38 protein-coding genes, 1 tRNA gene and 1 pseudogene are annotated in these 46,272 nt (G+C 66.1%); 16 read left to right on the forward strand and 24 right to left on the reverse strand.

All coding sequences use genetic code 11. The features are described 5' to 3' along the window. Positions 1-7: 7 nt before the first annotated feature. From panB to B7R93_RS14920, 7 genes are all read right to left on the reverse strand, one after another. Positions 8-832: a 3-methyl-2-oxobutanoate hydroxymethyltransferase gene (gene panB / locus B7R93_RS14890; protein WP_103021507.1), complete on the reverse strand. Its 825-nt coding sequence runs from the start codon at positions 830-832 to the stop codon at positions 8-10. Between the two features lie 145 nt (positions 833-977). Continuing rightward, positions 978-1,577 carry an OmpH family outer membrane protein gene (locus B7R93_RS14895; RefSeq protein WP_157942329.1) on the reverse strand — a complete coding sequence of 200 codons (600 nt, stop codon included), beginning with the start codon at positions 1,575-1,577 and terminating at the stop codon, positions 978-980. Positions 1,578-1,649: 72 nt separating this feature from the next. Beyond that, the gene (locus B7R93_RS14900; RefSeq protein WP_232798485.1) at positions 1,650-2,201 is read right to left on the reverse strand and encodes an OmpH/Skp family outer membrane protein; all 552 of its coding nucleotides are present in this window, start codon (positions 2,199-2,201) and stop codon (positions 1,650-1,652) included. Between the two features lie 99 nt (positions 2,202-2,300). Further along, positions 2,301-4,844, reverse strand: a complete 2,544-nt coding sequence (bamA, locus tag B7R93_RS14905) for an outer membrane protein assembly factor BamA (RefSeq protein ID WP_103021510.1) — start codon at positions 4,842-4,844, stop codon at positions 2,301-2,303. Positions 4,845-5,013: 169 nt separating this feature from the next. Continuing rightward, the gene (locus B7R93_RS14910) at positions 5,014-5,844 is read right to left on the reverse strand and encodes an isoprenyl transferase (RefSeq protein WP_103021511.1); all 831 of its coding nucleotides are present in this window, start codon (positions 5,842-5,844) and stop codon (positions 5,014-5,016) included. A 178-nt stretch (positions 5,845-6,022) separates the two neighbouring features. Continuing rightward, a complete protein-coding gene (locus B7R93_RS14915) occupies positions 6,023-7,465 on the reverse strand; it encodes a site-2 protease family protein (RefSeq protein WP_103021512.1) in 1,443 nt (480 codons plus the stop codon). Between the two features lie 71 nt (positions 7,466-7,536). After that, positions 7,537-8,742 (reverse strand): 1-deoxy-D-xylulose-5-phosphate reductoisomerase, encoded by a 1,206-nt coding sequence (locus tag B7R93_RS14920; protein WP_103021513.1) that lies wholly within the window; start codon positions 8,740-8,742, stop codon positions 7,537-7,539. A 236-nt stretch (positions 8,743-8,978) separates the two neighbouring features. Here B7R93_RS14920 and B7R93_RS14925 point away from each other — a divergent pair, with 236 nt between their 5' ends. The 6 genes from B7R93_RS14925 to serS are packed head-to-tail and all read left to right on the forward strand — an operon-like array spanning position 8,979 to position 15,560. Next, positions 8,979-10,841, forward strand: a complete 1,863-nt coding sequence (locus B7R93_RS14925) for a tetratricopeptide repeat protein (RefSeq protein ID WP_232798487.1) — start codon at positions 8,979-8,981, stop codon at positions 10,839-10,841. A 38-nt stretch (positions 10,842-10,879) separates the two neighbouring features. Further along, positions 10,880-12,175 (forward strand): asparagine synthetase B, encoded by a 1,296-nt coding sequence (locus B7R93_RS14930; protein WP_232798489.1) that lies wholly within the window; start codon positions 10,880-10,882, stop codon positions 12,173-12,175. 50 nt (positions 12,176-12,225) lie between these two features. After that, positions 12,226-12,774: an acyl-CoA thioesterase gene (locus tag B7R93_RS14935; protein WP_103021515.1), complete on the forward strand. Its 549-nt coding sequence runs from the start codon at positions 12,226-12,228 to the stop codon at positions 12,772-12,774. Then, positions 12,761-13,276, forward strand: coding sequence for an RNA polymerase subunit sigma-54 (locus tag B7R93_RS14940; RefSeq protein WP_232798493.1), 516 nt, complete (start codon positions 12,761-12,763; stop codon positions 13,274-13,276). The genes B7R93_RS14935 and B7R93_RS14940 overlap by 14 nt, the downstream gene beginning before the upstream one ends. Before the next feature lie 29 nt (positions 13,277-13,305). Next, the gene (gene rfbD, locus B7R93_RS14945; RefSeq protein ID WP_103021517.1) at positions 13,306-14,229 is read left to right on the forward strand and encodes a dTDP-4-dehydrorhamnose reductase; all 924 of its coding nucleotides are present in this window, start codon (positions 13,306-13,308) and stop codon (positions 14,227-14,229) included. 44 nt (positions 14,230-14,273) lie between these two features. After that, positions 14,274-15,560 (forward strand): serine--tRNA ligase, encoded by a 1,287-nt coding sequence (gene serS, locus B7R93_RS14950; RefSeq protein ID WP_103021518.1) that lies wholly within the window; start codon positions 14,274-14,276, stop codon positions 15,558-15,560. A 51-nt stretch (positions 15,561-15,611) separates the two neighbouring features. Here the strand turns inward: serS and fbp are convergent, their stop codons facing one another. From fbp to B7R93_RS14965, 3 genes are all read right to left on the reverse strand, one after another. Beyond that, positions 15,612-16,718 (reverse strand): class 1 fructose-bisphosphatase, encoded by a 1,107-nt coding sequence (fbp, locus tag B7R93_RS14955; RefSeq protein ID WP_232798495.1) that lies wholly within the window; start codon positions 16,716-16,718, stop codon positions 15,612-15,614. A gap of 110 nt (positions 16,719-16,828) precedes the next feature. After that, the gene (locus B7R93_RS14960; protein WP_103021519.1) at positions 16,829-17,497 is read right to left on the reverse strand and encodes a TIGR04282 family arsenosugar biosynthesis glycosyltransferase; all 669 of its coding nucleotides are present in this window, start codon (positions 17,495-17,497) and stop codon (positions 16,829-16,831) included. A gap of 53 nt (positions 17,498-17,550) precedes the next feature. Further along, a complete protein-coding gene (locus B7R93_RS14965) occupies positions 17,551-18,720 on the reverse strand; it encodes a cysteine desulfurase family protein (protein WP_103021520.1) in 1,170 nt (389 codons plus the stop codon). 229 nt (positions 18,721-18,949) lie between these two features. Between B7R93_RS14965 and murA the strand changes: the two genes are divergently transcribed. Next, positions 18,950-20,266, forward strand: coding sequence for a UDP-N-acetylglucosamine 1-carboxyvinyltransferase (murA, locus tag B7R93_RS14970; RefSeq protein ID WP_103021586.1), 1,317 nt, complete (start codon positions 18,950-18,952; stop codon positions 20,264-20,266). Between the two features lie 17 nt (positions 20,267-20,283). On the opposite strand, the gene B7R93_RS14975 is transcribed toward murA, so the two are convergent. The 3 genes from B7R93_RS14975 to purD form a co-directional block, all read right to left on the reverse strand. After that, the gene (locus B7R93_RS14975) at positions 20,284-23,865 is read right to left on the reverse strand and encodes a hypothetical protein (protein ID WP_232798496.1); all 3,582 of its coding nucleotides are present in this window, start codon (positions 23,863-23,865) and stop codon (positions 20,284-20,286) included. Between the two features lie 81 nt (positions 23,866-23,946). Beyond that, positions 23,947-24,873: an NHL repeat-containing protein gene (locus B7R93_RS14980; RefSeq protein WP_103021521.1), complete on the reverse strand. Its 927-nt coding sequence runs from the start codon at positions 24,871-24,873 to the stop codon at positions 23,947-23,949. A 15-nt stretch (positions 24,874-24,888) separates the two neighbouring features. Next, a complete protein-coding gene (gene purD / locus B7R93_RS14985) occupies positions 24,889-26,181 on the reverse strand; it encodes a phosphoribosylamine--glycine ligase (protein ID WP_103021522.1) in 1,293 nt (430 codons plus the stop codon). 103 nt (positions 26,182-26,284) lie between these two features. Here purD and B7R93_RS14990 point away from each other — a divergent pair, with 103 nt between their 5' ends. Genes B7R93_RS14990 through B7R93_RS15000 form a run of 3 tightly spaced genes read left to right on the forward strand, consistent with a single transcriptional unit; the run spans position 26,285 to position 29,329 of the window. Then, the gene (locus B7R93_RS14990) at positions 26,285-27,577 is read left to right on the forward strand and encodes a BamA/TamA family outer membrane protein (protein WP_103021523.1); all 1,293 of its coding nucleotides are present in this window, start codon (positions 26,285-26,287) and stop codon (positions 27,575-27,577) included. Positions 27,578-27,626: 49 nt separating this feature from the next. After that, a complete protein-coding gene (locus B7R93_RS14995) occupies positions 27,627-28,628 on the forward strand; it encodes a hypothetical protein (protein WP_103021524.1) in 1,002 nt (333 codons plus the stop codon). Between the two features lie 53 nt (positions 28,629-28,681). Then, positions 28,682-29,329, forward strand: a complete 648-nt coding sequence (locus B7R93_RS15000) for a polysaccharide deacetylase family protein (protein WP_103021525.1) — start codon at positions 28,682-28,684, stop codon at positions 29,327-29,329. A 179-nt stretch (positions 29,330-29,508) separates the two neighbouring features. Here B7R93_RS15000 and B7R93_RS15005 read toward each other — a convergent pair whose 3' ends face one another. The 10 genes and pseudogenes from B7R93_RS15005 to B7R93_RS15050 all read right to left on the reverse strand — a co-directional run bounded on the left by B7R93_RS15005 (position 29,509) and on the right by B7R93_RS15050 (position 39,710). After that, positions 29,509-29,844, reverse strand: coding sequence for a MerR family transcriptional regulator (locus B7R93_RS15005; protein ID WP_103021526.1), 336 nt, complete (start codon positions 29,842-29,844; stop codon positions 29,509-29,511). A gap of 255 nt (positions 29,845-30,099) precedes the next feature. Beyond that, positions 30,100-33,015 (reverse strand): annotated as a pseudogene (locus B7R93_RS15010) (SbcC/MukB-like Walker B domain-containing protein); the annotation flags it as partial. A gap of 376 nt (positions 33,016-33,391) precedes the next feature. Beyond that, positions 33,392-33,985 carry a CvpA family protein gene (locus tag B7R93_RS15015; protein ID WP_103021528.1) on the reverse strand — a complete coding sequence of 198 codons (594 nt, stop codon included), beginning with the start codon at positions 33,983-33,985 and terminating at the stop codon, positions 33,392-33,394. 134 nt (positions 33,986-34,119) lie between these two features. Beyond that, positions 34,120-34,587, reverse strand: coding sequence for a GatB/YqeY domain-containing protein (locus tag B7R93_RS15020; RefSeq protein ID WP_103021529.1), 468 nt, complete (start codon positions 34,585-34,587; stop codon positions 34,120-34,122). Positions 34,588-34,672: 85 nt separating this feature from the next. Next, complete coding sequence (gene ptsP / locus B7R93_RS15025; RefSeq protein WP_103021530.1) at positions 34,673-36,505, reverse strand: phosphoenolpyruvate--protein phosphotransferase; 1,833 nt, start codon at positions 36,503-36,505, stop codon at positions 34,673-34,675. A gap of 44 nt (positions 36,506-36,549) precedes the next feature. After that, on the reverse strand, positions 36,550-36,819 hold the full coding sequence (locus B7R93_RS15030) for an HPr family phosphocarrier protein (protein WP_103021531.1): 270 nt from the start codon (positions 36,817-36,819) through the stop codon (positions 36,550-36,552). Between the two features lie 39 nt (positions 36,820-36,858). Continuing rightward, a complete protein-coding gene (locus B7R93_RS15035; protein ID WP_103021532.1) occupies positions 36,859-37,857 on the reverse strand; it encodes a polyprenyl synthetase family protein in 999 nt (332 codons plus the stop codon). Between the two features lie 68 nt (positions 37,858-37,925). After that, the gene (locus tag B7R93_RS15040; RefSeq protein WP_103021533.1) at positions 37,926-38,564 is read right to left on the reverse strand and encodes an adenylate kinase; all 639 of its coding nucleotides are present in this window, start codon (positions 38,562-38,564) and stop codon (positions 37,926-37,928) included. A 52-nt stretch (positions 38,565-38,616) separates the two neighbouring features. Next, entirely contained in the window at positions 38,617-39,138 is a 522-nt protein-coding gene (locus B7R93_RS15045; RefSeq protein ID WP_103021588.1) for a hypothetical protein, read from the reverse strand. A 95-nt stretch (positions 39,139-39,233) separates the two neighbouring features. Further along, a complete protein-coding gene (locus B7R93_RS15050) occupies positions 39,234-39,710 on the reverse strand; it encodes a phage holin family protein (protein WP_103021534.1) in 477 nt (158 codons plus the stop codon). 188 nt (positions 39,711-39,898) lie between these two features. Between B7R93_RS15050 and B7R93_RS15975 the strand changes: the two genes are divergently transcribed. Further along, positions 39,899-40,174 carry a NifU N-terminal domain-containing protein gene (locus B7R93_RS15975; RefSeq protein WP_232798497.1) on the forward strand — a complete coding sequence of 92 codons (276 nt, stop codon included), beginning with the start codon at positions 39,899-39,901 and terminating at the stop codon, positions 40,172-40,174. Positions 40,175-40,176: 2 nt separating this feature from the next. Here the strand turns inward: B7R93_RS15975 and B7R93_RS15060 are convergent, their stop codons facing one another. Beyond that, positions 40,177-41,268: a hypothetical protein gene (locus B7R93_RS15060; protein WP_232798498.1), complete on the reverse strand. Its 1,092-nt coding sequence runs from the start codon at positions 41,266-41,268 to the stop codon at positions 40,177-40,179. 155 nt (positions 41,269-41,423) lie between these two features. On the opposite strand from B7R93_RS15060, the gene B7R93_RS15065 reads away from it, so the two are divergent. From B7R93_RS15065 to B7R93_RS15085, 5 genes are all read left to right on the forward strand, one after another. Then, positions 41,424-42,665: a 4-hydroxy-3-methylbut-2-enyl diphosphate reductase gene (locus B7R93_RS15065; protein WP_103021535.1), complete on the forward strand. Its 1,242-nt coding sequence runs from the start codon at positions 41,424-41,426 to the stop codon at positions 42,663-42,665. A gap of 71 nt (positions 42,666-42,736) precedes the next feature. Further along, the gene (locus B7R93_RS15070) at positions 42,737-43,480 is read left to right on the forward strand and encodes an SAM-dependent methyltransferase (RefSeq protein ID WP_103021536.1); all 744 of its coding nucleotides are present in this window, start codon (positions 42,737-42,739) and stop codon (positions 43,478-43,480) included. Positions 43,481-43,652: 172 nt separating this feature from the next. Next, positions 43,653-45,023: a dipeptidase gene (locus B7R93_RS15075; protein ID WP_103021537.1), complete on the forward strand. Its 1,371-nt coding sequence runs from the start codon at positions 43,653-43,655 to the stop codon at positions 45,021-45,023. Positions 45,024-45,265: 242 nt separating this feature from the next. Beyond that, positions 45,266-45,349: transfer RNA gene (locus tag B7R93_RS15080), tRNA-Leu, on the forward strand. A gap of 172 nt (positions 45,350-45,521) precedes the next feature. Then, a complete protein-coding gene (locus B7R93_RS15085) occupies positions 45,522-46,232 on the forward strand; it encodes a tyrosine-type recombinase/integrase (RefSeq protein ID WP_103021538.1) in 711 nt (236 codons plus the stop codon). The last annotated feature ends 40 nt before the right edge of the window (positions 46,233-46,272 follow it).

A 46,272-nucleotide genomic window follows, 5' to 3' on the forward strand; every position in this document is an offset into this window, starting at 1 on the left:
GGGATCATCAGTAACTCTCCTCGTCGTCGGGAAACGACCGGTCCCGGACGTCCGACACGTATTCCCCAATCGCGTCGACGATGGCCTCGTCGAGGCGGGCATAGCGACGCACAAATCGGGGCTCGAAGTCGGTTGACAGTCCGAGAGCGTCGTGGGACACGAGAACCTGCCCGTCCGTTTGGTCCCCTGCCCCAATCCCAATCGTCGGGATGGAGAGAGACGCCGTAACCTCCGCCGCCAGGTCGGCGGGAATCTTTTCCAGTACGAGGGCAAAGCACCCAGCCTCCTCAAGCCGCTTCGCGTCGGCGCGAAGCTCATCGGCCTCGCCTTCGTCGCGGGCCCGCACCTGGTAGGTGCCGTAGTCGTAGATGCTCTGCGGCGTGAGGCCCAGGTGTCCCATCACCGGGATGCCAGCCGTCACCATTTGTTCCACGGCCTCAGTCACCGGCGCGCCCCCCTCCAACTTCACCGCGTGGGCCCCGGCCTCTTTCATCACCCGGATGGCCGCGTCGAGTGCCTCCGTCGGCTTGCCCTGGTAGGCCCCAAACGGAAGATCGACGACGACGAGCGATCGGTCAATGCCCCGCACCACGCATTGTGCGTGGTAGATCATCTGGTCGAGGGTCATCGGGAGGGTGGTCTCATGCCCTGCCATCACGTTGGCGGCGGAGTCGCCGACGAGCAGCACGTCAACGCCCGCCCGATCCAGGAGTCGGGCCGAGGTGTAGTCGTAGGCCGTTAGCACGGCAATCGGCACCCCGGCGTCCTTCATCTCCTGAACGGTCTTGGTCGTCACGCGCGGCACGTTCGCAGGAAAAGCTTCGGCACCCATGAGGTCGCAGGATCAAGTGGACGAGACGGTCCGCCCCGACGGCACAATGCGTCGGCGGCCTCCTCCCGGGGCCAAACCGGTTGCACTTCACCGATCCGGCCCGTTCGCAGAGAGGGACGTTCCTTTGGAAACCCGGGCTCCGAGGCTACTGCCCGCCCCCGCCCCCTCCAGCCGGCGGCGCGTTCTGATCCAGGGTCGGAGACGGCTCGCCGGGCGACTGCGTGAGCGAAATGCCAAGCTCTCCCGCAACGTCACGTGTGATGTCGGCCACCCGCTCGCTGGTCTCGTCCTCGTAGAGAAGAATTTCGCGGCGCAGTACCATGTCGAGCTCCTGCTGGGCCGCCACCTTGTCGATCGCCCCCTGGAGCTTCTCCAGGAGCGGCTGCATCATCTCACGGCGCTGTTTCCGCATCTGCTGCTGGCGCTGCTGGGCGGATCGTTGAAGCTCCTGCTGGCGCTGTTGCAGCTCGCGTTCCCGCTCGGCCCGCGCGGAGTCGTCGAGCAGCGACTGCTGCTGCTGGAACTGCTTGACTTGCTTCTGAAACTGCTGGCGCTGCTGCTGCAGCTCACGCTGCTGTTGCTTCATTTTCTGCTGCACCTTCTGCTGCACCTTCTGCATCTCCGGCATGCTCGTTAGGACGGCCTGCTGGTCGACGTACCCAATTTCTTGGGCCTGTGCCGGCATCGCGACCATCGCCGCGAGGAGGAAAAGAAGGGAAAGGGACCGGGTAACTCGATTTGACATGGCCATAGGACCTGTTCCGAAAGCTAATTTCCTGATGAGTACAGTGTGTTGGTGCGGACGAGCAACGTTTTGTTATTGCCCGTCCGCCCGTTGCCCGGGATTGATCCCAAGTGCCCGAAGCACTCGACTGTTGAGGTTGTGCTCCTCCCGGGCGTACATGAAAAGCACCTTCTCACTCTTGTCGAAGACGTAGTCGTACCCCTCCTCCGTGGCGATCTCCTCTGTGGCGTCAAGAATACGCTTCTGAATGGGGCGCATAAGCTCTTGCTGACGGGCGTAGAGCTGCCCGTCCGGCCCGAAATATCTCTGCCGCAGTTGGTCTACTTTCTCCTGGGCCTTCTGGATCTCTGCGCGCTTTTTTCGGCGTTCTTGGTCGGTATACAAAAGCTCCCTCGCCCGGTACTCGTCCCGCAGGGCCTGCACCGTCTCCTCCTGGTTTTGAATCTCCGTGCGCCACTCCTGCTCCAACTGGTCGAGCTTTTGCTGGACGGTGGCGTACTCCGGCAGCTCCTCTAGAATGATCTGCGAGTCAATGTAGCCAATTTTTTGCTGTGCATGGGCCTTCTCTCCCCAAATCCCACACAGCACAATGGCCACCAGAGCCCCCCGAACCAAACGTTGCACGAAACCGGTCGCCGCCCGGATGTGCCCTCTTCGGCCGGGGTGCTGATTCTTCATGACAGCGGGGTCGATGACTCGGTGCGCCAACACGTACCTTCATTTTTATCGGCCGCCTCCACCGCCCCCACCAAAGCCCTGTCCCAGCGAGAACTGGAAGGACCAGCCCGGCTCCTCCACCCCGCCCGTGTCAAGCGAACGATGCGAGTCGAAATTGTACCCGTAGTTAAACTCAATCATGCCGACGATGGGAAGAAACAGTTTCACCCCAACTCCGCCCGACCGAAACAGGTCGTCGGGGGTGTACGCGTTCAGACTGCTCCACGCGTTGGCCGCGTCGAGAAACACATACGGACGGGCCTGCAGCTGCTGCGACTCGACCGCCTTCCACCGAAACTCGGAGGTGTACTTGTTCATCACCTGTCCCCCTTGTGGCTGCAGGTTCCCCCCCCGAACACGGTTGAGCGGGCCGATCACCCCACGGGGATACCCACGCATGAAGACCGGGTCCGTCCCGAACGTCCCCCCCTGGTAGTCAAACGGCGTTCCTCCGACCTCAAACGTCTCGAACCGAACCGGATCGCCGGTGATGGAGCCGATGTACCCGAAGTTGGTTCCCACCCCGAACGAAAAGTTGTCCCCAACTGGAACATTCCAACTGGTGTCAAGACGCCACTTGTGATACTGCACCAGGTCGCCGACCGGTGGGGCCACCTCTACCGAGAGCGAGACCTCCGATCCCGTGCGGGGGAAGGTGGGATTGTCAACCGAGTTGCGGCTCAGCGACTGCCGAAACGTGATGGACTGGTTGGTCCCGAAGGGCACACTGCCGAAGAGCGGGCGCCGCGCCCCTGTGCTCGCATCACGCCCCCGGTTGTCATAGAGCTGAAAGCCCACGCGGGACCCCACCATGAATTTGTCGTCGGGCCAGTTCAGGCGCTGCCGGACAAAGAGATTGGCCGAGATGTTCTGGAACCGCCCATCGCGAATGCCACGGGACGTACTGCGGCCCCCAAAGACCGAGCGGGTGTATTTCGAGTACGACACCGATCCCCCAACGGGCGTCGGGCTTCCCCCGAACCAGGGCTCCGTAAAGGAGAGCGAGTAGTTCTGGAAGAAGGTGCCGTTGGTCCGAACGTTCACGCTCAGTTTCTGTCCATCGCCGGACGGGAGTGGGCGCCAAGCATCTCCCTTGAACAGGTTCTGGGCCGAGAAATTATTGAACTGGAACCCGAGCTGGAGAACAAGCCCAAACTGTCCAAACGTCCCGGAAAGCTGTAGCTGGTCGCTCCCCACCTCCTCGACGCTGTAGCTCACATCCGCCTCCTTGTCCTGCTGGTCAACACTGATGTCGGGCCCCCCGGACAGGGATTCTTGGCTAAAGTAGTCCAACTGGTTGAGCCGACGAATCGACTCTTGGATCGCACTCCGACTGAAGCGGTCGCCGGGCACTGTGTACAGCTCCCGACGAATGACGTAGTCTTTGGTCTTCGTGTTGCCGGCGATGTTGATATCGCCAAAGTTGTAGACCTCCCCTTCCCGCACGTCCATCGTGATGTCGAGCGAGTCTTCCCCCACGACCCGCACTGTCGGCTGCACGTCCGCTCGCATGTAGCCGCGGTCCATGTAGAGGCCCAGCACACCGCTCTCCCGCCCGCTGCCGTACAGGTTCTCGTCGAGGGCCTTGCCGTTGTACACCTGCCCCTCCGCAAGCCCCAGCTGCTCGGACAAGACGCGGTCCGGGTAGACGCTGTTGCCCTCCCACGAGACATCGCTGACGTAATACTGGTCGCCCTCCCGCACCTCAACGTCAATTCCGAGCCCCCCATCCCCCATGTAGTATACCGAGTCCCGAACGATCTGGGCGTCGTAGTAGCCGTGCTCGCGGTAGAGGTCGATGACAAGATCAAGATCATCCTCGTAGGCGTCCCGCTTAAACTGCTCTCCCGTCCAGATGCGCCACCAGCGGTTCTCCCGGGTCTCTTCCATCACTCCCCGCAGATCCCCGTCGTCAAACCGCTCATTGCCGCGGAACCGGATGCGGTCAACCTCAATCTCGTCCTTCCGGTCGACGTTGAAGGCAAGCCGGACACGATTGTCCCGGGGGCTCGTCCGCTGCACGTCTACCTCCGTTCGGAGGTGGCCTTCGTCCTGGTAAAAGTTTTTGATGATCTGCTTGGTTCGCTCCACGTCGGAGGGGCGAACGGGACCTCCTCTTAAGAGGGGAATTTTCTTTTTTAGGTCTTCGCGATCCCCCCCGTCGATGCCCTGCAGTTCGTAGGCCGTAAGGGTGGGCTCGGGGGTCACGTCGATGACGAGCGTCACGTTGCCGCCGGACCGGTCGGCCTGGTGAATGGCGACGTCCGAGAACTGACGAAGGTCGTAGATGGACCGAATGGCCTGGCCGATGGCTCGGCCGGACGGGAGCGTCACCTCTTGCCCCGTTGCCAAGCCGCTTGACTGGATGACAAACTGGCGCGTCTGCGCATCGTCAATTCCACGCACCTGAATGTCTTCGATAACGTACGTGGAGCGCGGCGCGGCCGCACTGCCCGATCCCGGCGCAGGACTCGTCGTCTGGGCTTCTCCTGCGAGAGGCGCGCCAGCAAAGAGCACAGCGAGAACAAAAGTGAACAGCCGTAGGCGCATACTGAGAAGACGCTCGTTTGAAGACGACGTTGTATGGCAACCAGCTTGGCAAAACGGGGCTTCGCGCAGGCGGTTTCAGGACAATGGTCGTGCGGAATTCTTTAAACGCACCTTCCCCAGGAATTATTCTCCCCGGCCCGAGGGCCTTCATTCAGGCCGCAGCGTTCCGCTACGTGGTGTGGGGGGCATCTTCGTCGGAGGGATGCTCGATGCGGCCAAACCGGCGGTCCCGGTCCTGATAGCTACGAACCGCCTCGTACAACTGGGCCCGTCGAAACGCCGGCCAGAACGCGTCGGTGATGTAGAATTCCGTGTAGGCGCTCTGCCATAGTAGGAAGTTGGAGAGCCGGAACTCTCCCCCCGTGCGGACCAGGAGATCAGGGTCTGGCATGCCCGATGTGTCGAGGTGCTCTTCGAACAGTGCCGCATCGATGTCGTCCGGAGCACACTCTCCGTCCGCCACCTTCGCGGCAAGGTCGCGGGCGGCCCGCAAAATTTCCCAGCGCCCACTGTAGGAAAGAGCAAGGGTGAGCGTCATGCGGTCGTTCTCGGCCGTCTCGCACCTGGTCTGGCGGAGGGCGTCTTGACAAGACGCGGGGAGCTCGGACACGTCGCCGATGACTTGGAGCCGCACCCCGTTCTCCATCAGTGTGGCCCGTTCGTCCTTCACCGTCTGTACCAGAAGCTCCATCAGCGCATTGATCTCAGCGTCGGGCCGCTCCCAGTTCTCCGTGCTGAACGTGTAGAGGGTGAGGTAGTCGACCCCGAGCTCTGCACAGGCCTCCGTCACGTCTCGCACGGACGCCACGCCCTCATGGTGCCCTACGACCCGGGCCTCGCCCCGCGCCTGGGCCCATCGGCCGTTCCCGTCCATGATGCAGGCGATGTGGCTCGGAAGTTCGCCACGGTTCCGAAGGGCCTGCTGCCGCTGGTCGTCGCTGAGCTCAGCGGCCTCGCACGAGGCCGATCCGTTCGCTGAGGGATGCCGAGACGATGCCATGGGACTGCGTCGCTCCGTCCGAATGTACGCACGATGGGGCGTTTCTCCCCAGCTTCAGGAAGTGCAACAGGGTAGAAACCTACGAGGCGCCCTCTCGAAGGTCAACGGTCTCCTCTGCGCATTTTGTGTCAACCGGTCGCGTGGGGGCACGACCGCGAGCCTCCCTGTGGGCGGCAGCCTACAGCCGCAGGATGTCGTTAAAGATGAGGAACGCCATGAATCCGATCAGCAGAATCATGCCCACCTGTTGTGCCACGAGCCGGACCCGCACGGACGGCCGTCGTCGGGTGACCGCCTCATAGAGCAAAAACAGCAGTTGTCCACCATCGAGGGCCGGAATGGGAAGGATGTTCATGATGGCCAGCGTGATGGACAGCGCCGCGATGAGCCGCCAGTACGCAACCGCGCCGGCAGCCGCCGCTTCGCTGGTCACATCGGCGATCATGACCGGCCCGCCGAGGCTGTCGGTCAGGCTGTCTCGGCCCTCGACAATCCGCTTTAGGGTAACGACAATGGTTCGGCTGTAGGTCCAGGTGTCCACGACCCCCGCCTTCAGCGCCGCGAGGGGACCGTACGTCACGGTCTGAATCCCAAACTCATCGAAAAGCGCCTGTCGCGTTACCGGGCTCGCCTCAGGGCTCCGAACGCCGAGCAGGTACCGGTCCCGATCTGCGTCGTACCGGGCGGCGACCGAATCGGCAAGCACGATGCCCGCATCGGTCCGGCGGACGATGCGGGACGACCGCGATCGGTCGGATGCCCCAATGAGTGAGTCTGGGCGGAACCAACGCATCGTCCCCCGCGCGCCCTTGGCTCCCTGCAGCCGTGCGCTCATCTCTCGCCAGAACCGCACGGTGTCGCCCTGAATCGCGTAGATGCGGTCTCCTGTCTGCAGCCCCGCCGAGTCGGCCGGGCTCTCTGCCTCCACCGCCCCGATGAGCGGGGGCTGAAACCCGAGCCCGAAGCCCTGCTCGTTGCTGCGGGCGCGGCTCAGCCGCGAAATAAAGTCGGGCGGGCCGGTTAGGGTTTGCTGCGCCCCATCCCGCGCGACGGTTATTGTCAACGTATCCGCGGCGATGAGCGACGACGGTTCCACCTGCCTGAAGCGCTCGAAGTCCTTGCCGTTCACCTGTACGATGCGGTCACCCGTTCGCAGCCCCAGGTCGTGAGCAACCGAGCCCTCCTCCACGTAGACCTGTTCTACATTCTCCGCGGGAATGTAGGTGTCTCCTTCGCTCCAGCTCAGCCCCCCGAAGATCAAAATGGCCAGGAAGGCATTGAAGGTCACCCCGGCACTGATGACGATGATGCGTTGCCAGACGGGCTTTCCCCGAAACTCCCACGACTCGGGATCGGTCTCCATGTCGTCCGTGTCGAGGCTTTCGTCAATCATGCCACTGATCTTGACGTACCCGCCCAGCGGCGTTGCCCCCACCGCGTATTCGGTGTCTCCGTACGTCCGCCCGAACAGCGTCGGGGGAAACCCGATCGAGAAACGCTCGACCCGCATGTCGAAGTACTTGGCCGTCAAGAAGTGGCCCAACTCATGGACGAACACCAGAATGGTGAGCGCCAGGAGGACCCAAAGAGTAGACGTGAGAACGCTAATTACAAGCTCCATACAGACACCAGAGAGGACCGGGAGGCCAACATCGCTTCAGTGGAAAAACAGCGACAAAATCACCTCGACGTTCAATTTGATGCTGGCAAGGGGAGTTCCTCGACCCGTCGGCGAGCCTCCGTATCGGCCGCCACTAGATCCTCCAGGGTGGGATCGGCCTGCACCGGGAGCCGTTCGAGGACGCGCTCGACGGCACGGGGAATGTCGCGAAAGCCCATTTGCTCGTCCAGAAAACAGCCCACGGCTGCCTCGTTGGCGGCGTTCAGGATGGCCGGGGCCGTGCCGCCCGCCTCGAGCGCGTCGTAGGCGAGCTGCAGGCACGGAAACTTGTCTAGGTCCGGGCGCTCAAAATCGAGGCGGGACAGTTCATCCCAATCCAGTCGTTCGTGGGGGGCAGGCCAGCGCGCCGGGTAGCTCAGCGCGTATTGAATCGGCACCTTCATGTCGGGCACGCCAAGCTGAGCCTTGACCGCTCCGTCGGCGAACGACACCATCGAGTGCACGATGGACTGTGGGTGAACGAGCACCTGGATGCGGTCGACCGGCACGTCAAACAGCCACTTCGCCTCGATCACCTCCAGCCCCTTGTTCATCATGGTGGCGGAGTCGATCGTAATTTTCGCCCCCATCGACCAGTTCGGGTGGTCGAGGGCCTCCTCAACTGTAATCTCGCCGAAGGTCTCGGCCGGACGGTCCCAGAACGGCCCGCCGGAAGCAGTCAGGACGAGGTCCTCGACCGACCGCTCGGACTCGCCCGCCAGGCACTGAAAGATTGCCGAGTGCTCGCTGTCGACGGGAAGCAGCCGCCCGTCTCCTGCCTCCAGTGCCTGGGCCACCAGCGCGCCCCCCACGACGAGCGTTTCCTTGTTGGCCAGGGCGACCTGCTTCCCGGCCTCAACCGCCCTGAGGACGGGCCGGAGCCCCGCAAAGCCAACCACCGCCCCCAGCACCACGTCCACGTCCGACCGTGTGGCGGCCTCGCAGAGCCCCTCCGGTCCGACCAGGACCCGAACGTCCGGCGCATCTGCCGGCAGCATTCGCTCAAATGCGTCAGCCCGCTCGACGGAGCCGACGACCACGCACGCGGGACGAAACTCCTGAACCTGATCGGCGAGGCGCTCCACGTTCTGATGGCAGGTGAGCACCCGGACATCGAACCGGTCCGGGAAGAGCCGCACAACCTCGAGCGTCTGGGTGCCCACCGACCCGGTCGCCCCGAGCAGGGCGAGTCGTCGCGGCTCGGGGTCCGACGTGCCGTTCTGCAAGAGCGGATCCATAGATACTGTGACACACTGAATGGTGAAGAGCGAGCCCGTCGTCCCGCCGGTCGCCGCTCCGTCTGACCGTTTCGAGCGGGGAAACGTCCGTCTTGGACGTGCCGTAGGGTACTATTCATTGCCGGCCGCATTGCTTTGCCCCCAATCCGGGGATTCGCGCCCCACACGCTGCCCCAACCTTCGACGTGACACAGCTTTTTCGCTCGCGGTCTGGTTCCACTGGAGGTACCGACCTCGTGGCAGTCATTCTCGGACTCGGGCTCCTGCTCGGGGTTGCCGCGAGTCCCGCCCACGCTCAGCAGTCCGACAGCACTCAATTGAAGAAATTCCAGCGGGCCAACGGGTTCCTCCGTGCCGACCAGCCGGAACGCGCCCTTCCCCTGCTCGAGCGCCTCTACGACAACGCCCCCGAGAACACAGCGTTCTACCGTAAACTGAAGGAGGCCTACGAGAGCATTAAGCGCTACGACGATGCCCTCCGCCTGGTAGACCAGCGCATCGGCTCCACCCCCACCGTTCCTCTTCTCACCGAGAAGGCCCGTCTGTTGTCCCAGAAGGACAAGGTGGAGGCGGCCAACGACACGTGGGATCGGGCGGTCGCCCTGGCCCCAGAGGAGACCCAGACGTACCGGACCGTCTACAACACCCTGGCCGAGCTTCGCCACTTCCGCAAGGCCATCGCGGTCCTCAGAGAGGGCCGCACTGCCCTCGGCCGCCCCGACGCGTTCCGGACCGAACTCGCCCATCTGTACGGCCTGAACGGCCAGTTTGAAGCGGCCACGCAGGAGTATGTTGCGTTCCTCGGCGAGGCCCCCAACCGGCTCGGCTACGTCCAAAGCCGTCTCCAGACGTTTGTGGAGCAGGGGCAGGGCCTCGAGGCCAGCAGTCGGGTGCTCCAGCGCACAGTTCAGGAGAACCCCTTGAATGAGGTCTACCGCAAACTCCTGGCGTGGCTCCATACGGAACGGAACGACTACGCCGCTGCGTTCGACGAATATCGGGCCCTCGACCGACTCGGAGACCGACAGGGGCAAATCCTCCTTCAGTTTGCCCGCCGGGCCGCCGACGCACAGCGCTACGACGCGGCCACACGGGCCTGCGAGGCCATCCAGGAGCGGCACCCTGAGTCGGGCGTCGCCCCGGAGGCGCAGAAGCTCCTCGGCGACCTGTACCGACGGTGGGCCCGCCGGGGCGCCGACTCGACCACGGCCGCGCAAGACTCTGCCCGGTACGCCAAGGCCCGGGCGGCCTACGACACATTCCTTCAAGAGAACCAGGGCCACTCGGGCTACCCAGAGGCCCTCCTCCGGCTTGGGACGCTTCAGATCGACGCCTACCGCGCCCTGGAGGACGCCCAGCCCCCCCTCGAACGGCTCGTGTCAAACCATGGCGAAACCACGGCGGCCGACGAGGGGCGGTACCAGCTGGGCCGCATTGCGGTGCTCCGGGACTCCCTCGACCGGGCCCGCCTTCTCTTCTCTCGCCTGGCGGCCAGCGCGCAGTCAAGCGACCTCGCCGACCAGGCCCAGTACGAGCTGGCACGTCTTCACCTCTACCGGGCTGAGTTCGACGCCGCGATGGCCCGCGCCACGTCCATCAGCGAAGACCCATCGGCAGACGTGGCCAACGACGCCATCGAGCTAAAGGCCCTTCTGCAGGAGGCTCGCGGCCCCGACTCGTCGGACACAGCCCTTCGCACCTTCGTCCGGGCTCGGCTCTCTCAGCGACAGCACGCCCACGGCCCGGCCCTGGCCGCGCTCGATACGCTCCTGCAGCGGCACTCGCGGCACCCCCTCGCCGACGATGCCCGGTTCCGGCGGGGCGACATTCACCGTGCCCGCGGCGACACCGCGGCGGCGCTCACGGCGTTCCGGGCCCTGGCGGAGCGGCACCCACGCAGTCCCTACGCCGACCGCAGCCTCTTCCGGGCCGCGGCGCTCCTCGAAGCCAGCGGGCGCTCCGCGGCGGCCACAGAGGCCTATCGGCGACTTCTCACGGAATACCCCACGTCCCTCCTCGCCGGCGATGCGCGGGGGCGCCTTCGCGCACTGAGCACTGAAACGACCGGAGGGATGAGTGGCCGCGCCGGCCGCCCATGACCGCCTCTTTCGTTCCCTTCACTCCACGACGGTGTCCCATGACTCTTGAGGCCTCTTCTCGCCGCACCTTCTTGAAGCAGGCCGGCACCCTCCTCGCGGCCTCGACCGTCGGCACCCCGAAGCCCCTGGCCGAGGACCTTTTCATCCCCATGGACGAGGAGCAAGCAAACCACCTGAAGGCCTACGGCGCCGTCTACGCGGCGCTTCAACGGGGGCAGACCGTCGACTGGCTCCTCAATTACCGCGGGGGGGGCTTCCTCACCGAGGCCAGCCAGACCGTCCGAGAAGAACTGCAGGTTCGCGGCGTGAGCTTCGCGTCCATCAGTGCCGGGCGGGCGTCGACGATCATCGCGGAGGTGGAGGCCGACGGCAGCAACAAGTCCGTCGTGCCCCTCCAGAAGGCCCCCGAGATCGCCGTCTACGCGCCAGAGGGAGCCGTGCCATGGGACGATGCCGTGCGCCTGGCATTGGAGTACGCGGAGGTTCCCCACGACGTGATCTACGACGAAGAGGTGCTCGACGGCGACCTTGCCTCCTACGACTGGTTGCATCTCCACCACGAAGATTTCACCGGACAGTTTGGCAAGTTCATCCGCTACCGAAACGAGCCCTGGTACATCCAGAAACAAAACAAGGCCGAAGCGGCGGCCAAGGAGTTTGGGTTCCGCAAGGTGAGCCAGCTGAAACTGGCCGTGACCGAGCGCCTCAAGCAGTACGTCTCACAGGGCGGCTTTCTGTTTTCGATGTGCTCCGGCACCGAAACGTTCGACATCGCCCTCGCCGCCCACCAAACCGACATCGTGCCCGAGGAGTACGACGGAGACCCTGTGGACCCGAACGCTTTGGAGCAGCTCGACTTCGCCAACACGCTCGCCTTCCGCAACTTTACCCCCAACCTCAACGCCCAGGAGTACGAGCACTCCAACATCGACGTGGGGCCGCCCGCTCCGGAGATGCGGGATCCCTCCCTGGACTACTTCACCCTGTTTGAGTTCAGCGCCAAGTGGGACCCGGTCCCCAGCATGCTGACCCAAAATCACGTAGCGACCGTTCGGGGGTTCGTCGGCCAGACCACCGCGTTCGACAAAGATGCGCTGAAAGAGGACGTGGTGGTGCTCGCGGAGGCCCCGGATCGCCCGCAGGTACGGTATATTCACGGAGCCCACGGGCAGGGCACCTTTACCTTCTACAGCGGCCACGACCCGGAAGACTACCAGCACTTCGTGGGGGACCCGCCCACGGATCTTTCGCTGCATTCTCAGTCGCCGGGCTACCGTCTCATCCTGAATAACATTCTCTTCCCCGCCGCCAAAAAGAAAAAGCAGAAGACCTAGCGTCTACGGCGGGGCACGTGTTCTCCCTCCAAGTTTTCCCACGATCGGACATGAGCTCTTCTCGACCGTCCAGACCGGTCTCGGCCTCCGAATGCAAGATGACCGAGATCGTCCTCCCCAACGACACGAACGGCCTCGGCAACATGATGGGGGGGCGACTGCTGCACCTGATGGACAAGTGTGCGGCCATTTCTGCCCAGCGGCATAGCAATCGCGTGTGTGTGACCGCCGCCGTGGACAACGTCGAGTTCCAGTCGGCCATCCGGGAGGGAGAAGTGGTCGTTATTGAGAGTCATGTCAACCGGGCTTTTCGGACGTCGATGGAGGTGGAGCTCAACGTGTGGGCCGAAAATCCGCTCGAAGAAACGCACCGAACGTGCAACCGCGCCTTCTATACGTACGTGGCCCTGGACGAAGACGGCGGCCCTGTGCCGATCCCGGATGTAACTCCGGAAACGGAGCAGGAACAGAAACGCTACGAGTCCGCTGCTAAGCGTCGCGACATTCGCCTCGTGCTCGCGGGGCGCAAGGGGCTTGCGGACGCGGCGAGCCTCAAGGAAGACATGCTGACGGCACTACAAACGGATGCTACTGCGTGAACGGAGCCGACCTGCACAGGGGCGTCGTCTGGGCCGGGCGCTCGCCTTCATGGGGTTCTTGGTCCTACTGATTGCCACCATCGGCGGGCCCACTCCGTCGGTGGCCCAGCGACAACCCGGGGCCCTCGGCACTGGGTTCCAGGTCGGGCGACCTGGTGGACTCGCTCTTAAGTGGTACCGCTCGTTTCCCACTGCGTACGACGGGATCATCAGCACCGACGGCGAAGACTTCATCGTCGGCCGCCTCCACCGACTCTGGGAACGTCCCGTCCCGAACTCTCCTCTTCACCTCTTTGTCGGGCCCGGCCTGCTGGTCGGCCCGTCGCGACTTGCCCAATCCCCCCGTCTCCGTCTTGGCCTGAGTGGCGAGGTTGGACTCAATTTTTACGCCGAACGCTTCGAGGTCTTCTTGCATGTGACGCCCACCCTCCGGTTCTTGCCAAGCACCCACGTGAGCGTGGACGGCAACGTCGGCCTCCGCTACTACCTCCGGTTTCCCTAGCACTACGGGCCTCCCTCAGCTGCTTCCTCATGCTGTTTAACCGCGTCCTCATCACCGGCGCCAACGGGCTCCTCGGGCAGGCCCTGGTCCGTCGCCTCAGCCAAAACCGCGAGTACGACGTGCTGGCGACCGCCCGGGACGACGCCCCTCGGTTCGAAGATGCCTCGTGTGGCTACGCTCCCCTCGACGTGACTCAGCCGGACGATGTGGCCCAAATCTTCGAGGACTTTACCCCCAACGTGGTCGTAAACTGCGCCGCGATGTCCGACGTGGCCGAGTGCGACGAGCAGCGCAGCGAGGCCTGGGCCGTCAATGCCCGCGCCGTCAAAACGCTGGCGAAGCACTGCCGCACCACCGGGGCCCGCCTCGTACAGGTGTCCACCGACTTCGTCTTCAACGGCAAGCGGGGCCCCTACGACGAAGGCGCCCGCCCCGACCCCGTCAACTACTACGGGCGCACCAAGTTGGCGGGCGAGAACGCCGTGCGGGAGGCTGGGCGTGCCAACTGGGCCATCGTGCGCACCGTCCTGCTCTACGGCACGGGCCGGGACCTACGCCACTCGAACATCGTCCTCTGGGTTGCCGACCAGTTGTCCCAGGGCGAATCCCTCCACATTGTCAACGACCAACATCGCACCCCCACGCACGTCGACGACCTGGCCGACGGCATCGAGCAGCTGCTTCACCGAGAGGCGACCGGCCTCTACCACGTGTCCGGGGCCGACATGGTCTCGATCTACGAGCTTGCCTGCGCCGTGGCGACGGAGTTTGGGCTCGACGCCTCTCTCATCGAGCCTGTGTCGAGCGACTTCTTTGAGGACGCCGTGGAGCGCCCGCTGCGCACCGGGTTCGTCGTCGACAAGGCCCGGGACGAACTCGACTATGCCCCGCGCCCGCTCGATGACGGCCTCCAGGCCGTCCAGCAAGCCCTGCAGGGCTTCTCTCCTTCGTAGCCTTCGTTTCCCCCCTCCGTCTGTTCCACCCTAACCTCCGTCTTATGCTCAACCTCGACACCGTTCGCAACACCCCCCGCCGCGTCAAAGAAGCCCTCCGGGCCAAAGGCATCGGCTCCCCCGACCTCGTGGACACCCTCCTTGAGATCGACGAGACGCGCCGGTCGACCATCACGGAGCTGCAGGACCTGCAGGCCCGCCAGAACGAGCTTTCCCAACAGATCGGCACGCTGAAGCGGGAGGGCAAAGACGAGGAGGCCGAGGCGATCATCGAAAAGACCGGCCGGATGAAGGCGGAGATCAAACGCCTCAAGGACGAGGCCCAGACGGTCGAGGATCGGCAGGAGAAGCTCGTGCTACAACTTCCGAACATTCCGCACCCGAGCGTCCCGGTCGGGGCGGACGAGGACGACAACGAGGTCGAAGAGACGGTCGGCGAGCCCCCCACATTCGACTTCGACCCGGCGCCGCACTGGGACCTGATTGCCCGGCACAATCTTGCGGACCTTGAGCGGGGCGCAAAGGTCACGGGGAGCGGCTTCCCCTTTTACCTGGGAAAGGGGGCCCGGCTTCAACGAGCACTCCTCAACTTTTTTCTGGACCGTGCCCGGGAGCGCGGCTATACGGAAATGCAGCCCCCCCTCTTTGTAAATCCGGACAGCGCGGAGGGCACCGGCCAGCTCCCGGACAAGGACGACCTGATGTACGAGGTTCCGGGCGATGACTTTTACCCCATTCCCACCGCCGAGGTGCCCGTCACCAACTTCCACCGGGACGAGATCTTCGCGGCGGACGACCTGCCCCAACAGTACTGCACCTATTCTCCCTGCTGGCGGCGCGAGGCGGGCAGCTACGGCTCGGACGTGCGCGGCCTCAACCGCCTGCACCAATTCGACAAGGTCGAGCTCGTGCGGATTGTCCACCCCGACGCGAGCTACCGCGCGCTCGACGCACTCCTGGAGGACGCAGAAAGCGCCCTCGACGCCCTCGACCTTCCCTACCGCCGCCTCCTCATGTGCACCGGGGACATGGGCTTTACGCAGGCAAAGGTGTACGACCTGGAGGTGTGGAGCGCAGCACAGGAACGCTGGCTGGAGGTGTCCTCCGTCTCCAACTTCGAGGCGTTCCAGGCCCGTCGCATGCAAATCCGCTACCGCCCGGAGCCGGAAGCCAGCCCCGAACTCGTTCACACCCTCAACGGAAGCGGCCTCGCCTTCCCCCGCGTCGTGGCGGCCCTCCTCGAAAACAACCAGCGGCCCGACGGCACCATCGAACTGCCGGAGGTGCTACACCCCTACACGGGGTTTGCTCGCATCGGAACGAACGAGTGATCCGTAATCGATGCGCCGCAACGGGGGGAGACCCGGCGGGGCGTTCCTGAATCACGCCCCCGCGTTCCGTGACGACGCCGGAAGCGCCTGCTCCGGCTCGCCCTGGAGAAACGCCTCGGCCCGGCGGACCATCGTCTCACTGCCGATGAAGAGCGGCGTCCGCTGGTGGAGCTTGTCCGGCTCTTTCTCAAGGATGCGCCGGTGTCCATCCGACGCCGCCCCCCCGGCCTGCTCGGCGATGAAGCCCATCGGATTGGCCTCGTACATGAGGCGGAGCTTTCCGGCTGGACTGCTCTCTGTCGCCGGGTACATGTAGATGCCGCCCTCCAACAGGTTGCGGTGAAAGTCCGAGACGAAGGACCCGATGTAGCGGGACTTTGCGGGCCGGATGGTGTCCGGATCCGGCTGCTGGAGCCAATCGAGGTAGTTGCGGAGGCCCTCCTCAAAGGAGTGGTAGTAGCCACTATTGATCGAAAAGAGACGCCCCCGGGCCGGGGTCTCGATGTCCGGGTGTGACAGCAAGAACTCCCCGATTGACGGGTCAAGCGTAAAGCCATTCACCCCGTTGCCGGTGGTGTACACCAGCATCGTCGAGGAGCCGTAGACGACGTATCCGGCGGCTACTTGCTCGGTTCCGGCCTGCAGGGCCGCCTCCGGGTCCGGCTTCTCCGGGTCGGAGGCCTCCGGCAGCCGGTAGATGCTGAAGATGGTGCCCACCGACACGTTCACGTCGATGTTGGAGGAGCCGTCGAGCGGGTCCAAGAGAACAATGTACTTTCCATCCCCCTCCTTCGAGACACTGCTCAGGGGGATGGCCTCCGCGTGCTCTTCCGAGCCGATGAGGCAGCACTCTCCCCCACGTCGCAGCGCCTGCACGAACTCGCGGTGGGCAAGCGCGTCCATCTTCTGCTGGACCTCCCCCTGTACGTTGCGCTCGCCGGTACTGCCGTACACGTCGAGGAGCCCAGCACGGCGCATGTCGCGGTTCACAATCTTGGCCGCCAGGCTGATGTCGCGCAGGAGCCGCGAGAATGCACCGGTGGAGTGGGGGAACGAGTCCTGTCGGTCAAGAATGAACTGCTCGAGGGTTTGGAACGTGCCCAGGTCGTCCTCCGGCGCACCGTCGCCGGCGTGGGGGGTGTGTTGAGATCCAGTCATGACGTGAGTTGAGAAAAGATACGGAGGGAAGATGTGAAAAAACCTCTTCTGCACACAAGGTACAAGATTTCGGAAGCGGTTCCAAATCCAAGTGGCGGCCCATGTGCCTCCTAAGCGAGCGACGCCAGTTCGAGCCGGTCCGCAACGCGCCGGGTGTTCCGGGCCTCCGCGGGACGCTTCTCAATGTCCGCCAACAGTCGGCCCAGATCGCCCGGTCGGTCCACGTCGTACCACTGCGGGAGCACGGTGAGATCGGCCTCGGTCTGGCCGGCCCGAGACAGGGTTTCGGCAAACACCCTCGAATGGCTGTAGCTCATGCCGTCGAACAGCTGCGGATAGAAGGCACTCATGCCCAGCGCGTAAAACCCACCATCCTCCGTGGGCCCGATGCACAGTGATCCAGGGTCGCGAAGGGCCTGCTTCGCCCGTCGCAGAAACGACGGCGGCAGGGTCGGGTGATCGCTCCCCATCACGAGAACCTGCCCGTGGCCGTCCGCCAGGGTCTCCTGGAAGGCCCGTTTCATGCGTCCCCCCAGCCCCTCGCCCGTCTGTGCATGGACGGAAACACCGGACGGCACCGCATCGAGGCCCTCGTCGGGCAGCGGCGGCGCCAGGTAGAGCCGCACGTCGGCCTCCAGCCGCACGACCTGCCGCAGCGTGTCCCGCAAGAACGCCGTGTAGAGGCGGGCCGCAGACGCGGCACTCAGGGCCGGTGTGAGGCGCGTCTTGACAGTCCCTGGGCGCGGAACCTTGGCAAAGACAAGAAGAGCAGGGTCCATGTCATTCAGGCATCAAACATGAGATTCGTCGAGACGCCCCACTGCCCCCAACGTCAGCGCATGCGTTGGAGCGTAGCGCGAAGGGCATCGAGCGCGTTGTCGATGTCTTCCTCGGTCGTCTCCGCCCCCAGCGAGAACCGAACGGCGGCAGAGGCTGTCGGGCGGTCTAGGCCGAGGGCCGTAAGGACATGGCTCGGCTCCAAGGCGCCGCTGGTACAGGCCGACCCGGCGGAGACGAGCACGCCCTGCATGTCCAGGTTCAGGATCAGCATCTCGCCGTCCAGGGGCTCATCTCCATCCGGCGGAAAGGCCACGTTCACCACGTGTGGCGCGACGGGCGCCTCGTCCAGCGGCGTGTTGAGGACGTACGGACCGGGGACGGTGTCGTCGAGCCCCTCCACCAGACGCCGCTGAAGCCGGGACAGCTGCGCCGCCCGTTCGTCTGCCTCCGCCGCGGCCCGCTCCAGCGCCTCGGCCAGCCCAATGGCCCCGGCCACGTTCTGGGTTCCGCCCCGCCGATCCCGTTCCTGGGAGCCCCCTTCCACGAGCGGCCCGAGGTCGACGCCGTTGCGGACGTACAGCACGCCGCTGCCCTTCGGCCCGTAGAACTTGTGCCCGGACAGGGAGAGCAGGTCTACACCGAGGTCGTCCACGTCGAGCGGCTGCAGGCCCGCCGCCTGCACGGCATCGCAGTGGAGGCGCACGTCGTGCTCGTCGCAGACGGCCGCCACGCCCGAAATGTCGGTCCGCACCCCGATCTCGTTGTTCGTGTGCATGAGGGACACGAGGAGGGTATCGTCGTCGATTGCATCCTCGACCTGGTCGGGCGTGACGGCCCCCTGGGCGTCCGGCGACAGAAGGGTCACAGGCCGCCCCTGCTCCGACATTCGCCGGGCCGGCTCCACAACGGCCTTGTGCTCGGCGGTGGAGGTGACCAGCCTGGCCTCTGGATTCTCCCCCGTTGGCACCGCGCCCAGTACGCCCTTCAGCGCCAGGTTGTCGGCCTCGGTACCGCCGCTGGTGAAGACAATCTCGCTCGACTCGGCCCCCAGACAGTCCGCGACGCGCGTCCGGGCCTCCTCCATCGCCACGCGCGCCCGCCGTCCCATCTGGTGCACGGAAGACGCATTTCCGTACTCGTCCAGCAGGTACGGTTTCATGACCTCAAACACCGCGGGATCTAGGGGGGTCGTGGCGGCATGGTCGAGGTAAACGTGCTCCATCAAACGCAGGAAGTCGATGCGACGAATGGGGAGGCATCAAGTGCAGGCCTGTTGGGGCTTATGTTCAACGCAGAAGCGGAACGGCTGATTCGGACGCGGTGCGGTGGAGCCGCGGCACCTTTTGACGATCGCGTCGACGAACAATTTCGGGGGCGGCGTTTTTATTCGTCTGCGTTTTCAATTCCGCATTTGGCTTGGCCTTTTCTTTTCCCACCAGCTTCACTGCATCATGGACAAACTCGTCGTTCGCGGGGACTCCGTCCTCCAGGGTCCCTTGACCGTGAGCGGATCGAAGAACACGGCCCTTCCGCTCATGGCCGCCACTCTCTTGGCGAAGGGTCCTTCCACCGTCACCAACGTGCCGGACCTGCGAGACGTCCGCACCTTTTCCAAGGTCATTCGTCACGGGGGGCCGGCGGTGACGTTCGACGCCGACGCCCACACCCTCTCGGTGGACGCGACCCGCATCGAGACGCCGGTGGCCCCCTACGAGATGGTCAAGAAAATGCGGGCCTCGTTCTACATGCTCGGTGCGCTTCTCGGCCGGTGCGGGACCGCCAAGGTGTCCCTCCCGGGGGGCTGCGCGTGGGGGCCGCGCCCGGTCGACCTCCACATCGAGGGCATGAAGCAGTTCGGGGCCGAGATTGAGCTGGACGAGGGCTACGTGCAGGCCTCGACCCCAAACGGCGGCCTCAGCGGCGGCACCTTCCGGCTTGAGCCGGTGAGCGTGGGCGCGACGATCAACCTCCTGCTCGCCGCCGTGACGGCCCGGGGCGGCTCCAGGATTGAAAACGCGGCCAAGGAGCCCGACGTGGTGGCCTTCGGGCGCGCCCTGCAAGAAATGGGGGCTCAGATCGAGGGCCTCGGCACCCGCACGATCGAGATTCAGGGCGTCGACGCGCTCAACACGGGCACCTTCCGCAACACGCCCGACCGCATCGAGCTGGGCACCTTCATCCTGATGGCCGCGACGACCGCCGAGCCCGGCCGCCCCGTTCACATCCACGAGGGCACCCACGAGCACCTGGGCCCCATCTTCAAGGAAAAGCTGGCCGAGACGGGCGTCGACGTGTCCTACGGCGACGACACCGTGACCGTGACCCGCCCCGACACGCTTCGTCCCGTCTCCATCGAGACAGCTCCCTTTCCCGGCTTTGCCACCGACCTGCAGGCCCAGTGGACCGTCCTGTTGGGCCTCGCCGACGGCACGGCCACGGTGACGGACACGATCTACGACGACCGCTTCAAGCACGTCCCGGAGCTGCAGCGCCTGGGCCTGGAGATCGAGGTGGACGGCAACACGGCCACGGTACATGGGGGCACGCCGCTGAAGGGGGCGAAGGTGATGAGCACCGACCTCCGGGCCGGGGTCTCCCTGGTCATGGCCGGCATGCTTGCCGAGGGCCGCACGGACGTTCTTCGGGTCTATCACCTCGACCGCGGGTACGAGGCCCTCGAAGACAAACTCCAAAACGCCGGAATCTCCATTCACCGCGAAGAGTACGATGAGTTTGCGGAGCCGGAGCGGGCGCCCGCTGAGAAGTAGACCGGGCCGTCGGTTCGTCAGAACGAGGCGTTGACTTGAACGCGCACCGTATGGATGGGGTCGGTCGTGGCGGGGGCACGGCCGTCGTAGGACAGCGTGGCACGGAGGCGGTCTGTGAAGGCGTACCGGCCCTGCAGCCCCCAGAGCGCCGAGGTCCCGGGGCCCCGCCCGTCCGTCAATTCGAACAGGGCCCGCCCGACGGCCGCGCCCGTGAGATCGACGCGCGCCAGCTCGGCGTTCGCCGTGAGCCGCAGGCGCCCCGCGCGGCGCCACGTCAGCTCCAGGGGCAGTGTGTAGAGGTCGACCCGTCGCCCCTTCGCCCGATCCCGTTTGCGGGCGTATACACCCGCCACAGTTACACCGAGCGTACGGCGCGGCTGATACGAAACGCTGGGCCGAATCCGGAGTGTGCGGATGTCGAAACTGCGCGCCTCGTCGAAGGCCTCGCTCTGCACCCGGTCCCGTTCCGCGGTCCCCGTCACCCGGAGATCCCAGGACGAGGCCGGGCGAAGCGTTCCTTCAACCTCCCATCGATTCAAAAACTGACGCTCGCCCCCCGCGGCCCGCTCGGTCAGGCCTCGCACCTGCCGCCAGGAGGCCTCCAGTCCGTGGTCCCGCCGGGCTCGGAACAGCTCCAGGCGCTGCTCGAGGCGCAGCGAGCCGTCGATCGTACGCCCGGGCCGCCGAAAGGCATCAGGGGCTAGCCGGTAGAGGGCCGTGGGCGTGTCGGTGCGGTTCTGCTCCCGCACCTCGACGCGCGTTTCCGTGGTGATCTGGCGCGCCGCCTGCTTCCACCACTGGTCTCCGTCCGGCCACAGGCGTCGGGGCCGCAGCGCGAGGCGGGTACGCAGTTCCAGGTCCACGACGGATTCGAGCGTGTCGGACGGCACGAAGCGCTGTACGTACGTGCCCTCGTTGGGCGTCGTCTCGGGGACAAACTCGTCGACTTGCTGCACGCCATCGTCGTTGGCGTCGCGCCACACGTACTGGCCCCGGTCGGGGGTCGTCTGGACGTACACCTCCTGCTGAACCGGGGTGCGCTCGGTCGCCGCGTTGTAGAACATGCGGGCGTCAACCGCCCGGTCCAGCGGCCGTGCACGTCCATCAAGCCGCACAACGACCGACTCGGTCTCGCGCCGCTGTTCAGTCCGCCGAAAGACATCGGTCACATTCCGGCGACGCAGTCCGCCCCGCACGGACACCCGGTACGGCGCCGACGGATCGAGGGCCACCTTCGTCTGGGCCGTCCACGTTTGCGACGCCTCCCGAAACGACCCGTCCACCACGCCCTGCTCGGTACGGTGCTCCAGACTGCCGGTCGCTTCCACAGGCCCCTGGGCGTACGTCAGTCCGGGACGGACCTCCAAGAATTGGAACGACTCGGCCGTCAGGCTGTCGGTGCCGTGCACCCGTTGGCGCCGCCGTTCCCGCTCCACCTCGAGGCGGGGTTCCACCCGCCCGTCCCAGAGGGGCTGGCGCAGCGTGGCCGCCTGCCGCCGCCAGGCCCCGTCGACCTGCGCAGGGCGGTCGGTGCTGGCAATGCGAACGGAGCGCAGCGAGAGCCGGGGCCATCCGGCCTCATCGAGAGAAAGGGCCCCCCGGCGGCGCCACGCCTCAAAGGCCGAGCCAACCGTTAGCCGCCCGAGCCCTGCCTCCAGGGACGAGCCCTCGCCCCAGTCAACGGTCACCTGCCCCTCGTCCACCGTCTCGTCGCCGCGGTCGCGGAGGCGGCGCGGCAGCCCCGACCCGCCGCGCGAGAGGTTCCACCGCCGTCCGTACTCAATGGGACGCGTCTGGTCGAACGTCACAAAGTGCTGCCCGCGCTGCCGTCGCCGAATCCGCCCCGAGACCGTTCCAAGCTCCGTGTCCCCCACGTCCATCGTGATCGGCTCGGCCCGCACCCCAGCCGTATACGCCCGGTCTCGATCGTCGCCCGCGTCGCGCCCCGAGAACCGATTCTGGTCGTTTAGCGACCCCGCCCACTCCCCAAACACCTCGATGCCCGGCACCGGCTCGACCGCCCCCCTCACATCGACGAGCCGCTTCCGAGTCGGCGCGGGAAGCGGCTGAACGGGGGAATAGGCCCCGTCGCCCGGCCCCACGTACTCATACGCGACGCCATTCGTCTCCGCCCCCGCCCGCCGGTAGTCCCCCCGTCCCGTCCCGACCCGCGTAAAGCGTACCCGGAAGACGGACGTCTCCCGAGACGGCGCCTCGTCCACGGCGACAAAGATTGTGTCCTGCGTCCCGTCGGGCGCCGTGATCGGCTCGCGGCGGTAGTGGACGTACGGCGCGTCGGGATCGAAGTCCACACGGCGGGCCCCGCTCCGGACCGCCGTCTCGTCCCCGGCCCGCACGAGACGGAGCGAGTCTTGGCGGGACAGGTCGAGGGCCGTCTGGAAGTCGCGCCCGTCGGCCTGCCGGACGACCGTAGCCCCCAGGTGGATCCGGGCGTCGCCGCCGCGTCTCCGCCACATGCCCGCCGTCGCCCGTCCGCCGGCCAAGGTCCGCGTAAACTGCGACGTTGAGTACTGAAATTCGACGGTGATGCGGCGGTCGTCGGTAATGAGGCGGTTGGCGGTAAACGTGATCTCGGCCTGCGTGTAGTCGATCACATAGTCCTCTGTCTGTCCGCGCGTGAGGCGTTCCCCGTCCAGAAAGACGCGCTCCGATCCCGCCACGACGATGATGGCCTCCTCCCCGTTGACCCCACGGAGCCGGTACGGCCCCTGCACCCCGTCGGTGGACGCGAGGTCCTGGGTGCGGAACTGCCCCCGACTCACCGCCCCGAAGGCCGTGGCGTCCCCTTCCGTGAGCCCGGCCGCCGCGCCCAGCCCGTCGCTCTCGACCGAGACCCCCTGCACCTTCTGCGAAAACTGGCCAAACGTTCCCCCATCGAGGTCCACGTCCACATCGCCGAGGCGGGCGGTGCCCTGGGGGGCGTCGACCGACAGGAAGACACGGTCGAAGTTCTGAAGGCGCTGGGTCGTCCCCTCCGGCTGAAGGGGCGTGTTCTCGTCGGTGAGCAGGGCCTGGACGAACACGCTGTCGGCCACCTCACCCTGGACCTGTAGGCGAAGCCCCGACTCCACACTCACGTCGCGCTGTGTGCCCCCCACCACGCCCCGCGAGATCGACCCGCTGCGCTCAATGTCAATGCCCGCAAAGGGATCAAACCCCGTGGTGTCCGGTCCCGTCTCCTCCACGACGACCGTGGCGGAATCGGCCGCGGCGCTCGTGTCGGGCGCCCGGCGACGATACACCTCCTCAAATGCAAACGGGTACGTCCGATACTCCACAAAAAGGGTGTCACGGGCCCCAAGGAGGTCATCGCGATCTACCCACAGGCGTCCCGTCCGCGCCTCGATCCGGTACCCCGACGTGTCGAGCCGCGTGGAGCCGACCCGAATCGTCTCGCTGCCCGGCAGGACAAACGGACGCAGCGGGTACGGCTGCGGCTGAAAGGTGTCGATCGTGTCGCGGTCGCGTCCCAGGTTCGTCAAGACCCGCGTCGTGTCCTGTGCCCTCGTCTCGCCCAGCAGGAGTCCCCCCACGCCACACAGCACCAGCATCCGGACGATCGACGGAGCGTACGACACAAACGGAATCGCGGCGACGGAACGAGACGAACGTGAACAGTTTCTCAGACGCCCTTTGAGCGCGACGCCTGCGCCCGCGCTTCACTCCCAGGCCGCCCGCCGAAGCAGGCGCGTTTCGGTCAGCAGGTACACACGATTCCCGTGAACCGCCACGTCGACGAGCGGCTCGGAGAGATCGACCGTGTGCTCCGCGACGATCCCTTCTGTTCGGTCCCACACAAGGACGCGGCGGGCACAAACGATCCACAGTTGGCCGCGGTGGACGGTGAGGGCTTGCAGGGCGGGAAGGGAGCCCCCGAGCACACGGCGGCGGAATGTGCCGAAGGTGTCGTACACGAACACCGCGTCCCCACCGGCGTCCGCTACGTAGAGGCGACCGTCCGCTCCGACGGCCATCGCGACTGGGTCTTGGAGCCGTCCGTCGCGTCCAGGAACCAGGGTCTCCGACTGCCCGAGGTCGCTCCACTTCCACACACGACGGCCGTGTGCGTCGAGCACAAACACCGCCCCCTCGTCGTCCCGTGCTACCTCGATCGGGCGTCCCTGCCCCTGGACCGGCGCCCCGCTTCGTCTCTCCTGAAACGTCCACTCCCCCCCCGTCCGCCGTTCGGTTGGGCCAATGGGCATCGACTCAAGATACTGTCCTTCCGTCGAGAAGCGCTGGAGGCGCCCGTTGTAGGTATCGGCCACGAGGAGGAGCTGCCCGTTCGTCGGGTCCATGTCGGAGGGCGCGTCGAACTCTCCCGGCCGCGTCCCCGCCCCTCCCAGTGCGTTCCGGCGAGTGCCATCGGCCTCAAAAATGCCGATCACGTCGCGCCCCGCCTCGGCGACGTACAGTCGGCCGCGGGGGTCAACGGCGAGGGCCCGCGCCTCCTCGAACTGCGCGAGGACCATCCCCACCCGGCGGTCTGGCTCCTGTGCACACGCCGAGCCCAGGGCCCACACGCCTCCGCTCCCCCACAGAAGCAGGAATCCAAGGCCAACACTCAGCCAACAGCGGCACCGCATGCACGCAGAAGAATTCTAGGACGCATTCAGGTGACCCAGCCCCTTCTCGCCGATATCGCGCCGGTAGGTCTTGCCCTCGAACTCGACGCGGTCGACGCCGTCGTACGCCCGGCCGAGGGCCGTCGGCAGGTCTCGTCCGGTGGCCGTGACGCCCAGCACGCGTCCCCCGCCGGTCACGAGCGTGCCGTCCGGTGTAAGCCGCGTTCCGGCGTGGATGACCGATGCGTCTTCAAGGGCCTCCGCCTCCCCGACCCCGCCAATCTCGACCCCGGTCTCGTACTCGACCGGATATCCGTCCGAGGCAAGCACGACGCAGGCGGCCGCCCCGGAAGCGGTCCGAAGGTTATGGCCCTGCAGGTCGCCATCGGCAAGATTTCGGAAAACCGCAGCCAGGTCCGACTCCACGAGCGGAAGCACGACTTGGGCCTCCGGATCGCCGAGGCGACAGTTGTACTCGACCACCTTCGGCCCTTCTTCCGTGATCATGAGGCCGCAGTAGAGCACCCCGCGGTACGGCGTGCCTTCCGCCTGCATGCCCTGCAGGGTCGGCTCTATAATCTCTCGGCAGATGCGTGCGAGCATCGTTCCGTCCACGATCGGGGCTGGGGCAAACGCCCCCATCCCGCCCGTATTCGGGCCGGTGCCGCCCTCCCCGATCGGCTTGTGGTCCTGAGACGGGGGAAGCAGAACGTAGTGCGCGCCGTCGGTAAGAGCGAGCACACTCACCTCCTCGCCCTCCATCTTTTCCTCAATGACGACCCGGTCGCCCGCGCCCCCGAAGGCCCGTCGCTGCACAATTTCGTCCAGTGCGTCGTGAGCTTCGTCCAGGGTCGAACACACGAACGCTCCCTTCCCCCCTGCCAGGCCATCCGCCTTCACCACAACTGGAGCTCCAACATCGCTGAGGTGGGCCGCCGCCTCGTCGCGCTCGTCGGCGTCGAACACCCGGAAGGAAGCCGTCGGCACGTCGTGACGCGCCATAAATTGATCGGCGAAGGCCTTGCTGCCTTCCAGCTGCGCGGCGGTCTCCGTGGGCCCTACAATGGGAAGCCCGGCCGCTTCGAATCGGTTGACGAGGCCGTCCACGAGCGGCCGTTCGGGCCCTACCAGGGTCAAGTCGATGTCCTCCGACTTCGCAAACTCGACCAGTCCATCGAGGTCGGTCGCCTCCAGGTCCACATTCGTGGCCTGCTGGGCCGTGCCGGGGTTGCCGGGCGCAGCAAACAGGGCGGACACCCGATTGCTCTGGGAAAAGGACTTGACGAGCGCGTGCTCACGCCCCCCACTTCCGACTACGAGGATTCGCATACGGTTTTTGATGACTGACCGGAAAGAAGCAGTTACACTGAAACCTCGCCCTCGCCCCGCCGTGCGGCAGGGTGCATTTCAACATAGGTGACGGCTCCCACTGATGCACACGTTTCTGTCCCGTGTTTTCCACTGGTCGTTCTGGGCGCCTTCTCGCCGACCGGGCTTCCGGGCTGGACTCGGGCTTCTTCTCGTTGCGATGGTGGGGCTGCCGACCGCCCCGGCGGCCGGACAGGCGTTCCCGGGCGCCCCGGACGAGCCAGGCCTCAACCTACGACTCTATCCTCTCGACACGTGGAGCCCACGGGTCGGCGTGGGCGTCGGGGCTGGGCTCGTGGTGCACCACCTGGGGCGTCGTCATGCGCAGGCCCTCGTGACTGCGGCCCCGGCCCGGCACGAGCAGGTGGCCACCGCGGCCTGGGCCAGCGCCCACCCCGAGCAGGTCCGTCAGTACGTGCTCGTAAGCGCGCGAGGCCTCCACACAAACCGCGACTGGTTCTACGGACTCGGGCCCGGGACGTCCTCCGACGCCCGGCAGTCCGTCGAGCGCTCCGCCGCCCAGTTCCGGATTCGGGTGGGTCAGCAGTTTCTCGACCGGCACCTGCTGGTCCAGCCGCACGTCGGCCTGTCGGCCCATCGGGTCGATCGCGTGCCGTCCCCCACGGCCCCAGATCTGGACGCGCGCTCCCAGGAGCACCTCCGGCAACTGGCAAGCAGTCAGCTCGGCCCCTTGTCGCCGGCCCACACTGGCCTCCGCATAGGGATCGATGTGGAGTACGACACCCGTCCCTCAGGCCCTCGCCCCACGCGAGGAATGCTCCTGCGCGGCGGTTGGGCGCGATACGAGTCCACCGCGTCCGTGCAGTTCGATCGCCTGGACCTCAGCGCCCACGGAGTGGTGCCGCTCGGCGGTGCACACCGCCTCGTGGGACACCTGTCGCTGGCCCACACCGCCGCGCGGGGCAAGGCCCCCGTGCCCTACTACCTACGCCCGATGTTCGGCGGCACCCGGGTCCCCGGATGGGCGCGACACCGCTTCGTCGACTCTGATCGCCTGATCGGCAGTGCACTATACCGCTTCCCCCTCGCCCAGCCCCTGAACGTGGTTCGCCTCGACGGCCACCTAGGCCTTCACGCCGCAAGCGTGTACGACGACGTGTTCTCCAACGCGGCCCTCGACCTGACATTCGACGAGGCCCCGGACGTAGGCGGGGCCTCAGTTCCCCTGCGACCGGCCGCGTCCGTCGGGCTCCGCGTGGGACTGTCGTTTCGCGAGGTGCCTTCGCTCGACCTTGCGCTTGGGGTCAGCCCGGAGGGGGTGACGGGCGTTCGGGTTGCCCTTCATCAGGACCTACGCGCCCTGCGCCCGGCCCACCACCGGCTTCGCCGACCGTAAAACAGCGTCCTCCCTCCAGCTGGTCGTTCCCTCGCTCCACGCATCCCCCATGCCGTTCGTCGTCATTACAATTCTCTTCGCCCTCGTCGGAGCGTACGCGCTCGGGGCGGGGGCCGCGGCGCTGGCCTTTCTCACCGCCCGGAACCGCTCCTTGCCAAGCGCGCCTACAGAGTGGCCCCCCGTGACGGTCGTTCCCTCTCAGGGTGCGGACCCGGGCGCTCTTCGGGACGCCCTGGCGTCCTGCGAGTATCCGACGGACCGCGTCGAGGTCACACATTCCGACGCCCCCGCCTCGACGGCGAGCGGCAGTGCCCCCACCTCGGACAACGTAATCCTGACGCTTCCCCCCGGAGCCGAGGTCCCGCCCGAGTGGCCCCAGTCGATGGTGCGGCCGTGCCAGACCGATGCCTCGGTCGTGGTGGGCCCTACGCTGGTAAGGCACGACAATCTGTTTCTGCCCCGACTCGAAGCCCTGCAGCATTTGGGCCGCCTGACACGCCTGGGCGGGACTGCGCACCTGGGCCTTCCCATCGGCCCCGGCACCGCCAACCGTGCCCTCAACGCCGACGCTCGCCCCTCAGCTTCCCCCTCCTCTGAAGGACCTGCCCCGTTGGGCCCTCCTCCGACCACCTCGGTCACCTTTAATTCCGCGCCGGAGGCAGCCGTAACGCGCCCCGCCGCCGGTTCATTCGTCGACCTCCTCCGCAGACAGGCCGAGCGGTTCCACCACGCGCTCCGCACCCCGTCCCGGTTCGTACAGGCCCAGGCGATCGGGCGCTGGGGGATCAATGCCGTGCTGCTTGCCTGCAGTGCCGTCGCCATCATCCTGCCCGCCTGGCGGCAACCTACGCTTGTCGCCCTCCTCGGCAAGATGGGCGCGGACATGCTGCTTGCCGTTCCGGCCGCGTCCCACTTTGGGGAGCGCGGCCTGCTTCGATCCATCGTCGCGACCGTTCTGGTGCTCATGGTTTCAACTTCTCTCGCGGGCGGGTGGGCCCTGGTGGGCTCCTCCAAGCCGGACAGCCTGGACCGGGCGGGGGTGGACACGTAACGGTGTCCGGTCCTCCGAGCTCGTGAATCGACTCTGACCGCACGCCTCCCCCAATGCGCTTCCTCATTCCCTATCTCGCCACCCACGGCCTGCGCCCGTTCCACCGTTTCTTTCCGGACCTCCTCTGGCGGATCGAGGCGGAGGCAAAGACCGCGTACCTCACGTTTGACGATGGTCCCACCGAGGAAATCACGGACGACCTGCTCGACCTGCTCGCACAGTACAACGCGCAGGCCACCCACTTCCTCGTCGGCCAGAACGCAGACGACCATCCGGACCGGACCCAGGCGATCGTCCGGGCCGGCCACCGCGTCGGCAACCACACCTACACGCACGTCGACCCGTGGTCTGTGCCCCACGAGCGGCTGCAGAGCGAACTCGTCCGCACCACGCGGCGGCTGCGGGCGCTTACACAAACCCGGGTCCGGGCGCTCCGTCCGCCCTACGGCCGCCCCACGCAGGGCCTCCGCCGGTGGTGCGCAGCCCAGAACCAGCGCATGGTGATGTGGGACGTGATGCCGGGCGACTACCTGAAGACCGCCCGGGCTCGACGGGTGTCAGACTTCGTGGTCCGCCACGTACGTCCCGGCTCCGTGATCGTCCTGCACGACAACCCCATCTGTGAAGACGTAACCCTCCCAGCCCTGGAGACGATTCTCAGCACGCTCTCCGCCGAGGGGTGGACATTCGACGCGCTCTGAGGGCTCTCAAGGGCGGAGTCTCTTCAATTCCGCGGACGGCACGGAGAAATGCTTGAGGGAGCATGGCGGGTCCTTCTCACTCGTTCAGCCGACCCGTGCCGGGTCCTCCAGAATGAGAAAGCCCCTGCCCGGCCCACGTTCAGGCCCCTGTTTGCCCCCTCATGGCGTGCGGCCGAGGGCTACTCCTTCAACTGCTCGCGGAGCTCGACAAGGAACGAGCGGAGGGCCCTCAAATCGTCTTCGAGGTCACTCGCAGTCTCCGTGCTTGCGTCCTTCCGTGCAATAGCCTGCCGTGCTCCCTCGATCGTGTACTTCTCGTCTTTCAGAAGATGGCGGATGCGCTCGACCGTCGCTACGTCCTCCTCCGTGTAGACGCGCCGCCCGGCCCGGTTCTTCCGAGGACTCAAGACCTCAAACTCCTGCTCCCAGTACCGGAGAACATGGGGCTCCTGATCGACGATCTCGCCAACCTCCCCGATCGAGTAGTAGAGCTTCTCGATTTCGTCCTCAGGCATGGGCTTACGTGCTCAGCAAAAAGAGCATGGGCGAAATGGATATAGGGCCGTACGTCACTGCGCCTTCACCGTTCGGCAGATTGGCCGTCGAGCAGGCTCTCGACGCCCAGGCTATGCCCCGACGAGTTCGAACGTCGAGCCCACGGACGGGTCCTTTTCAACCTCAATGCGCACCGGGAATGCCCGCTTGAGCCGTTCGAGGTGGGTGATGACGAGGATTTTGGCAAAGTCCTCGCGGATCGCCTGGATGGCCTCCACGAGCCGCTCGATGCCGGCCTCGTCCTGCGTGCCGAACCCTTCGTCGATCACGAGGGTGCGCACCCGCACGCCGCTGCGCTCGGCCAGCAGTTGCGCCAGCGCGACGCGGAGGGCAAAGTTCACCCGGAAGCTCTCCCCGCCCGAGTACGTCTCGTAGGGGCGCGGGGCCCCGTGCTCATCGGTGATGATGATTTCGAGCGTTTCCTTGGTGCCCCCGCTTTTCTTCTCTTTAAGAGTCTCGAGCCGCACATGCATCCGGCCGTCGGTAAGGCGGTCCAGAATGCGATTGGCGCGTTCTTCAATATCGGGAAGCGTCTCTTCGATAATGAGCGACGGGATGCCGTTCTTCCCGAAGGCAGCGCGGAGATGCTTATACCGCTGTCGGTCGGCGACGGCGTCCTGCCGCTCTTCTCGGGCCTCTTCCAGGGCCTCCCGATCCGCCGCGGCTTGTTCCAACTGCGCGCTCAGCTTGCCGAGGCGCTGCTGCAGCTCGTTGAGCGTGTTCTCCTCGGCTTCCACCCGCTCCGACACGTCCTCTTGTTTAGCAACCACCTCAGGCTTGTCCTCTAGCGCCGACGTGCACTCCGCGAGGCGTTCTTCCAGCCCTTGCTTCTCCTCCTCGGCCTCCTCCATTCGCTCTTGCACCCGGGCGCGCTGCTCCACCCACTCGTTGCGGTTTTCTTCGGCGGTGACGAGGGCGTTGTGGCGGTCCGGCACGTCGCCTAGCTCCTGCAGTCGCTCTCGAATTTCTTGAAAGCGGTCCGGGTCAAAATCAAGGGCCTCCATCTGTTCTCGAAGGTTCTCCATATCCTCTCGGAGGTCTTCGGCCACCCGGTTCTCCTCCAGTGCCGTTCGGAGCTGCTCGATCTTCTCGTCCCGCTCGTTCAGCGTCTGCGCCAGCTCCTCGTGCCGCGCCGCCGCCCGTTCGATCTCGTCCAGCCGATCCGCGTACCGGTCGAACTGGGCCGCCCGGTTCTGAAGAGTCTCGAGCGCGTCCGCATCGACCTCGACGCCCGCGAGGCGCTGTTTGCAGGCCTGCCAGCGCCGCCGCGCCTCCTCGGCGTAACGTCCTTCTGTGAGGCGCTGGCGAAGGCGCTCGGCCTTCTCGCGGTGGGCGGCGAGCGCCTCCGCCGTCTCCTCCAGCGACCGCTTCTGCTCCTGGGCCGTGGCGAGGGCCTCGCCCACATCGTCCAGCGCCTCCCGCTTCTCCGCAAGCTGGCGATACGTCCGTCGCAATTTGGCCCGGCGGTCTTTTTCTTCGTCCAGGCGCGCCTGCGCCGACTCGATGGCCGTGTCGAGCTCGTCGATGTGGCCTCGGAGTGTGGCCGTTGCCTCTTCTCGGTGGGCGTCGGTCAGCTCGGTGCCACAGGTCGGGCACACGTCTCCATCCGCTTCCTGGAATCGCTGGAGATCCTCGGCCTCTCGCTCGCGTTCATCCCGCAGCGCTTCCAGCTGCCCCGCCTGCTCTTGCACAGCCTGCGACCGGGCGGTTCCTTTCTTCTCGACCTCCACCATGCGCTCATCCAGGGCCGCCCGCGCCTCCCGCTTCGAGCGCAGCTCGTCGATGCGCGCCTCGATCGTCTCTTTCTGGTCCAGAGCCTCGGCCTCCTCCTCAATCTGCGCCTGGAGGGTTTCAACCTCGCCCCGGAGCTGCTGCCGGCCCCCCACGATGGCCTCTCGCGCCTCGGCCTTCCGCTGCTCCAACCGGTCCCGACGCCGGCGCACATGCTTCCGCTCGGGCACCTGCTGCCGAGCGGCCTGCGCCCGACGCAGATGGGTTTCCACCTCGGCCCGCGAGTCGAGCGTCTCGCGGCAGTCCTCCAGCGACTCCTCGATGCCGGCCCGCTCAGCCCTCAACCGCTCCAGGCGCCGCTCCACGGCACTGCGCCGCTTCTGGAGAGCGGACGACTTTTCATCGAGCGTTTGCTTGAGGGCCCGATGTCGTTCGCGTGTTTGTTCGAGCGCGTCCCGCTCCTGCACGAGAGACTGATGTTCGTCGTAGGCCTCCGCGATGGCCGTGCGGTCGTCCAGAAGGGCCTCGGCCTCCTGGATGCGCCCCGTGAGGGACTCGATCTCGTCGCGGTGGGCATCGATTCGGCTGTCCAGACTGGCCATCGACTCGCGAATGGACTCGGCCTCCCGGGCCGTTGCCTCTAGGTTGGCCCGCTTCTGGGTCAGCGCCTTCTCCCGGTCGCGAAGATCGGAAAGGGTCTCCGTCTGCGTCTCGATGTCTGCCTGCACGACCTCCCGCTCCTCTTCCCAGTTCGGCACGTCCTCCAGGGCCTTCTCCAGGCGCTCCACCTCCGCCGCGGCCCGCTGCTGCCGCTCTTTCGCGTCGCGCCAGTGGTCGCGGGCCTTGTCTTCAAGGGCCTCGTACCGGCTAAGGTTGAGAATGCGGGTGAGGATCTCCTTGCGCTGGCTGGGGCGCTTCTGCGTAAACTCGTCGGAGCGGCCCTGCAGCAGGAAGGCCGAGTTGATGAACGTGTCGTAGTCCAGCCCCAGGGTGTCTTCGATGCGCGCCTGCGTCTCGCGCTGGGTCGCCCCCGTCAGCGGACGGTACTCCGTGCCCGCGGCGTCGTTGAGCTGAAACTCGAGGTCGGACGAGGTGGTCTTGCCCGTTTCCGAGCGCGAGAAGGAGCGGACCACCCGGTAGCGCGCGTCGTCCAGGTCGAAGGTGAACGACACCTGCATGTGCCGGGTCCCGATCCGGATCAGCTCCTCGTCGGGCTTGCGCCGGCCGCTCGACTTGCGGGCCTCCCCCCATACGGCCCACGTCATCGCGTCGAGCAGGGCCGACTTGCCCTCTCCGTTGCCGCCGGACAGGCAGGCCACGCTGAAGTGATCAAACTCAAGGGGCGGGGCCTCCGTGCCGTAGCTCAGGAAGTTTTTCAGTTCCAGGCGAACCGGGACCATGCGTGGAGCAGAGGAGCACAGACGAAGAAGCACACCGGAGGTGGACCCGGGAGAAATTCCCGACACAGCCGCCCTGTTTCCGAAATGCCCCGCCTCACCGAAATTCCATGGGCGTCACGATCACGGTCGCGTCCACTGCGTCGGTCAGTACTCTCTCGGGGCGTATTCCCTCTCTCCTGCGCGGGACCGGGTCCCCGGCGCACGGCACAAGCTACATCGGGCGTGTTGGCCCTTCTTCGCCGACGCTCAGGGCGCACCGCCACGGGCCTCGTTCAGAGGACGGTTCTTGTCCCGTCCGCTCTTGTTTTAGCGGTCTGTTCCATGGCCACGTACGCAAAGGCAGGCCCGTGGGGCTGCCCCAGGGCCGCCGAACACATCACTGAACGCCGGGCTGGGCGCCCGAGCGGACGTTGTCGGAGCTGGAGGACTCCGGGACAGTATCCATCCGGGAGCGCACCTGCCGACCCAGCTGATCGGCCGCTCGTTTGGCCGCGGGAAACCAGGCTTCAGTCGCCTCGATCGTCTTGGGCAGAAGCTGTGCAACTGGGCGGTAGAGCGCCGAGTCGTCCCGCGTCTTCTCCTCCGGAAGCTCCAGGCCGGCGAGCACCAGAAAAAGGAGGCTCAGAAGCAGCGCGGCCTTTGCCCCGCCAACCGCTCCGCCAACCGCCCGGTTCACGAACGAGAGAGACAGGGTGTCAAACAGCTGCTCCAGGAGCCGGGCGAGGGCGAAAAACAGGAGATACACTCCCAGAAACAACACCGTAAAGCCGGCAAGCGGGGCGACGGACGCGGCAAGGCCCAGGCTCTCGACGATGAGTGTCCCGACCACCCCCATGAACTCCACGGAGAAGAGAAGCGCGGCCACGAGCCCGAGCAGGCTGGCCGCCTGGCGCACGGCCCCCACTAGGTACCCACGGATGAGTCCCCCGAGGAGAATGGCGAGGATAAGCCAGTCGAGCACAGTCAGCATGTCAACACCGCTGGTGAGCTGGATACGGGGTCGTGCCCCAAAAGGTGAAGAAAAAGTGCAGCGATGTAAAGCAGCGGGCCGGAACGAGATCCACCGCGGCGGGAATCGCTCTACACCGGGGACGTCCCGGCCGACTAATCAGAGAGCCGATCCTGAACCATCTCCCGTACGCGATTTCCATCCACCCGTCCGCGCAGCTCGTCCATGGCGCGCCCCATGACGGATCCCATGTCCGCCATTGAGGTCGCGCCGACCTCGTCGATGATTGCTTGGAGGCGTTCGGACAGCTCTTCGTCTGCCAGCCGGTCCGGCAGGTAATGCTCGAGGACCTCGATCTCTTCCCGCTCCTTCTGCGCTAGGTCGTCGCGATCCGCCTCTTCGTACTGCTCGATCGAGTCGCGGCGCTGCTTCACTTGCTTCTGGACGACGGCCAGCTCCTCCTGTCTCTCCAGGTCAGAGTCGGTTCCGGACCGCCGCTTCGCAATCTCCTTGTTGGCGAGGGCGGCCCGGAGGGAGCGGAGGGCGCGTCGGCGCACGTCATCCTGCGCCTTCATGGCATCGGTGAGGTCCTGCTTTACGCGGTCGAGGATGGAGTCGGACATGAGGTTGAAGTTCGAAGTGACTGGGAGAATCGTGATACGTGAGTTGGGGGGAGCGGCCCCGGCGTGCGTCCATCGCCGCTGCGGGTCACCGATCCGACGCGTCCGGGCCCCGGACGTCTGCGCCCCCCGAGCCAGCCGTCTCGGCCGGCGGCAGGTGGGTGTCGATCCACGTCCGGGCCCGACGGCGCACGGCCGGGGCATCGTCTTCTTGCAACACGTCGCGGGCGAGGCCTTTTGCCGCGTCGTACTCGATCGCCCGAACGACTCGGCGGACGGTGGGCAGCGACTGGGGCGAGACGCTCAGGGTGTCCACCCCCAGTCCCAGGAGCACCGGCACCGCCTGCACGTCGCCCGCAATCTCCCCACAGACCTCCACCGGGCACCCCGACATCCGGCCCGTCTCGACGACGCGCAGGATCAGGCCGAGAACCGCCGGGTGCAACGCGTCGTGCCGCGCCCCGACCGGGCCGGCAGCCCGGTCCACCGCCAGCACGTACTGGGTGAGGTCATTGGTGCCGACGGAGAAGAAGTCCACGAACTCGGTAAAGGCGGGGGCCTGCAGGGCCATCGCGGGCACCTCTACCATCGCGCCGAGGGGCAGGGTCGGATCATGGGGCACGCCGTTCTCCGCAAGGCGAGCGCTCTCCTCATCCAGAATTCGCCGTACGCGCCGCACCTCCGTCACGTCCGTCACCATCGGAAGCAGGACCCGGAGCTCCCCCTGACGGTTCGCCCGCAGGAGGGCCCGCAGCTGGGGACGCAGGTGCTCATCGGGGCGGTTCAGAAGCCGCCGCAGCCCCCGCTCTCCCAGGGATCGGCTGCCCTCGTGCTCCGCCGCGGCGTGACGGGGCCCACGGCCATCGCCGCCCAGATCCAGGAGACGGATCGTCGCTCCCTCCTCGCCGGCGGCCTCGGCGACCTCCCGGTACGCCTCCACCTGCCGTTCTTCGTCGACGGCGTGGGGATCGCCGTCGGCGAGCAAGAAGAGCTCGGTGCGAAGAAGTCCGATGCCGCCCGGCGGGTCGGGCCGGAGCAGATCGAGCTCGGCCTCCAGCCCCACGTTGACCCGAAGGGTCACGGCGTGGCCGTCGGTCGTTCGGGGAGGGCGCCCGGCCCTCTCCTCTTCACGCTCCGTCGGGGACGGCGCCTCCGTCTCTCGCTGCCGGTAGTCCTCCACGGTGGCGGGGTGAGGATGAGCGATCAGACGTCCCTCAGTCCCGTCAACGACGACCCGATCCCCGGACGACACGGCCTCCAGTGTCTCTCCAGCCCCAACGAGGAGCGGCAGCCCGAGCGCCTTGGCGACGATGGCCGCGTGCGAGGTGGGCCCGCCCCGGGCCGTAACGGCCCCCAGCGGCCCCTGCCGACGAACGCGCAGCAGGTCCGTCGGGGTCAGCTCTTGGGCCACCACCACCGATTGCGTATCGATATGAGCTGCGGCCGCCCGCCGACGCAGTGCCCGGAGGAGTCGCCGTTCGAGCTCCACGAGGTCGTCGGCCCCGGTGCGCAGGTGCGCGTCGTCGCTGTCGTCGAGTCGTTCGCGGTGGGCCGCCAGGACCGTCCGCACCGCCGCCGCCGCGGGTTCTTTCCGCGCCCGAATGCGCTGCCGGATGGCCCGCAGGACCTCCTCGTCGCGCAGCATGAGGGCCTGGGCCTCAAAGATGGCGTCGGTGTCCGCCCCCAGAGCGTCTGGGGCCAGCGTTCGAACAGTCTCCAGCTCCTGTTCGGCCCGTTGCACAGCGTTGGCCAGGCGGTCCACCTCCGCGTCCACCTCGTCCGGCGAGATGGGCGCACGCCGCCGGTCGGGGGCAGAGGCGTCGTACCGGTACGCGGTGCCCATCGCGATCCCGGGCGCCGCACCGGTGCCCGAAATGACCAATTCGTCGTGGGACGTAGATTCCGGAGGCGACTCTTCCATGACGTGGATGGCTGACGATGACGGCGGCCCGCGCTGAGTCCGGCCTACAATTCTTCCCCAAACCCATCTTCGAAAAGGGCCTCGATCGCGTCGGCGGCCTCGGTTTCGTCTTCCCCCTCTACCACAAGGGTGAGCACCGCTCCCTGCTCGGCGGCCAAGGTCATGACCCCAATGACACTTTTTCCATTGATCTCGTAGTTGTCCCGGCACAGGTAGACGGCCGACTCGAATCGAGACGCGGTCTTGACGAGCATCGACGCCGGCCGCGTGTGCAGCCCGGCACGGTTGCGAATGGTAACCTCACGCTCGATCATGGAAACGCTGAAAAGCGGGACGACGGACGGCGGGGGCGATCAGTGCTCGCGCGCCTGGAGACGATCCAGAAACCAGTGAAGCGCCTCCGCCGCGCCCGTGTCTGGAAGGAGGTGCAGATGGTCGTAGGCCTTCTCCGTGTAGGCACGGACCGCCGCTCGGGCCTCCTCGAAGACGCCGAGGTCCGCCATCCGCGCACGGGCCTTCGGCACATCGTCTCGGGAAAGCCCCCCATCGGCCACGAGGCGCTCGACCCAGTCCTGATCGGCTCCGTCGGCGCGCTCCAGGGCGCACAGGGTTAGGAACGTTTTCTTTCCCCGCACAAGGTCTCCCCCCACCCCTCGTCCCCACTCCTCATCCTCGGCGATGAGGTCGAGCAGGTCGTCCTGGATCTGGAAGGCCCGCCCCACCAGCCGGCCGGCCGTGCCGAGGCGATCGCACTCGGGCGCCGGGGCCCCTCCAATGACGCCCCCCAGCTCGAACGCCGCCGAGAGGAGCGCCCCGGTCTTGCGGTCGATCATGTCCAGATACGCCTCCACCGTCACCGCGTCGTCGGTCTCAAACGATGCGTCGAGGGCCTGGCCGGCACAGAGCTTCTCCACCATCGGGTGATACACCGCGTAGAGCGCCTCCGCGTCGGTCCCGTCCACCTGGCCCAGCAGGTCGTAGGACAGGCCCATCATGAGGTCTCCCGTGAGGATTGCCGTGCCGGGGTCCCACTTCGTGTGCACGGTTGCTCCGCCCCGTCGCTCGTCGTCCTCGTCCATTAGGTCGTCGTGGACGAGCGTAAAGTTGTGAAAGACCTCCACGGCGAGAGCGGCCGGCAGCGCCCGGTCGACGGACGTGCCGTACGACTCGGCCACCAGCAGGAGCAGGATGGGACGCACACGCTTTCCCCCGGCCCGCAGCACGTGCTCTACGGCATCGTAGAGGGAGGCAGGAGCCCGCCCGTCGACGACCGCCGGCAGGGCCTTGTCGATGCGCGCCCGGAGCGCCGCCACGCGCTCACCAGACGACACGCTTTGCGCAGAGGAAGCCATCGGTAGATTGGAGTGAACCAACGTCGTCGACGATCGTGCTCGGTGCAGTTTCGATCGGTCAGGGGCTTCTAGCGGTCAAGGGCGCCGAGCGCCGCCTCAACACGTCCGAAGACCTCTTCGATCTCTCCGGTCCCGTCGACCGAGACAAGCAGGCCTCGCTCTTCGTAGTAGGCGGCCAGCGGCTCGGTCTCTTCGCGGTAGACGTCAAGCCGGTTCTGGATGGTTTCGGGCTCGTCGTCGGAGCGTTGGACGATGAGGTCCGCGTCCACGTCGTCGGGGGGCGGGTCGTGGTCCAGGTGGTAGGTTTCGCCTGTCTCCTCGTGTACCCGGCGCCGACTCAGCCGACGCACGAGCACGTCGTCGGGCACCTCCATGCTGAGGACGGCGTCAAGGGGCGTGTCGTTCGACTCCAAGAACGCAGTGAGCCATTCGGCCTGCTGGTCGGTACGCGGGTACCCGTCCAGCACAAAGTCGTCGTGGCCCTCATCGGCAATGGCCTGTTCGGACAAGTCCCGGACCAGTGCATCCGGCACCAATTCGCCCGCGTCGATGTACGACTTTGCCTTTTTGCCCAAATCAGTCTCTTGTGCCATGGCGTCTCGAAGGATGTCCCCCGTTGAGATCTGGGTAATGCCATGACGCGTTTCTAGCAGCCCAGCCTGCGTGCCCTTTCCGGCACCTGGGGGCCCAAAAATAATCAGTCGCATCTGTGTTGGTCGGTCGTGCAAAAGAGTCGTTGGACGGGAACTGACACAGCCCTCACTCGGAGAGCTCCTCCTCCAGTCCCGCTACGTCGGTGTCGCCAAGCCAGGAGAGAATCTGATCACGAATCACCTCACGGGCCACGAGGCGCACCACAAACCCGAGACTGTCCCCCAGGACGCCCCCGCCGGAACGGTGTGCCTGGGACTCCCCAGCCCCGTTCTCTCGGTAAACCACGAGGGGAGCGCGTCCGCGCAGGGCCTTCTCCACCGCCTCCCCCGGCGTATCGCCCGTTTCCATCGCCTCTTCGACCTCCGTGCGGAGCGCGTCGACGTACTGGTCCAGGAGCGCCGCGTGCCGGGGCCGCCGCGATCGGCCGCCCCCAACGAGCGCCCCCACCGCCACGCCGGCCGCCAGCATGCCCCCAACGCTCTTCAGCGGGTTTTGCACAACCCAGTCGCGCAGCGATGAGCCGGTGCTAGATACCTCCTCCTGAAGCGAGTCGAAGCGATCGGCCATGGCGTCCGCCGTTTCTCGGAGGCGTGCCTCCACGTCCGCTCTGCTTGGGTTCGAGTCCATGGGGCAAAAGGGGTCGTAGAACAGAATGATCGAAAAGGCCTGGGGCCAGGACTCCTCCCCGCGGGCACAGACGCGCGGCCACCACTGCGCGGGCTTCACGAAGCATTTTCGTCCACCACGGCCGAGGCAGGGCGGGCCGGGCTCTCGTCCCCAGAGACGTCCTGTTCTCTGCGAAGGGACTCCAGCAGGTTGGACGGCGGCATCAGGGCGGGCTTCGCAACACGAAGGGCCACGATGATCAGGATGAGTGCCACCGACACCGCGAGAAAGCCCCAGAACGGATGCCCAAGCAGCCATCCCACCCCCAGCGCCACGGTCGTTAGCGAGAAGAACGCAGCGAGGGCGGCAAACACGGCGATCGTGAGCCCGAGGGCCACGTCGTTCTTGAAGGCGTCGAGCCGCTCTTCCATCTCCAAGATGGCGAGGTCGACCCGCAGGTCGATCCACTCCCGAAGGTCCGTAAAGAGCCCCTGCGTATGGGCCGCAATGCGACTCACCTTCCCGCCTTCGGGGGGCTTCTCCGTGGGGCGTTCGGCGTCCGGGGCCGACGAACGGTCGTCAAGGGACTCCATGACCTAGTTGGAGGCATGCAGTTTGAAAGGTGGAGGGCGGAAAGATACCACATTTTGCGGAAGACGCAAGTGAATTCACCGTACAACCCCAGCGGACGTTCCGCCCTGAACTCGCCCGCACGGTCTACGTTTTGCGTTGCCTAGTGCTCATTGTCCTTTCTCCATTGATCTGCCCCCTCCGAACGCCCATGGCCACCACGCAGGCGGAGTCGACCCCGAACCCAAACAGCCTCAAGTTTACGACGGACGACGGTGCCTTTCTCGACGGTGGCGTGGCCGCCTATGCCTCGGCGGACGAGGCGGACGATGATCCCCTCGCCCGCCGCCTCTTCACGATCGCGGGCGTCGACGACGTGTTCATCACCCCGCAATTCGTCACCGTGTCGAAGGCCCCCGCCGTCGACTGGGGCAGCGTGAAGCCGGACGTGGAGGCCATCCTCACCGAGCACCTGAGCGGGCGGTAGCGTCAGCGCAGGGCCCGAAGAAAGTCAGCCAGGGCCCGTCCCGCGTCGTTTGCAAGCGGCGGGAGGTGAAGGTCCCCCGGCGTGCGGAGGGGCCACGACGCGGGCAGTTGGTCGTGCAGGGGCTCACGGGCCACGACCGCAGCGAGGGCCGACCGGTGGGTGGTGATCCACTCATCGACCGCGTCAAGGGCCGTGTATTGCGTCCACCGGAGATGACCGTCGGGGCGTGGGACCTTCGGCTCGCCCCGGCTCATGAGAAACTCAAGGCCCTCGGCGTACGCCCGGGGTTCGTCGCGGGCCTCGAGGAATGCCTTCTGCATCTGGAGAGCGCCCGGCGTGTCCTCGTGCGCCGGAAAGACGCCGCGGAAGCGTGCCATGGCTTCGAGGTATGCATCCGGCGACAGGTCGCCCGGGGCCCACAGGAGCGCGAGCCGCCGGTGCCCACCGCCGTCGTAGAGCAGCGCGTCCTCCGCCAGTCCGCCCAGGGCATCGTCGCCCTCGTGCCCGTCGAGGACCGCCACGGCGAGCCGGGCGGGGCGCACGAGCCGGCGGTCGTCGGCGATGCCGTGATCATCGCACGCTGCGCGGACCGCCGCGGCGTCGTCCCGGACCGGCTGCGCCGTTACCGCGGCGGCGCGCTCAAGAAGCGGCTCCTGTTCCACAAACTCCGCGTCGATACTGTCGGTCCGGTCCGACACGGCCCGCCCAAATGCGGGAAGCAGAGCGGGAGAGGCCTCCGCCGTATGCCCGAGATACGTATGCCCGTCGGCCCAGATTGCCACGGCGTCTCGGAGGCCCACAAGCGGCCCAGAGGAGCCGTGCAGGACGCCCACGGTCGTCGGGGCCGCCGGGACCGCGTCGCCGAGCCAGTCGGTAAGAGCCTCCGGTGTGAGGCGCTGCATCCACCGGTTCAGGGCGTAGTCGATCGCCTCCTTGGTCCAGCGGTTGGGCGCCGCCAGGGTGTCCGCGACGGCCGCTTCGCGCGGCGGATGGTCCGGCGCTCGCCAGTCTGCGGCGGCGGCGGCAATGGCATCGATGCGGGCTTGTCTTCTCGCGCTCACGTGGGCATGGGGGTCGGGAGAGGAGGCGTGCATTTCGCCCGCCCTGCACGCGCACCCCATCACCGGTTGTTCCTCCTTCATGCCCTTCACATGTCCTCCCGTCGCCCCCGGTCCCCCCGAATCACCGGCGGCTCCCTCCCGTACCACCGGAAGGAACGACAGCATTCTTCCGCGACCCCTGACTGCCCATGCGCCAGTTCGACGTTCCTACGTTCTACAAGAGTCCCATCATCTCGACGGTCACGGATGCGCGGCAGGCCACCGATCCCCGCAAGAACGACTTGTCCCCGTCGGTGATCGACTTTGGGCCGGTGCGCTTCAAAATCGCGCGACACTTTGGCTTTTGCTTCGGCGTGGAGCAGGCCATCGAGATCGCGTACGAGGCACTGGAGGAAAACCCCGACAAGCGGATCTTCCTCCTCTCCGAAATGATCCACAACCCGCACGTGAACGAGGACCTGCGGGACCGGGGCATTCGATTCCTGCGCACCACGCAGGGAGAGCAGCTCATCCCGTTCGACGCGCTGGAGCCGGACGACGTGGTCATCATTCCGGCCTTCGGCACCACACTGGAGGTGGAACAGGAGCTCGAGCGACAGGGCGTCGACACCGAGGCCTACGACACCACCTGTCCGTTCGTCGAAAAGGTATGGCGCAAAAGCTCCCAGATTGGGGACGACGACTACTCGATCGTGGTCCACGGCAAGCGCTACCACGAGGAGACCCGCGCGACCTTTTCTCACGCGAAGGAGGAGGGCCCCGTCGTCGTCGTGCGGGACCCGGACGAGGCCCGGGAGCTGGCGAAGGTAATCCGGGGAGAGAACGGCCCTGATTTCTTCTACGACTACTTCGAGGACAAGTACTCGGAAGACTTTGACCCGGAGCGGGACCTGCGGCGGGTGGGCGTGGTGAACCAGACCACCATGCTGGCGGAAGAGACCGCCGCCATTGCCGACCTGATGCGCGACGCCATGATGGATCGCTACGGCGAGGCCGACGTGGAGGAGCGCTTTGCGGACACAAGCGACACGCTCTGCTACGCCACCAACGAGAACCAGAACGCCACGCAAGCGCTCATCGAGGATGGAGCCGACCTTGGAATCATCGTGGGCGGCTACAACTCCTCCAACACGAGCCACCTCGTGGAGCTCTGCGAGGAGCACATGCCCACATACTTCATTCGGGACGCCGACGAGTTCGACGCCCCCTCGGAAATTCACCACTTCGACGTTCACGCACAAGAAGAGGTCACGACGAGGGACTGGTTCCCCGCCGAGGACACGCCGGTCGACGTGCTGATCACCTCCGGGGCCTCCTGTCCCGACGCCCTGCTCGACGAGGTGGCCCGCAAGATCGTGAACTGGTACCCGGACGCGCGTCCCGTGGAGGAGGTCCTCGCTCCCTTTAAAGAGGAGATAGGGGACGACTGAGGCTCTCCTCTCGCCTGCCGCATCAGGGGCTGCGGTCACTACGTCTTCTCTCTCGTTTCTCCCCTTCGGATATGTCCTGGTACGAAGAATGGTTCTGGAGCGACGCGTACACCCGCGTCTACGACCACCGAGACGACACGGACGCCGAACGGTTGGTCGACCTGATTGAGCAGAACCTCGCGCCGGCCTCGGGGAGCCACCTCCTCGACATTGGCTGCGGGCGAGGCCGGCACGCCCGGGCCCTCGCCCGTCGCGACTGGCAGGTGACGGGCCTCGACCTCTCGGAGGACGCCATTGCGGCGGCCCGTTCGCAGGCGGCAGACGAGGGCCTCGACGAGACGGTTTCTTTTCAGGTTGGCGACATGCGCACCCCGGTGTGCGACGGGTGTGCAGACGGGGTGATCAACCTGTTTACCTCGTTCGGCTACTTCGACGCGGACGCCGAGAACGAACGCGCCCTTGCGGCTATGGCAACGGCGCTCCGGCCTGATGGATGGTTCCTCCAAGACTTTCTCAACGCCCCCCAGGTCGCCGCGTCGCTGGGGGCCTCCGAGTACGAGACCGAGGACGGGCACACCATCCACCAGGACCGCTGGATCGAGGATGGTCGCGTCAACAAACAGATTACCGTCCGCCGGAACGGGCACACGGAGACCTTTCAGGAGAGTGTGCGCCTGTACACCCTGTCCGACCTGACGGCGATGTACGCACGGGTGGGCCTCGACGTTGTGGACCTGTTCGGGGACTACGACGGGGGCGACTACGTGCCCGACGAGAGTCCGCGCCTGTTGCTTCACGCCGTCCCGGCATCGTGAGAAGGCCTTCTGTCGGCGTCCGGGCAGCCGGATGGCCCACGGAACGCACTGTCCGATTTGTGACCCATTCGGCCTGTCCGCCCGGACATGCTCTCTCCACTCTCGTATCCTCTCGTTCGCCGCGCCCCTTCTTTTTCTTTCCAACGACGCCCCACGCAAGTTGACCTCGCCTATGAACACCGCGCTCACCTACGCCGACGCCCACGCCGACCGCTTCGTCAGCGAGCTCGAAGAGCTTCTCCGCATTCCGTCGGTCAGCACCGATTCCGCCTACGACGACGAGGTGGAACGGGCCGCCGAGTGGCTTGCCGACCACTTCGACGCCATTGGGATGGAGCACACCGAGATCATCGAGACCGACGGCCATCCCCTCGTCTACGCCGAGCACATCAGCGACCCTGACAAGCCGACTGTCGTCGTGTACGGCCACTACGACGTGCAGCCGCCCGACCCCCTGGAGGAATGGTCCACCGACCCCTTCGACCCGACCCGGCACGACGGGGCCCTGTACGCCCGCGGCGCGTGTGACGATAAGGGGCAGATGTTTATGCACGTCAAGGCCGCCGAGGCCTACCTGTCGGCCGAGGGCGACCTCCCCGTCAACCTCAAGTGCATCATCGAGGGTGAGGAAGAGACCGGCTCGATGGCCATCGAGACGTACGTCCGTGACCACGGCACCCGGCTCGACGGCGACGTCGTCCTCGTCTCAGACACGGCCATGTTTTCGCCGGAGACGCCGTCCATCACGTACGGCCTGCGCGGGCTGGCCTACGCCGAGATCACCCTGGAGGGCCCAAACCGCGACCTCCACTCCGGCAACTATGGCGGCGCCGTGGACAACCCGGCCAACGCGCTCAGTCGGCTGATCGCCGGCCTGCACGACGACGATCACCGCATCGCGATCCCTGGATTCTACGAGGACGTGCGCGCCCTGACGGCGGCCGAGCGCGACACCTACGCCGACCTTCCGTTCGACGAGGCGGCCTGGCGGGACGCCATTGGCATCGACGATGTGCGGACCGAGGGGGACTACACGACGCTCGAATGCCTCTCGGCCCGCCCCACGCTCGACGTGAACGGGATCTGGGGGGGCTACACCGGTGAGGGCGCCAAAACGGTCCTCCCGTCGCGGGCCCACGCCAAGATTTCGATGCGCCTCGTGCCCGACCAACAGGTGGCGGACATCTACGACAAGCTTGAGGCCCATCTGGAGGCAGCGGTGCCGGCCACCATGGACCTTTCGGTGCGACGGCTGCACGGGGGCGATCCCGTGCTCGTTGACCGGGCCGCCCCGTCGATGCAGGCCGCGAAGGAGGCCATGGGCGAGGTGTGTGGAACCGAGCCGGTCTTTGTGCGCAACGGCGGGTCGATTCCCGTGGTGGCGGACTTTCAGAATCACCTGGGCCTCGACAGCGTGCTCATGGGCTTCGGGCTCGACTCCGACGCCATTCACTCTCCCGACGAGCACTTTGGCCTCGACCGCTTTCAGCAGGGCATTCAGGCCATCATCCGCTTCCACGACCACTACGCCGCGACGACCTGACTCTCCTGAACAGACGAACACGCCCTGTCCCTCCATTCTCACACTCCTCTGATCGTCCTCCTTGTGGCCCGGACGCCCCGGGTACAGGTTCCACCACGTGACGACGGCCCCGAGTGCTGTCGGTGCGACTGAGCAACGCCCCCACGGAACCTGAGGGTTGAACTACGAATTGGGAGCTTTCGGATTGAACACGGACGCGCCGCGCGTCCCCCGCCGGTCCAGGAAGGCCTGGCCCCGACGCGGCCCGAGTGGCGGAATTGGCAGACGCGACGGATTCAAAATCCGTTGTCCGCAAGGACGTGAGGGTTCAAGTCCCTCCTCGGGCACTCCTGTCTTGATCGACGCTGAACAACGCTGGACGTCAGTTCCCTCTGCGGAAACGACGCTTGATACCGCTTCGTCTCTCGGGAAGTTAGTCATCCAGCCGCTACCTGTGTACAGAGCTGTGTACAGAGAGTGTGACACAGCAGCTATCGGTGCCGCAATCCAAGCACCGACATGGCTTCTCTTTACAAGCGAGACAGCGGCACCTACTACGCTCAGTTCTACGACTCGGAGCGTTCTCCATCCCGCAAGCGGTTCAGCCTCCGAACGTCCACGAAAAGTACAGCCCGCCGGAAACTGACGGAGTTGGAAGATGCGTTCGTGGAAGGCAAATTTGACCCGTGGGCTAACAGCGGGCGCAAGACGGACCCTTTCAACTACAACCGACCAGAGGCCAGCCGTAATGCTTCCCTCTCGGATGCAATCGAGCAGTTTGCAGAGGCGAAGCGGAAGCAGGGACGCTCCGATCGAACCATCAGCACGTACCGCAACCTCTGGGAGCGGTTTACCGACCGATTCCGAGAAGGAACTAAGCTTTCGGGCATCTCGCCTTCGGACGTTGAGGCGTTCTGCTACGACGACAGCGTAAGCAGTGCCACCCGTCACAAGCGGTACCGTCACCTCCACGCAATCCTCAGCTGGGCAGAGGAAGAGGGACTGACCACTCAGTCGCCCGTTGAGGACGTATCAGCGCCTCAGAAAGAGAAGAAACTTCCGACCCCGGTACGGAAGGAAGACCTACCAAAGCTCTGCTCAGCGGTTGCTAAGCGGTACCGTAAGCTCCGGCGGGAACGCAAGTGTCGCCCCCGTCAGATCGTTTGGGTGATCCCAGTTTTCCGGTGGGCCTTCTACACTGGAATGCGGGCTACGGAGATAGTGGAGTGAACCCGATATAACGGACAGGTGACCGCTTTCACACTGCGGC

The organism is Salinibacter altiplanensis (genome assembly GCF_002894645.1).
Taxonomy (GTDB): domain Bacteria; phylum Bacteroidota; class Rhodothermia; order Rhodothermales; family Salinibacteraceae; genus Salinibacter; species Salinibacter altiplanensis.

Coding starts and splice junctions, on each gene's coding strand:
- serS (WP_103021518.1), top strand. CDS start 14,274: ATGCTCAACCTCGACACCGTTCGCAACACCCCCCGCCGCGTCAAAGAA.
- B7R93_RS14930 (WP_232798489.1), top strand. CDS start 10,880: ATGACTCTTGAGGCCTCTTCTCGCCGCACCTTCTTGAAGCAGGCCGGC.
- panB (WP_103021507.1), bottom strand. CDS start 832: ATGGGTGCCGAAGCTTTTCCTGCGAACGTGCCGCGCGTGACGACCAAG.
- B7R93_RS14960 (WP_103021519.1), bottom strand. CDS start 17,497: ATGGACCCTGCTCTTCTTGTCTTTGCCAAGGTTCCGCGCCCAGGGACT.
- B7R93_RS14940 (WP_232798493.1), top strand. CDS start 12,761: ATGCTACTGCGTGAACGGAGCCGACCTGCACAGGGGCGTCGTCTGGGC.
- B7R93_RS15040 (WP_103021533.1), bottom strand. CDS start 38,564: ATGCGACTGATTATTTTTGGGCCCCCAGGTGCCGGAAAGGGCACGCAG.
- B7R93_RS14910 (WP_103021511.1), bottom strand. CDS start 5,844: ATGGCATCGTCTCGGCATCCCTCAGCGAACGGATCGGCCTCGTGCGAG.
- B7R93_RS15060 (WP_232798498.1), bottom strand. CDS start 41,268: ATGCACGCCTCCTCTCCCGACCCCCATGCCCACGTGAGCGCGAGAAGA.
- B7R93_RS14935 (WP_103021515.1), top strand. CDS start 12,226: ATGAGCTCTTCTCGACCGTCCAGACCGGTCTCGGCCTCCGAATGCAAG.
- B7R93_RS15065 (WP_103021535.1), top strand. CDS start 41,424: ATGCGCCAGTTCGACGTTCCTACGTTCTACAAGAGTCCCATCATCTCG.
- B7R93_RS15975 (WP_232798497.1), top strand. CDS start 39,899: ATGGCCACCACGCAGGCGGAGTCGACCCCGAACCCAAACAGCCTCAAG.
- B7R93_RS14990 (WP_103021523.1), top strand. CDS start 26,285: ATGCACACGTTTCTGTCCCGTGTTTTCCACTGGTCGTTCTGGGCGCCT.
- B7R93_RS15085 (WP_103021538.1), top strand. CDS start 45,522: ATGGCTTCTCTTTACAAGCGAGACAGCGGCACCTACTACGCTCAGTTC.
- B7R93_RS14995 (WP_103021524.1), top strand. CDS start 27,627: ATGCCGTTCGTCGTCATTACAATTCTCTTCGCCCTCGTCGGAGCGTAC.
- B7R93_RS15000 (WP_103021525.1), top strand. CDS start 28,682: ATGCGCTTCCTCATTCCCTATCTCGCCACCCACGGCCTGCGCCCGTTC.
- B7R93_RS14915 (WP_103021512.1), bottom strand. CDS start 7,465: ATGGAGCTTGTAATTAGCGTTCTCACGTCTACTCTTTGGGTCCTCCTG.
- B7R93_RS15035 (WP_103021532.1), bottom strand. CDS start 37,857: ATGGCTTCCTCTGCGCAAAGCGTGTCGTCTGGTGAGCGCGTGGCGGCG.
- B7R93_RS15005 (WP_103021526.1), bottom strand. CDS start 29,844: ATGCCTGAGGACGAAATCGAGAAGCTCTACTACTCGATCGGGGAGGTT.
- murA (WP_103021586.1), top strand. CDS start 18,950: ATGGACAAACTCGTCGTTCGCGGGGACTCCGTCCTCCAGGGTCCCTTG.
- B7R93_RS14965 (WP_103021520.1), bottom strand. CDS start 18,720: ATGGAGCACGTTTACCTCGACCATGCCGCCACGACCCCCCTAGATCCC.
- B7R93_RS14980 (WP_103021521.1), bottom strand. CDS start 24,873: ATGCGGTGCCGCTGTTGGCTGAGTGTTGGCCTTGGATTCCTGCTTCTG.
- B7R93_RS15070 (WP_103021536.1), top strand. CDS start 42,737: ATGTCCTGGTACGAAGAATGGTTCTGGAGCGACGCGTACACCCGCGTC.
- ptsP (WP_103021530.1), bottom strand. CDS start 36,505: ATGGAAGAGTCGCCTCCGGAATCTACGTCCCACGACGAATTGGTCATT.
- purD (WP_103021522.1), bottom strand. CDS start 26,181: ATGCGAATCCTCGTAGTCGGAAGTGGGGGGCGTGAGCACGCGCTCGTC.
- B7R93_RS14895 (WP_157942329.1), bottom strand. CDS start 1,577: ATGTCAAATCGAGTTACCCGGTCCCTTTCCCTTCTTTTCCTCCTCGCG.
- B7R93_RS14920 (WP_103021513.1), bottom strand. CDS start 8,742: ATGGATCCGCTCTTGCAGAACGGCACGTCGGACCCCGAGCCGCGACGA.
- B7R93_RS15075 (WP_103021537.1), top strand. CDS start 43,653: ATGAACACCGCGCTCACCTACGCCGACGCCCACGCCGACCGCTTCGTC.
- bamA (WP_103021510.1), bottom strand. CDS start 4,844: ATGCGCCTACGGCTGTTCACTTTTGTTCTCGCTGTGCTCTTTGCTGGC.
- B7R93_RS15045 (WP_103021588.1), bottom strand. CDS start 39,138: ATGGACTCGAACCCAAGCAGAGCGGACGTGGAGGCACGCCTCCGAGAA.
- B7R93_RS15050 (WP_103021534.1), bottom strand. CDS start 39,710: ATGGAGTCCCTTGACGACCGTTCGTCGGCCCCGGACGCCGAACGCCCC.
- fbp (WP_232798495.1), bottom strand. CDS start 16,718: ATGACTGGATCTCAACACACCCCCCACGCCGGCGACGGTGCGCCGGAG.
- B7R93_RS15030 (WP_103021531.1), bottom strand. CDS start 36,819: ATGATCGAGCGTGAGGTTACCATTCGCAACCGTGCCGGGCTGCACACG.
- B7R93_RS15020 (WP_103021529.1), bottom strand. CDS start 34,587: ATGTCCGACTCCATCCTCGACCGCGTAAAGCAGGACCTCACCGATGCC.
- B7R93_RS15015 (WP_103021528.1), bottom strand. CDS start 33,985: ATGCTGACTGTGCTCGACTGGCTTATCCTCGCCATTCTCCTCGGGGGA.
- rfbD (WP_103021517.1), top strand. CDS start 13,306: ATGCTGTTTAACCGCGTCCTCATCACCGGCGCCAACGGGCTCCTCGGG.